Here is a 56,490-nt window from a genome sequence, read left to right as displayed (position 1 = left end):
TACCTCGCACCCCGATCTCCAAGCCCGGATGTGAAAACACTGAAATAAACTAAATGCAGGCTTAAAGATTACGGTACCAGTATCAGGCAACCGGCTGCTGCACCCTTCCGATGAGGAGAGAAGTACAATTGCCGCCAAACCCGAATGAGTTGGAAAGCACATAATTAACAGCCACGCCGCTGGTAAGTACAGCAACAGGCTGTGGCGCTTCATGGATTGGCCGGGTAAGGTGCAGGCATGGAAACAGTTTGGAATGCATAATGCTCAGAATGCTGAAAATGGCTTCCACAGCACCTGCTGCTCCCAGCGTATGCCCTGTGTAGGACTTGGTGGAAGAGAATGGCGGGACTTTTTCAAAAACGCTTTTCAATGCAAACAGTTCTACCTCATCGTTGTTGGGCGTGCCAGTACCGTGTGCATTCACGTAGCTTACCTCGTCAAACCCGATCCCGGCAGTGCGTACAGCCTGCTGCATGGACAGGATTGCCCCGGTACCTTCCGCAGACATGGCCGAAGGATGAAAAGCGTCATTGGAGTTACCATAACCGCAGATTTCCGCATAGGTTGTTTTAGACGCGGCATCTTCTTCCGCTTCGAGCACCAGGTATGCCGCTCCCTCGCCCAGGTTAAGCCCGTCGCGGAACTCGTCGAAAGGCTTGCAGGGTTCTTCCGAGAGGATTTTTAATGCATTAAAACCATTGACCGTATATTTTGCAAGACTATCCACACCGCCCACAATCGCTCTCCTCGCACGGCCCGAAGCAATAAGCCTGGCGCCCAAAAGGATTGCATTGGCAGAAGAAGAGCAGGCGGTATTAACGGTATCGGTAAAACCAGTGATGCGGTAGCGCTCAATAAGCCGCATGGTATGGGCAGCGGCGCCATAAGCTTCCAGGTACTCGGAACCTTCGGAGCGGAGGTTGGCATCGTGGTAAAGCTGGTCGGTAAGGCACATGCCACCTACGGTACTTGCAGATATAAAAGCAGTATCGGGCGAGCTGATGAGCTCCGGAGCAAGTCCCGCATGCCGCACGGCTTCCTCAAATGCAGCCGATGCCAGCAGACAGGTGCGGGTATAACCCCGGCTTTGCTCCAAGCCGAGCCATGCTTTCAGCATTTCATTTCCCGGCCTGCATTCACCGAAAGGTAACTGGTCCGCATACCTGGACCGGAAGTGCACTGCTTTTCCGATGCCTGTCCTGGCCTGGTGCAAACTGTCAAAGTTTTCGGTCAGGTTGTCGCCTGCGGCTGAAATAATGCCCATACCGGTAACCAGCACCCTTTTTTTCATGTTCAGGCAGGCTTGGTATGCGCGAGTATGTACTCGGCTACGTGGTTCACATCCACCAGTATTTTGCGTCCCTCGGCAGGATTCTTGATTTTGATGCCATATTCTCTTTCCAGCAGCACGACAAGTTCGAGCGAATCAATGGAGTCGAGGCCCAGGTCTCCCCCAAAAAGCGGCTCATCATCTTTAATATCCTGAGGGTTGATGTCAAGCAGGTTGAGGTATTGTACGATTTGTTCTTTGAGGATCGGTTTTAAGCTTGTTACGTCCATGTCTATCATTTGATCAATGCCGGATCCGGCCGGCTTCCGGGCAAAACGCTCCTGTACCGGCCCGGTCAGATTATTTTTTCAAGTTTAAGCCTGAAATAGGTACTAAGTTGGCAAATCAGGATGAATACTCCTAAAAATGCGATCACATAGCGCAGCTGATACCAGCTTCCTCCTTTAAGAAAAAGCACGTAGAAGCCTTCCAGGCACCAGTGCAGGGGTGAGAAGTTACTTGCAAACTGCATGAAGCCGGGCATAACAAATGTAGGTACCAGTATTCCACCGATCGCTCCGAAAATAATAATTGAAATGGCGCCAAAACCATTCGCCTGCTCCTCCGTGCGGGCAATGGTACCGATCATCAATGCATAGCTCACCGCCGACATGCTGCTCAAAAAAACCACCGCCGCGAAGGCAGGAAAATTGCCGGGGATGGTCAGCTGCGGCAAACCGAGCTGCGGCAATATCCAGATGCCCATTGAAAATGTAAGTGCCACCTGCATGATCGCCACAATCACATACACGCCCATTTTGCTGAACATCACCAGCATAAAAGAGGTCGGCATGGTTTTCAGCCGCAGGAAGCTGCCGCTAACCCGCTCTTTGACAATGTTGCTGCCCAGTGACGTAACCATAAAAAACATGGCAAATATGGTCCAGGCGGGTACATTGTGCTGGGTCGAGTTGGGTACAGCAGTGGCCTGGCTGTCGCTGGCAATAACCTGCTCGATCCTGACGCGGCTGGACAGCATTTTCTGTTTTAGCTTTTCCGACTTAGCCCCAATATCCATCCTGCTGTACATCCTGTCGATCATCAGGGAATTTTCAATTACGCTCATGTACGACTGCACAATGCCCATCACAGAATAGCTGTAATTTTCCTGTAAAACCGGATCGTTGAAGAAGGAAAGTGTGGGCATAGGCAGGCTGTCTGACTTTGCAGCATCGTATTCCAGCCCGAGATCGTCCATTAAAATATTGCTGACGCTTTCAGCATTGCTTTCCAGCCCGGCGGTGAAGGCAGGCGGAATAAAAAGCGCGATCATTTTACCGCTTGAAAGCAGCTCACTTTTAAGTGCATCACGTTCAAGCGACGTACCTTTTTCTATTTTAAACAAACCCGACTCGCGCAGTACCCGGATCAGGTGCTCTCCCTCGCCTCCCTGGTCCCGGTTTACAATCAGGATCGGGATCTGGTTCTCGTTCACCATTTTATACGCGCTGTCCTGGATGATCGTAATAATGAAAACCAGCAGCAAAGGCATCAGGAACATCAATGCAAGGCCGGTTTTATCATTGACCAGCAGCAAAAACTCTTTTCGTAAAGATGCAAACAGCTTAAACATATCAGTCCCGGTATTCCTCCCCTGTCAGCTTAATAAACAAATCGTGCAGACTGGGTACTTGATGAACGGCTTTCAGATTTTCCATTGCCCCCTCTGCAATAACCTTTCCATGATCAATCAGCGCAATATGCCGGCAAAAAGCCTCGGCTTCCGACAAATGGTGTGAGGTGTAAATAATGGTAGTACCCTGCTCGTTCAGCAATTCCAGATAGCGGATGATTGCATTGCGGCTTTGTACATCCACACCTACGGTAGGTTCGTCCAGGAAGAGAATTTGTGGTTCATGTATAATACCGATCGCCAGATTGACCCGCCGCTTCATGCCTCCCGAAAAAGTACCTACCTTCCGGTCGGCTGCCTTGCCGAGCCCAAGTACTTCCAGCAAATGTTCACGTCTTTCCCGCAATTTGCCGGAAGGCATGTTATACAAAGCGCCAAAATAGTCAAGGTTCTGACGCGGCGTCAGCTCCTGGTAAAATGCATATTCCTGCGGGACAAAACCGATCAGCTGCTTGCGCGCACGATTACTGACTGCCTGCCCGTCCAGGTAATAGGTGACTTCTCCGGAAGTTGGTGGTATGATGCCGCAAAGAATGGAAATAAGGCTGGTTTTGCCGGCTCCATTGGGTCCGAGCAGGCCATAAACATCCGACTTGCTAATGTTGAGGGAAATATCCGACAGACTGTTCTCCTGTGCGGAGGCATAACGTTTGCTGACGTCCTCTATCGCAATGCATACCGGATCGGCCATAAATTATTGAATTCTCACTTTCCCAGGTTCAGGCGGGAAAGCTTTTGAAAAGCGTCTTTTTCTATCAGGCGAATATCCAGGAGCATATCTGCAATCTCATCAAAATCTTTTTGCTCCGTCAGCCTTCCTTTGTACACACCGGCCATTTTGATGGCTGCGGCGCGCCACATATCTCCGGATCTGGTAAAATCCTCCGAAATCACAGCCAGCCGGTCATCCTGCATGTATCCCGCTGCCTCTTCCAGGAAAGCTCCGTATAAAAAGCGGAAACCTCCCCCACCCGTGCCGATTTCCTCCTGCATCCGCACGATCTGCCCCAGGTAGAGACCGGCTTTTTTCAGCCCCAGCTTGTCGCGCCACTTCCGAATGTGGCCGGATGTATGCCGGATACCATTGACGCCTGCGAAGTTGCCGGGAATGCGGATCATGTCGCGTACATTCCGGCGGATACCGGTCGCTATACCCTTACGGATCATCTCATCGGTAACCGGCTTTACATTTTCGGGAAAATAAATATGTCCTTTGGGCGCCAGCGGCCCCTGTGCAAAGCGTACGCGTGTCAGCTCCTCCCGCGACAGCGAGGCTACATCTTCCATCACCGGATCGCTGATGAGGTAGTGGTCGTCTTCGCGGCCGAACACGATCAGATTATGGGCATTGAAATGAAAGCGGTATTCTTTTGGAAAATAAGTAAGGTGAAACACTCCTACCTGGCAGCCTACCGGCACTCCGTCCTTTACTTTCTGGTCGAGAAAAGCCTCGGCAGCCTGCTGGCTGCTGAATTTTTTGCGCGTAACTGCTACGCCCAGTGCCTTGCAGGTTCTTTTAAAAATGGCCCCCGGCATGGTACGGAAGGATATTGCCGGTCCGTTATTGACCGTCATAAACGGTATTTGTATATAAAACAACCCCGACCCCATTCCAAAAGCCAGTGGCTCGGACATAAAATCAAGGCCGTGGTAGCGCAGCAATGCAGTTGTTACGCCATTCTCGCAGTGCGCAGTCTGAACGTGCCGGAACGCATCCGTCTGAGTGTATGTGTTCACGGGTTTGATGTTTTAAAGTTTTTGAGCTCACTGACCGGGATATCGAAGGCGCGCGCGTATTTTTCCAGCTTCCGCTCGCTCAGCGACGCAAACACAGCCGGTTTCAGGTGTCGTTTAATAAAAAATGGAAAGAATCCCGTGTACCCTGCCAGTACCGGAATGTCCATAAGCCGCAGTTCCATAAAATAATGAATGGGGCTTTTTTCTCCGGCGAGTACGGCCTGGCGCGCATCCTCCACGCGCTGGTTCACCTCGTCCCAGGCACTATCCAGGGCCTGCTTTTTAATGTCCCATCCTACACTCAATGCTGTTTCGTACTTGCCGTCACCATTTTTTACATAGCATACTTCCCTGGTAAACTTGGCCAGTGCGCCGGGATCCTGGGGCAGGTCTTCTTTTTTCATTGGTCAGAGAAAGTTGAGTGTGATCAATACCTCCGTAATATCAGCAGACAGTAAGCATGCAGAATACGTACGAAAATCGCGAGCTTTCGGGTACGGCAAGCAGTATTCTTTCTCCTTTTTTCAAAGTGCCGCTGTTGAAAACCTCTTCGAGCATGGTATAAATAGAGGCAGCTCCTATATTCCCGGTTGTTGCCAGGTTTGTATACCACTTTTCCTTAGGTATCCCCATACCATTACTGGTAAGTGCCTCGTCAATTTTCTTTTCAAAAAAATAGCTTGACAGGTGCGGAAGAAAATACTGGATATCATCCACGCTAAGCTTCCTCCGCCGCATGATTTCTGCCAGTTTGACAAAACCCAAATTAACGATTTTTTCACCCAATAGCTTCACGTCCTGCTTGATACTTAATATGGAGAGTTCCTGCACTTCCGTGGCAGTATAATCCTTGTAGCTTTTGAGGGTACCGTCTGCGAGCTTCTCGGCACCCATGTACATGCACGCCTGCTCCTCATTCGCATACGAAAATGCCTCTATCCAATCAATATGCAATGAAATGCCGCTGGCATTGGGCTCCGGCTCCACCAGAAACGCTCCGGCCCCATCCGAAAGCATCCAGCGCAAAAAGTCTTTTTCGAAAGCCAGGTACGGATTCTGTTCCAGTCTTGCAAGCTGCTGTACCTCATCCTCAAAACGATCAGCGCGCAGTACCGGCGACAGCCGCTCCGACGCGCAGGCTACGGCTCTGGTTTTTTCGCCCAGCTTTACGGACATATAGGCATACTTGAAAGCATGCATTCCGGCGCAGCATACGCCTGAGGGCGACACTACTTCCACCGAGGGAATACCGGGAAGGTGACCGTGTACCATCACACCATGTGACGGCATGATCTGGTCGGGGCTGGAAGTGGCACAGCTAAGCAGGTCCACAGTACTGATTGCATCGGGCTCATTTTTAAAAAGCTCAGCTACCGCCCGGGCAGCCATATCCGCATTGGTGTGTGTAACGGTACCGTCTTTAAGCTGCGCATAATAACGCTTTTTGATCCCGTTGTTTCTTAATACTATGGCTTTTGATTTCGAAGGTTTTCCGTTGATGTAGCCCAGGTACTCCTCCATTTCATAATTAGAAACGGGTTCATTTGGCAAAAACTTGGCAATTCTGGTAATGTATGCTTCTGACATTATGGTTTGGTTTCTACACCGCAAAAATATTCTTTTTTCTTCTTAATCGCACGCCGGAAAAACGGGGCGATCAGCAGCCGGTATATAGTTACTACCACAGGCGCGACGATGAACAGCGCTACCAGCAGGTAGTACTTGAAAGCAGTCACCAGCCTCCTGCGCCTGACAGGTGTAGTGCCTTTTTTCCGGATCAAACCTGCCCAGATCCGGAACAACTTTTTGGCTCTCTGCTCTATAAACAGGATGTCCGTAGGAATATGGATTAGTCCGAGCGCCAGTATGTTTTGCTGAAGATGCCAGTAATCGTCATTGTCAAAGGCCTCTCTAACGATCTTCCCGAACCTGGCCCCATTTGAAATATCCTCCCTGCTGACACCGGGATACGGAAAAATATTCCACTTGCGGTCCTTGCGGCCGGTCAGCATCCAGTGCAGGATCGTCACCGCACTGACAAGGTTGGTGGTGCGGTCCATAAACGGAATGTTGGCTACAAGGCGCCCGCCGGCATCTGCTATGTACTTTTTAATACTTTCCTGCGAGTTGAGCCACATGTTACGTCCACCGATAACGGTTACCACCGGGGTACCCGACAGTAACATCTTAAACGCGGGACTTTGCAGCAGGGAAGTGGCGGGCAGTGAGGGCGACAGGAACCAGGGCTGATAACCAAAAACAATCAGTTCGTACCGGAATGATGAAAACTGTACAGGTTCCAGCTCAATGGCTTGTTCCTCAACACATTCGGGCATCTTGTCGAAAAACTCATCCGTAGTCCACGGAAAAGGAAACGGTTCCCGGGGCGTTATTTTGACGTGCTCAACCAATGCAGGATCGAATGGGGAAGTAAACCGGTCGAGAATTTCAGTGAGCTGTCCCGACTGCGAGTAACTGACAACTAGGATCTTTTTCATTTATATCCCCACATCCGTTAATTATTTCAAATCTTCTTTTTTCAACACCCTCGAATCCCGGGCATAGTCCCTGATAATTGTTTTCAGCGCCGGTTCGAGTCCTGAGTAACCTTTTACGACAGCCGCTTTGTCTTCCTCCAGTTGCTTGTTGTATTTGAGAATGCCCGGCGCGTGCTCCTGTATTGTCAGCCGCAAAAAACGGTATTCTGTATTTCCGGGATTATTTTTGATTTCATCTTCGAGCAGCTGAGCGCCCTTTTTAAACGTCTTAACCTTGGCGCTTGCTCCCTTCACAAATCCTGCTTTTTTCATGATTAAAGCACCCATGTAGGCTTTGACCGTAGCGGAGGAACTTTCCTTTTCCAGTTCAGCCACCATCTCATCGATCCGGCTTTCGTCTCCGGCTTCCAGTACCTTGTAGAAGGCCTGCTTGTCAACCGGCCTGAATGCCGACGCGGCAAAGGTGAATAAAAGTGCAAGACAAATCAATGCGGGCATTCTCATAGTCGGGAATTTAGGTTTACCGGAAAACTGAATACGTATTTCAGCCTTTTTTTACGCATTCCAAAATGGTATGGTAGCTGTCGCCGATGAGTGGGTAAGTTTGTACCACATCAAATCCCGCCTGTGCAACCAGCTTTTTCATTTCCTCAATCTGGTACATCTTACTGTTTCCATTGGCCATGACGGTGAAGTACATGGACGTAGCTACCAGACTGTAATGTGCAGCAGGGTAATTCTGGTTATCGACAAATGGTTCCAGAATGTAGAGGGTTGTATTTGCTGATGCTGCCTGGCAGGCATTTTCAAGTATCCGAACGATCTCATTTTTGGAAAAACAATCCAGAAATTGACTCATCCAGATCACATCGGCGCCCTGCGGAATCTGCTGAGCATCGTCTAGAAGGTTAATCGGGTGAAAACTTATGCGATTACTCAGGCCCCTTTCTTCGGTATTTGCCAGGGCTACTTTCAGCTGTGCGGGCAGGTCGAGGATCGTAACTTCTACATCAGGATCATAGGCGCAGCAGGCAAAAGACCACTTGCCGGTGTTACCGCCTACGTCAAAAAGCTTTTTTGGTTTTTTACGAAAAACAACTTTCAATGCCTCTGGAAAGGCAGTGTCGGAGTAATAATGATCAAATTCAAACCAGGACTTTTTGGCCGGGGCGGGCAGAGCGGATAATCCTTCATAAATCGTCGGCCATCCGCCAAATTCCTGTAATCCTTCGGGCCTTTCCCGGACAATACTGTCGGTCATGTGCCTGGCACCCAGGTAGCATACATCATTCATGAAGTTGATGTTGACGCGGGTCATTTCATCTTTTATCAGGAAAAAACCTACTTTGGTGATCCTGAACAAACCGTCCTCAGTTTCTACAACACCCATTGCTTCGGCGGCTTCCAGCAGCAGGTTTACACCATATTCGGATACGCCCAGCGCTGAAACGATATCTTCGGCAGAAACTCCCGTGCGGTGGTTTGATATGAATTTCAGGATCCCCAATTCACGGAGCGCAACTACGGCCTGGAAAAACATGGGTCCGAATGCAATCTTCTGAGCTTCATACTTGGCTTCAACCGCCGACATTTTCTTTTTCATTCTGCTTGTTTAAGGTTCCTGCTGTTTTCGGAGGGAACGGTCCGCGCTTTGTATTTCCGCCGGTATTTTTTCTTTTTCAGATCTTCTTCATACCAGACAATATGCTGGCCCATGGTGCCCCGGAACCGCTTGAAAAAACCTTCGGTGTCCGACAATTTGACAAAACCTGCCTGCATATACGGCTTAAAATCAACCCGCGGCTCGTACAGGTTCATCACTTTAAGCGTATCGATCACCGTGGGAAGCAGCGCAATGGGCAGCCCGTTTTTTTTGATAAATTTGCGCATATAGCTGTTCTGGATCGGATCCGTAGCGAGTGCAATTTTGGAAAAGCCCGAATCCTTCGCAAGCCGGTAGGAGTAATATACGTTTTCAACACTATGCTGGGCTTTTTCTTCGGTAAACAGGTGCTCACGGGGAATGCCAAGTGCATGCGCATAAGCAGCCATCACGCGGCTTTCGATATAGGGAGTTGCCACGGCGCCCCCAGAAAAAATGATGTTTTTGGTATAACCTTTGGCGTACAGGTAGTGCGCCCAGTGAATGCGCATTTGCAGGATCATATCCCATTTTTCACCATTAAAGGGAAAGCCGGGCACAATGATCGCATCGTAAGGCTGGTTTTTCAGGTCTTTGCTATATGCCTTCGCAGCTGAGCGGTAAAGCAGTCTGCCGCATCCCGAACACAGGAACATCAGCAAGACAGAAAAAATCAACGATCGTATACGCACAACAATAAGTCGGTCTAAAACAGCAAGCTGTGATCCATTTGCCTTGATGACAAACATATCACAGCTTACGCAATTTGGTATGGTACCGGTAATTAGATTTACTTTAAAATTATAGAATTCCTGCACCTACGCGCCAAATTCCCTGCTCCATTTTTTGTAAAGCTTTGCATCAATCGCATTATTAATCTTGTAAACTCCACCGGCCCAATAGTTACGGAACCCGAAGCCACCCGCTTTGCCCTCCACCTTTTCCGTGTAGAGTACCTTTTTGGTCGCAAGATCCACGAAGGTAACCCAGGCGGTCATCCGCTCGGCCGTTTTGCTCAGGCTTTCAACAACATACACGATACCAATGCCTTCTTTTTCACTCAAGCTGTATTTCGCTACTGATTTTTTCACCTGATCTTCGGTGATACTGTAACTGTCGTTGGTAATGTTTTCAGCCACTTTTACAGACCTGTTGTGTTTGAGCATGTCTTCCACCCTGGTTTTGTACTGCTCGTCTCTCAGGTTGAATGCTTTCTGAAGAGAAAACTTCTTGGGTTCGATTTCCAGGAGGTTATTCCAGCTGTCGATGTACTGGTTTTCGATCGCGGACGGATCATTGAAGCCTGCCCTTCCGATGTATTTGGCCTGGGTAAAATCAAGTCCGAGGAAGACAAGCTTTGTTTTGCCTGAAAAAAGGTCAGCCATGGTAGCCGCATCAGACTGGCCCGCGGCCGCAAGAAGGACGATAAGCAAGAGAATCTTTTTCATGATCGGAAATAGTTGAGTTAAAAAGAAAATGCATGGCTGCAACAATCTGCGCCATGCAAAAACAATCATTTAAGCTTTTTATCAATAAAAGCAGCGAGTGACTTGCCAGCCTTGGCGTAGGACTCCGCAATGCGCTGACCGGTATCGAAATCCATTCCGAAAGCCTGGGCGCCCGGCACGTTCCGCATCGCAATTTCAGCTACTTTGTTGGATTTATTGGCCGATTCCACCAGGTCGATCTCATAGTCAACGTATGCATTTTTCCGCATTACACCTACATTGAAACCCGGCTCAACAAATTTTGTACGTACAATAAAGGTGTACTGAGCATCAGGACGGGATTGCAGCATGGTGATTCCTTTATCCTCTGCTCCCTTGTTAAAAAGTTCTTCAAACTTGGGCTCGAACCGGGCTTTGCGGTCATCCACCCAGGACTTTTGCCAGGTATCTCCCCTGCCGGCTTCTTTGGCATTATACTCGGCCGTTTTCTTGTCAACATATTCTTTTTCGGTAGCAAATTTCCCTACTCCGAACTCCGAATAGTCGTACTCCACATTCACCGTTTTTTGTCCCGAAAGTACCGCCAGGTCACCGGATCTCAGATCAACTCTTTGAGCAAAAACACTTACGTTGTCCAATACAGCCACCGCAAAAACAGCAGCCAGAATCCACTTTTTCATCTTTTCTTATTTTATTTTTATGGTTATAGAGGCTTCAAATATAGATCAATTTCTCAGGTTTGCGTTTTTCCTGCTTGTGGATTCTGAACGAGAGTTCTTCAGCGGTTATGAAGTCCAGAGCCGGCGTCACGCGCAGGCGCGACTTGAATAATGAATGCAGCATTTCCCTGAAAACAGGCGTTTGCAGGTGAATAGGCAGCAATATGGTAATCTCGTCATTCCCGTACTCATTCCTGGATATCACCACCTGGTACAGCTCTATTTCCTTCACCATATCGAGCACGTCAAACAAAGCGGGTGGAAAAATGGTCGTCCCTTTGAACTTGATCATCTGCTGCTTGCGGCCTACAACCGGCCCGAGGCGCGGACTCGTCCTGCCGCATGCGCACGGTTGATAATATACATGGCAAAGGTCGCCCGTGCGGTACCGCAGGAGCGGCATTCCTTCCACGCCCAATGTAGTTACCACTACCTCGCCGAGCTCGCCTTCCCCCACGGCGCTTCCGTCTTCGTCCACCACTTCCAGTATCAGCAGATCGGGATTCAGGTGGCCGCCCTTTCCTTCGGTACATTCCGTAAATGCCGCGCCCATTTCGGTAGAGGCATAGGTAGAATATAACTTTACATCCCACTGGGAAGTGATGCGCCGGCCCAATGCATTGAGCGAAAAATCAGGATTACGGATCGGCTCACCAATGCAGATCACCGACTTCACCCCCGACGCCCGGTAATCAATTCCGTTTGCCTCCGCATAGTCTATCAGCCTGGGAATAAAAGAAGGAATCGCGATCAATACCGTAGGCGAAAAGCGCCGGATCGACTCCCATTGTAGAAAAGGCGCGCCTGGCCCCACGCGGATCATCCCTGCGCCCAGCCTGCGTGCCCCTACCCAGTAAGCAAGCCCCGCCATGAAGCGGCGGTCGATGGTGGTCATGAGCTGGTAAATATCGCTTTCCGATCCGCCCGCGCACCGGAACGACTCCGACTCGTTCAATGCAAGCCGCTCCACATCTGCGTCTGTCAGGTAAAAAGCCACCGGATCGCTTAATGTGCCCGAGGTAGTCACAAAGTCGGCTACCTTACTTTTGGGAACACAAAGAAAATCATCGTTAAAGCCCGCCAGGTCGTCTTTGGTTGTAAAAGGAAGCCGGCGAAGATCAGCCGGAGTGACAATGGATTCCGGATCTATGTTGTTTTCTTGAAAAAGACGCTGATAGTAGGCTGAATTTGCAGCCACATGCGTCATCAGTTGCTGTAAGGCAGCATGTTGAAAATCAGGATCGTTCATTTTCATGGCTGAATGCTGAGCGGATTATTGCTTCTGACAGTCGCGGATTTTCTCACGGATCGCCTGCTCTTCCTGCCGGGAAGCCACATTGCGACGGAGCGACTGCCGGTAGTAGCTCACTGCTTTGTTGTAGTTCTTGTTTTTTTGATAATAATCGCCCAGGGCGAGGTAAGTAACAAAGCTCTCAGGATTGTTGGTGATAAATGTACGCTCAGCCGCGGCAGAGAGCTCAAAAGGAATGTCCAGCATTACATACCGGGTAATCTTCTGCCGCGTCTTTTTAAAAGCCTCGAATTTCCGGTAATCTGCTGAGTTGAGAAATGGATCCTCATTAATCTTCAATGAATCTACTGCTGAAAAATGTCCGCCTGATCCAAAAACCAGGTTCAAATCGTAGCAGATAAATGCGCCCAGCTGGTAAGGCGGCGTCGAGATCCAGAATTCTCTTTTAGATGGTTTAAACAAAACCCCGTGATGTGCGATCAGCTGATTGAGCGAACTGGAATTTCCATAGCCTATAAACTTATCATCGACTGTTTTTTTATCCCGTAAAATACCCGCTGCCTCCTGAAAATCGACCGGGTAAGAGCGCGCAATCAGCTGGTTCATCCTGTCGAACCGCGCCTTGGAATCCGTATCGCGAATGTTGTTGATGTTAACGGAATCCTTCACAAATGCCTGCCCCTGGTAATGGTTGGCACATACAAGGTAATCTTCCCCCGATTCAAAAAGATCCATTTTCTGGGGCGACTTCTCAATGAGCGCGGCCTTGTTGTCGGCTGCTGAGCCGATCAGCAGCGATTCGGAGACAAAGGTTTCGCTCCGGGCGGCGATTTTCCGGGCTTCTTCCAGCGTACCGGCGTATTGCAGGATTTCCCGTGCAAGCAGCGATATGGGCTCTTTTGCTGCATAGGGAATATCGGATTTGGATGCATTGAGCGTCACAGTGATCCCTTTTTCATTCATACCCGAAACTACCCCCGTAAGTCCTGCCCAGGCGTAGGATGCAAAGCTGTAACCACTGTCGGGCTTCATAAATACGATAAGCTTATCTTCTGCAAAAGCATCACCCATATAAAAGTCGAAGTTACGGGCGATCAGTAAGGATGAATCGGCCGAGTACGGCCCATTAACCGCAAAGGAGGTGCAGCCGACCATATTCAGGTCCGAGAGCGCGTGCCCGATATCGTGGGCGGCGTGGTAATTGAGAATGCGGTAATATTTGGGACCTATGTAGTTGAATTTGTCTGAAAATGACTGTGCGACCCCATAAATTTCCTGCTGATTTTCGGTAGGTATGTATTTATAAATGTCGCGGTTAAACCATCCGACAAAACCTTTCAGCACTTGAAGGAACATTTTACTCGGGATCATTTCGTTGATCTGCGCTACGAAATGCACCTCCTGTTTTTCCATTAACTCCCTGGCCAGCAATCCATATATAAGGCCCCGCTCATAGGGAGCGCCTTCCAGGTACATTTCCCAGATCCCATATTGGTTTTTTTTCAGCCAGTTATTGCCTATTGCAAAATGGTCCGGGCCGAGCTGAACCCGTTTGTAACTGTTAATGGATTTAGTACTTTCAAGTTCCGGTGCCGGCACGCTGATCCGCCATATAAAAAGGCCAAACAAAATGCCGGCAATGAAAAGGAAGATACCCGTGAATCTGAGAATTTTTTTTGCTCTTTTAAGCCACATTGGTCAGGCAGTTGGACATCAAAATTAAGCATAATGCCCGTTAGTTCTATCAAAACGATCTCGGAAGAAACGTACCTCGGCCTCTGGAAAATGACTGAAAGCTGGCAGCAGCTGGCCGCGGCACTCGACCTTACCGAAAGTGAGCAGCAGCAGCTGAACGAAAAACGAACCGACCTGCGTAAGCTGGAATGGACGTCCTGCCGGGCTTTGCTGAAAGCGATGACCGGAGGCGCCATGCACATTGTTCACGATGAAAACCGGAAACCGCACCTCGAACGATCTGATTATGCGGTATCGCTGTCACATTCCGGGGAGTATGCCTGTATTTACGTCAGCCGTAAGCGGGATGTGGGCACCGACATTCAAAAGATGAAGCCGTCGATTGCCAAAGGATCCGACTACTTTTTACATGAGACGGAACAACAATGGGTGAATATGGACGATAACCTGCTGCTCCATCTCATCTGGTCGGCAAAGGAAGCTGCATTCAAGTATGCCGGCGATCCGGAGCTCGACCTGAAAAAACATATAGTGACCTCCCGTTTTGAAAGCAACCAAAAAGAAGAAATTGAGGTTTCTATCTTGAAAAAGGAGCCTCAAACCGTCAGAATGGCTTTTGAGAACTTTGATGATTACGTACTTACCTGGACCTGCTGACCTATCCATTTATAGCTTCACTATGAAGAAAAGCTTTATAATCCTCCTGCAATGCATTTCGCTGTCGCTGGCTGCGCAAACACCTTCACTACCATCCGGCGAAATTTACCAGAACATAAAAAAACTGAATGTGCTCGGCTCGGTATTGTACCTGGCCGCACACCCCGACGATGAAAATACGCTCATGCTCGCCTACCTGTCGAAGGATCAGCTGGTGCGTACCGGCTACCTTTCACTGACCAGAGGTGACGGCGGACAAAACCTGATCGGCTCAGAGCAGGGGTACAATATCGGGGTGATCAGGACGCAGGAGCTGCTGGGTGCCCGGCGGACCGATGGCGCGCAGCAATTTTTTTCAAGGGCCTATGACTTTGGTTTTTCCAAAACCCGGGAAGAGACACTGAACTTCTGGGATGAGGATAAAGTACTGGGAGATGTAGTGTGGATGATCCGCAAGTTCAGGCCGGATGTAATTATTACACGATTTCCGCCTGACCCCCGCGCCGGGCACGGCCATCATCAAACCTCGGCCTACCTGGCTGAAAAGGCATTTTCATTGGCTGCTGATCCTAAGTCTTACGCTGACCAGCTGAAATTTGTAAAACCCTGGCAAGCCAGGAGACTCGTATGGAATACCTATACGCCTGGTTTCACCAATCAGCCCCCTGCCGACGAAAAAGCTTCTTTTTTAGGTGTTGAAATCGGCGGATACAATGCCGTACTCGGGAAATCGTACCCTGAAATTGCGGCCGAGAGCCGCAGCCAGCACAAGAGCCAGGCTTTTGGTACGGCGCCTGTGCGGGGCGAGCGTAAGGATTACTTTTTACATAAAATGGGCACCGCAGCACGCCAGAGTCTTTTTGACGATGTAGATATGACCTGGAAAAGGGTTAAAGGATCTGCCAAAGTACAGGGGCTGGTGAGCCAGGCAATCAGTACCTACAATGTTCAGAAGCCGGAAGCTTCAATGGATATCTTACTTAAAATCAATCAGGAACTTGCCCGCCTGGACACTACCGATATTTATGTAAAAACCAAAAAAAGTGAAGTACAGGATCTGATCCTGCAATGTGCCGGCCTATGGTTTGAGACCAATCCGACAGACTTTTCCTCCGTGCCGGGGATGGTGACGCCAGTCCGTATTTCGGTAGTTAAGCGCTCCGACTATCCTGTCAGGCTGAAAGCATTGCATTGGACAGGCGCTGAAGCTGACTCAGTGATTAATGCAGTACTGGCACCTAATACCATGTTCACCGCAGCTTTGCAACCCAAACTGCCAGAAACCATTGCAGTAAGTCAGCCTTACTGGCTTAAAAAGCCTATTACCAGGGGTATGTTTGATATCGGCAGTCAGCAGGACATCGGCTTTCCTGAAAACAGACCCGAGACTATCACCCGGTTTACGTTTGAAATCGGCGGGCAAACGCTGACTTTTGATCGTGCCTGGATTTACAAGTCTACCGATCCCGCAGAAGGTGAAATTTACCGTCCATTTGAAATAAGACCTCCCGTAACTGCTACCCTGACGGAGCCCGTATTCATATTCCCGGATCAAAATCCGAAGACCGTGACGGTAATTGTCCAGGCACAGAAAACCCGTACCGTCGGAACTGTACGGCTCGATCTTCCTACGGGATGGAAGTCGGAACCTGCGTCAGCTGATTTCGATATTCCGGAAAAATACCACGACCAGTATTTCTATTTCAAAGTGACGCCACCTGCCGCATCCGATGAGGCCACACTGAAAGTGGCGACCCGGGTAGATGGAAAAGATTATTATCAGTCTATCAAAACAATTGCGCACCGGCACATTCCCACCCAAACTATTTTCCCTCCGGCAGAAGCAAGGATTGCACGTTTGGATGTAAAAACAGCCGTAAAAAAGATCGGGTATATTGCCGGGGCAGGCGATGAAGTTCCTGCGGCTCTACGGCAGATGAATTGCGACGTCACCATGCTGGGCGAAGCAGCGCTGGCTGGCGACCTGGCCGACTACGAGGCTATTATACTGGGGGTACGTGCCTATAATACTTGGGAAAGACTGGCGAACTACCAGGACAAGCTGATGGAATATGTCAAAAATGGGGGAACCATGATTGTTCAGTACAACGTGCCCGGCGGCATGAAGGTGAACCAGGTAGGGCCCTTTGCCATGAACATCGGCCGGGACCGCGTGGCTGAGGAAAATGCCGAAGCGCGGTTTTTACTCCCTGATCATTCCCTGCTGAACTTTCCGAATCGTATCACTGAAAAGGATTTTACGGGCTGGATCCAGGAACGGGGCTTGTACTTTGCAGAGAATTGGGACAAGGCGCATTACCAGGCACCTTTGTCTATGAATGATAAAAATGAAAGCCCGAAAGACGGCAGCCTGCTTTATTGCCAGTATGGCAAGGGACACTACATCTTCACCGGGCTTTCATTTTTCCGGGAACTTCCGGCCGGGGTTACCGGTGCATACAGGCTGTTCGCCAACCTGATTTCGGCGGGGAAAGCAAAATAACCTACTTGACGTTCTTGCGCCGGTTACGCTGAAAATCTTCCAGCACAAAACCGCCCAGTCCCTGCAAGTTGCTATAATACGCACGGCCATTATTGACCTGCGTGAAGTTTTGCACGAATTGTTTCAGGTAAGGATCCGTGGCGATCATGAACGTTGTTACCGGAATGTCCAGGCGCCGGCACTGTGCAGCCAGGGTCAGTGTTTTATTGATTATTTTTCTATCAAGACCGAAGCTGTTTTTATAATACCTTAATCCTTCTTTCAGACAGGTAGGCTTACCATCCGTGATCATGAAAATCTGCTTGTTACGGTTTTTCTTGCGGCGCAGCAGGTCCATTGCCAGTTCCAGCCCGGCTACGGTATTGGTATGGTACGGCCCCACTTCCAGGTATGGAAGATCTTTCAGCTGGATTTGCCAGGCATCATTTCCAAAAACAATGATATCCAGCGAGTCCTTGGGATATTTGGTGCGGATGAGCTCGGCCAGGGCCAGGGCTACTTTTTTGGCCGGAGTAATCCTGTCCTCTCCGTAAAGCACCATGGAGTGGCTGATGTCGATCATCACAACGGTGGCGGTAGTGGTCTTTTGCTCCCGCTCCACTACTTCCAGGTCATTTTCCATTAACAGAAAATCACCGATACCATGGTTCACCTGTGCATTCTTGATCGACTCGGTCATGGCAATCTGGTCCAGTGTATCGCCAAACTGAAACTGGCGGATATCGCTGCTGAGCTCATCGCCTGTACCCATATGCGGTGTATGGTGGTTTCCGCCGGAGTTGGACCGTTTCAACTTTCCAAAGATCTCCTCCAATGCACTGCGGCGGATACTTTTTTCAGACTTGGGCGTCATTACAATCGCATTGCTGCCATCTTCCTGCCGCTCCTCCGTGATGTATCCCTTCTTTTTAAGGTCATCAAAAAAGTCACCGATGCCGTAGGAATCATTGGTCAGGTTATACTGCCTGTCGAGCTCGCTCAGCCACGACATTGCTTCACTTACGTCTCCGGACGTCATGAGCAGCAGTTGTTGAAATATATCCAGAAGCTGTTCAAACTTGTTGTTTGGACTTTGTTCAGGTGGAATGAATTCAGAAAAAAGGTGACCGCGCATGGTTATCGGGTATAAGGATCATATAAAAAGAATGCGGCTACTTTCAGGTAATTTCGAGAAAGTAGCCGCATCAGGTTTAAAGAAATTACGCTTCTGCTGCGCAGAACTCTTCAAATGCCATTTGCAAATGCTGAGCGATCATTTCTGCCGAGCGTCCTTCAATGTGATGGCGCTCTACAAAATGGATCAGCTCGCCATCTTTGAAAAGCGCTACTGCCGGTGAAGAAGGAGGATAAGGAAGCGTATACTCGCGCATTCTCGCTGTTGCTTCCACATCGGCTCCTGCAAAAACAGTTGCAAGATGATCAGGCTTCACTTCGCTGCGTGACAAGGCAGTTCTTACACCCGGACGGGCAGCACCAGCGGCACAGCCACATACCGAATTGATCACGACAAGCGCAGTTCCTTTGGTATTTTGCATGAAGTTGTCGACTTCTTCAGCACTTGTCAAATCCTGAAAACCAGCGTTGGTCAGCTCGGCTTTCATGGGGGCCACTAATTGCGGTGGATACATCTTTTTAAAAATTTTATGGTTATACTATTTACTTCGGCTGTCGGCCGTCGGCTTTCTGTTGCCGGCAATATCCTTCATAGAAAGCCAGAGGCCCTCTCACATAAATCCCAGTTCCAGCTTAGCCTCTTCGGACATCATCTCGGTGGTGTAGGGAGGATCAAAAGTAAGCTCAACACTTACATCATTAACCCCTTCCACTTCCCTGATTTTTTGTTCAACCTCACCCGGCAATGTTCCGGCAGACGGGCATGAAGGTGACGTAAGGGTCATGGAGACAAATACGTTGTTAACCGGGAATACCTTCAGATCGTAGATCAGTCCAAGTTCGTACACGTCTACGGGAATTTCCGGATCGTAGACCGTTTTGATTGCTTTTACAACTTCTTCTTTTAATTCCGATTCAGACATTTTCTTGCTTTTTGGAGTTTCTGACTATCCGATACTCGCTGATTTGGCCTGGTAGGCAACACTATAAGCTTTCATTTGTTTCACCATGGACGCCAGCCCGTTGGACCGCGTTTGTGCCAGATGTTGATGAAGGCCGATGCGTTCCATAAAGTACAGGTCTGCATGCATGATCTCTTCGGGCGTATGCTCCGAAAGCACTTTGACGAGCATACTTACCAGTCCACGCACAATAATCGCATCACTGTCTGCCTCAAATTTCAGCAGCTCGCCGTCCATATGAGCATGCAACCATACCCTAGACTGGCAGCCTTTAATAATATTTTCGTCCGTCTTGTATTGTTCGTCCAAGGCCGGGAGCTGCTTTCCGAGATCAATGATGTACTCGTACTTGCTTTCCCAATCATCAAACAATTCAAAATCTGAAATTAGTTCGTCCTGAATCTCGTTTATGGTCATTGTTAAATTTCGGTTACGCTGCCGCGGGCGTCCGATTCTCGGCCCACGCTATCAATGCTTCTGCCTGTTTTAATCCATCCTTTGATACACTTGCAAGCTCAATACCATCGTAAGCCATTGATAAATGCAGGATCTTGTAAACGGAATTAAAGGCAGTTAATGCTTTTTTATCAATTTTACCAAGTTGTACCTGGTACCATTCTACACTTTTTCTGCCGTGCTTTTTTCCAAGTATACCGTCCAATGCAACGAGTACTCCCGAATAAGCCGCATGGCCCGCAAGCTTGACGTACTTAATATCCTGATAGTAATTACCTTCTTTCCTGGCTTTCTCAGACAATATCTCTTTCGCATTGCTCAGATACCTCCTTGCTTCCTGTACTGTGTCGTTCATTATGTGTATATAGTTTAGTTTGAAAAAACTTTTTTGAGCAATACTATCCAAGCATGCGCTTCACCTTATGCAGACCCTGGATGAACAAATCAATTTCGTCAATTGTGTTGTAAACAGCAAATGAGGCCCGTGTGGTTCCGGTGATATTGAAGCGGTTCATCAGCGGCTGCGTACAATGGTGCCCGGTACGCACAGCGATCCCCTGCTGGTCGAGCAGCACACCGATGTCCTGGTGGTGAATGCCATCAATCACAAACGAAAGTACACTGACTTTCTCTTTTGCCTGTCCTACAATCCGCAACCCGCCAATCTCCTGAACAGCCTCTGTCGCATATTTCCGCAATTCATTTTCATAGGCAGCAATAGCGGGTTTGCCCAGCTGGTCTACGTAGTCCAGCGCATACTTGGCTGCCACTACATCCGCGATATTGGGTGTGCCTGCCTCAAATTTGTAGGGAAGCTCATTGTAGGTCGTTTTTTCAAATGTCACTTCCTTGATCATCTCTCCCCCACCCCGGTAAGGCGGCATGGCATCAAGCAGCTCTCTTTTTCCAAACAAAATCCCCATACCCGTAGGACCATAAATCTTGTGCAGCGACAATGCATAAAAGTCACAATCCAGATCCTGAACATCAATTCCAAGGTGTGAACTGGCCTGTGCTCCATCCAGCAGTACTTTGGCCCCTGCTGCATGCGCTTTGCTGATGATTTCCTTTACCGGATTGATCGTGCCCAATGTATTCGAAACATGCACGACAGACACCAGCTTGGTCCGCTCTGTCAAAAGCTTTTCGTACTCGTCCATCAGCAGCTCGCCTTCTTCATTGATCGGGATAACTTTCAGGATGCAGCCATTTTCCTCACAAAGCATTTGCCAGGGAACAATATTGGAATGGTGCTCCATGGTGGAAATGATCACTTCATCGCCTTCTTTCAGGAACCTGCGGCCGTACGTCTGCGCAACCAGGTTGATCCCGTCGGTAGTACCGTACGTGAAAATGACCTCTTCCGGAGAAGGTGCGTTCAGAAAAGCCTGCAACCGCTTGCGAGACAGCTCAAATGCGGAAGTCGCTTTTTCGGCGAGATGATGGATGCCGCGGTGAATGTTGGCATTGTAATGCTCATAATATCCCGAAATCGCATCCAGTACAAGCCGCGGTTTTTGGGTAGTAGCCGCGTTATCAAAATAAACCAGCTGTTTTCCATTCACCATTTCATTCAAAATGGGAAAGTCATGACGGATGGCAGCAATATTCAGGGAAGTACTCATTTGAATCTTGATTTAAGAAAAAAGCCCAACCCCAAAGATTTTGCAGGTTGGGCACGATTATAAAATTCGTACTGGATAAATGCGGCGGGCCTACTTGGTAGTCAGCTTTTCAGCAATTACACCTTCCAGATACTCGCGGATAGAATCTATTTTGATTTGCGAAACAACATCAGCACAAAATGCATACATCAGGAGCGACATAGCTTCTTTTTGCGAAATGCCCCTCGAACGCATGTAAAACAACGCCTCTTCGTCTATCTGACCGGTCGTAGTACCATGCGAGCATTTTACATCATCCGCAAAAATTTCAAGCTGCGGCTTGGTGTTCATTGTTGCCTCGGGTGACAGCACAATGTTCTTGCACGACTGAAATGCATTGGTCTTCTGTGCATCCGGACGAACAAAGATCTTTCCGTTAAACACGCCTTTGCTTTTATCCCGCAGAATGCCTTTGTACAGCTCATTGCTCTCCGAGTTCGGTTTCCGGTGGTCGGCAATCGTATGATTATCGATATGCTGGGTACCATCGGGAAAGTACAGCCCATACATGTGTGCATCGCAGTACTCACCATCCAGGACTATGTTCAGGTTGTTCCTGATAAACTTACCATTGAGTGACACCGTACCCGAATAAAAATGGGACCGGTCCAGCATGCGCACCTGGGTAGTACCCACATGGTAGGCACTTTCACTTTCATTCTGCACTTTATAATACTCCACTATGGCATCTTCGCCCACGTGGATCTCAGTTACCGTGTTGATAAAGCTGCGCTCAGCACCCAAAGTCCTGTATGCCTCAGCAACCTTTACCTGTGCATTTCGTCCTACGGCGATGATGTTGCGAGGCTGGCTGCCTACATTCTGCGAACGCGCATCGCTGATAAAACGAAGGATTACCGGCTGCGGCACAACCTGATCGTCGGGCACATGGATAAACACACCATCCTGCGCAAAAGCAGTATTTAATGCAGTAAAGGAGTCCGTATCGTCTTTTGTAAGTTCGTTGAAAAACGAATTGACCAGCTGCGGATTTTTCTTGTATGCATTCTGCAGTGAATCAATCACTACCTGATCCGATGACGATACCAGCTGGGAAAGCTCGGGAGCATACTGCCCGTTTACAAAATACAGGATATTTGCCTCGTGAGCAGGTATTTTAAGGTCTTCCAGCTCAGCCTGACCGATGCTGCTTTCGAGGTTGAAATTGTAAGAAGCGCTGATCAGGTCCTTTACATTACTGTATTTCCATTCTTCATTCCTGACGGAAGGAAAACCTTGCTCCTCAAACCTGGCGAGGGCAAGGCGTTTTTTCTGGTGAAAAGCCGACGTTGCCTCTCCATTCATGACCGATTCGCGGGCATAAAAATCAGAGATCAGCCGGGTTTTTAAATCTATGGTTTCGTTACTCATTGAGTCTGTAAAAAATGTGTTGTCAAGAACCTCCTGAGGGCATTGCCCGTTTTCCGTTTCTTAACCGACAGCTTCCACTTCTGCCTTGATCCAGTCGTACCCTTTTTCTTCCAGTTCGAAGGCCAGCTCTTTGGAGCCCGACTTCACGATCCTTCCTTTATAAAGTACGTGTACAAAATCAGGCACGATGTAATCCAGCAGTCGCTGGTAGTGTGTTACCACAATCGCCGCCCGATCCGGGGAGCGCAATGAATTAACACCTTCCGCTACAATACGCAGCGCATCGATATCGAGGCCGGAGTCCGTCTCATCCAGAATAGCAAGCTTGGGTTCCAGTACTGCCATCTGAAAAATTTCATTTCTCTTTTTCTCACCACCCGAAAAACCTTCGTTCAGGGCACGTTTTAGCAAAGAGTCATTCATGCTTACCAGCTTGGCCTTTTCGCGTACCATTTTCAGGAACTGCGCAGCATCCAGCGGGTTTTCGCCTTTATATTTGCGAATTTCGTTAACAGCCGTTTTCAGGAAGTTGATCGTGGTCACGCCGGGAATTTCAACAGGATACTGGAATGCCAGAAAGATCCCCTCAGCAGCCCTTTCTTCGGGAGCCATGTCAAGAATCTCTTTTCCATCAAATACTACAGTTCCTCCGGTAACCTCATACTCCTCCCGCCCTGCAAGCACCGAAGCCAGCGTACTTTTGCCGGAACCATTCGGGCCCATGATCGCGTGGACCTCGCCTGGCTTTACTTCCAGATTGATGCCTTTTAATATCTCCTTACCTTCTACTGAGGCACGTAATTCGTTTATAGAGAGCATAACCGATTTTATACTTATAATATAGTTCGTGGTAATTTTACCGCAAAAGTAACACGCTTTGAGCGTAAAAGAAAATTGACCAGCAGCCGCCTGATGCCGCACTGCCCTTATTCTACAACCTTTTTCAATGACCGGATGTTCCCCGAAAGCTGATATTTATCATGTATTTACCCATCTGAAATACAGTCCGGTGCACGCGCGGTTTTTTATGATGCCAAAGCTTTTACTTTGCACTCCCTGTAACAGACTTCAACCTAACTGCAAGCATGAATTCTTTTCATAATAACCCTATACATGTTTCCTCCGAAACCGGCAAACTCAGAAGGCTCCTGATCCATAGTCCTGACCGTGGCCTGGGGAAGGTAATACCGAGCAAAGCGCAGGACTGGCTCTTTGAAGATATTGTGCACCTGGATACCATGCGGCGGAAGGAGTACGACTATTATGTGAAGCTCCTGCTCTACTTTCTTGACCCTGAAAAGGTGCGCGGCAGGATCAGGCAGATCGACAGCGACGCCACGAGGGGCTTTTACATTCCCGGTACGCCAGGCTACTTTGATTCGGACAAGGTGGTAGACATGCAGAAGCTGCTGGGCGAGATCCTGCTGGACTCCGGTGTGCGCACCAAGCTCACGGCAGCGATATGCGGAATTGAACGTACATCCTTTCATTTGCAGGAAGAGCTCAATACCTGCGATGCGCACGAGCTTGCCAGCGTGTTTATTTCAGGTTATTATTCTGATAAAAAAATGCTCTTCGCGCCCCTGCCCAACCTGATCTTCATGCGCGATATCGGCATTGTGATCAATGATCATATCCTGCTCAACAAGCCTGCCAAAAACGCCCGGACGCGGGAAACGATCCTGGCCCAGTTTATCTTTTTTTACCACCCGATGTTCGCGCATGCGAGGGAAAATATCATAGAGATACCCGAAAACGAGCGGCATTTCCTGCTTGCAGATGATGAAAAAGCCAGTGACCTGAACCGCTGTACCCTTGAAGGCGGGGACGTAATGATGGTCGCACCCCACCACCTGATGATCGGGTGCAGTGAGCGCACCTCCCTGTATGCTGCGCAGCAGGTCATGCAGATTTTGTTTGATAAAGAGGTTGTCACCAAGATCACGATTGTTAAAATCCCCAAGAAGCGGGACTACATGCATATCGATACCATTTTTACTCAGGTTAAAAAAGATACCTGGGTACTGCTGGGCTCACTGGCAAGGCTCGGCGACGAATCGAGGCAAAAAGACCTCCTGCACTTTTTCTCTCCGCAAAACACGGCTGCCGAATTCAGGATCATACAGTTTGAGAAGGGCCGGGAACAAAGTCCGCGGGAAATCGACAACCTGGAAGACCTCCTGACCGAAATCAGCGTGCATGACCTGGGGGTAACAAGTCCCGTGCAATTCATTTATTCGGGCGACAATGAATTTCCGTTTGGCGAACGTGAACAATGGACAGACTCCTGCAACCTCCTGGCCCTGCAGGAAGGTGTGGTGATCGGGTATGACCGCAATGACCGGACCATTAATGCTTTCCGGAAAAAGGGATTCCGCATCATCAGCGCCGCCGACTTACTGGATGAGTTCGAGCTTGGAACCCTTTCGCCTGATACCCTTACAGACACATTCATTACCCTGCCTTCGGCCGAGCTGTCGAGGGCAAGAGGCGGCTCACATTGCATGAGCATGCCTATTTTGCGTGATTTATAATATTGTAATCGCCATATTTCGGTGATAAATTGCATTTACCAACCTGATATTACTCCCATGCGCGTCATCACATCATCCACCCAGACCCAGCCGCAGTCGACCTCGCGGATCATGATGATCAGGCCGGCCAGCTTCGCATTCAATACTGAAACTGCCGCCAGCAATGCATACCAGCAGACTTCTGCGGCAGGCGGCAACCGTACTGCAACACGGGAGGATGCCGAAGCAGAGTTTAATCTGCTGCTCGACCAGCTCCGCATTACAGGTGTTGATGTGCGGCTTTATAATGATAACCAGGAAACAGCCCGTCCCGATGCCGTTTTTTCAAACAACTGGATCTCTTTCCACCAGAGCGGCAAAGTGGTATTATACCCGATGATGGCCGAAAACAGGCGCAAGGAGCGGCGGCCCGACATTGTGGAAGATCTCAGAAAGGATTTCAAGATAGAGGAAGTGGTGGATCTTACCCATTTTGAATCTCAGGGCAAATACCTGGAAGGTACCGGCAGTATGGTATTTGACAGAAGATATAAAATCGCCTACGCATGCCTTTCACCCCGCACACACCCCGAAGTACTGGACGCATTTGGTGAGGCACTCGGTTACGAAGTGATCCCGTTTTCGGCTTCAGACGAAAATGACCAGCCCATTTACCACACCAATGTACTGATGTGCATCGGCGACGTGTTTGCGGTGATCTGCCTGGAAGCCATCAAAAATCCCGACGAACGTCACCTGGTACGCTCGGCGCTCGAAGAAACAGGCAAGTTTATTATTGAAATATCCCTGGATCAGGTCCGGCACTTTGCAGGCAATATGTTGCTGGTGCGGAGCAAAAACAGCAGTATGTTCCTGGTGATGTCCACCCAGGCTTACGAGTCTTTGAACAGCCGCCAAAAGGAAGCACTCAGCGATTATGCCAAGCTGCTGCACAGTGATTTGTCTGTTATTGAGAAAACCGGGGGCGGCTCCGCCCGCTGCATGATGACCGAAATCCATTTACCCGTAAAATAGAAAAAGGCCCTCGTAAGGGCCTTTTTCTATTGATACCTGCACAAAGCTAGTCATTCAGGTCTGCCTTTACTTTGGAAATTTTCTGTCTGGTATCTGCTTTGAAGTCATCCCATTTATCAGCCGTTTCAGCCTCGGTTCTGTTCCAGGAAGCTTTCAGCTCTTCTTTTTCGGCATTCAGCTCCTTTTTACGCTCGGCCCATTTGGCTTTTTGATTTTCGGATGCCTTGTCCATCTTGGCATCGGCCTCTTCAATTTTTTCGTCCACCTTGGCGACAGCTTCGTCGATCTCGGCTTTCAGGTCATCCTTGTCCTTCCTTACCTTGTCTTCAAATTTGTCACCGGCTTCTTTGATGTCAGCCTTGGCGTCCGCTACATCTTCCTTCATATCATCTTTGGCATTTTCAACCGTCTCATCGGCCGAATCCTTGGTCTTTTCAGAACAAGCTGTAAAAGTGAAAGTACCCGCAAAAAGCATGGCAGCAACCATCCAGGTAAGTTTTTTCATGTCAGGTGTTGATTAAATCAGGTTAATACTCCGATGGAATGTTTAAAAAAACCCTGCCATCAGCAACCTGGCCCTGGCCGGCATTTTTCAGGCACCCGCATGTGCCTCAGCAAGGAAATTATTGCATAGCAAAGCAGCACCATGGAATTTTTCAAGTCTGCAAACTGGTTATGCTGCTGAGTAAATCTTTGCCGCACGCGCATATTCCTTAACCCAGCTGATATGAACAAGTTTTCCGTTCCTGCTTTTTTATTACTATCATTTTTTGCAAAAACAGCCGGCGCGCAAAGCCAGCCTGATACCTTGCGGACGCAAAGCCTGGAAGAAGTAACTATTAATGCGTTCGAATCCCGGTCGAGCTACCTGTCCACCACCGCGAGTGTAGGACTGCTCAATGCCCGGTCCCTCGAACGCTACTCCCCTGTTACCTGGGCCAATGCGGTAAATGCAATCCCCGGCGTCAGAATGGAAGAACGTTCACCGGGAAGTTACCGCTTTTCGGTCCGGGGAAGTCTGATCCGTTCTCCTTTCGGGGTGCGGAATGTAAAATTTTACTGGAACGGGATACCATTCACCGATGCCAGCGGCAATACGCCCCTTAATGCGCTGGACTATGGTGCTGTACAAAGTATGGAGATCATCAAAGGTCCGGGCAGCAGCATTTATGGAGCAGGTACGGGCGGCGTGGTACTTTTGCGCAGCATGCCGTTCAGCGACACCAATAACCGGGCGGAGCAAAGTGTAAGTTTCGGCAAATATGGCTTCCAGAACCGGAATACGACCCTGCAGGTCGGCGACGTGTCTATTCAGTACGGGCATACCCAGCAGGATGGCTACCGCAACCAGAGCGCTATGGCAAGGGATGCGATCAGGTTCAGCTCGTCGTCCAAAATCGGGGACAAAGGCCAGTTATCCCTCCTCGGGATGTACTCCGACCTGTACTATCAGACACCGGGAGGCATTACCCTGGCTCAATACCAGGCCAACCCCAAACTCGCCCGGCAGCCTACTGCCACCGTGCCCGGCAGTGAGTCGCAACATGCCGCTATTTATAACAAAATGGCCATGATCGGCGCTAATTATGCCCTCGAACTTTCCGATACCTGGACCCAGTCCAACTCTCTTTACCTGACAAGCACCGACTTTGCTAATCCATTTATCAGTAACTACGAAAAACGCGACGAGCAGGGCTTCGGCGGTCGTAATACCTGGCAGAACCGCTCGTCTATCGGTAATGTAAGGACCAACTGGACCAGCGGATTCGAATGGCAGTATGGAAAATCGGCCCAGCGCAACTATGACAATTTAGGCGGCATTCCCGGCGCTCAGCAAACTGCGGAAGATATCCGCACGAGCAGTATTTCGGTTTTTACGCAGCTTGAAGCCGTGCTGTTTTCTGATCTTACGGCCAGTGCCGGCGTAAGCTACAATGCCTCCAAATACCGGTACGAGCGCTTTTTTCAGCTTCCTTACAGCCGGGAGCAGCGCACATTCGACGGCATTTTTATTCCACGATTTGCATTGAACAAAATTATTGCAGGCAACTGGTCAGTAAGTGCCTCGTACAGCGGAGGCTTCTCACCCCCTACCCTGCAGGAAGTGCGGCCCTCGGCCGGCGGGTTCAGGCAGGACCTGGAAGCGGAAAGAGGTGCTAATACTGAAATTTCGCTCCGGAAGGCAGGTCGCGTGATCACAGGAGAGATCAGCCTGTACCATTTCGGCCTGAAAGATGCTATTGTAAGACGTACAGAAGAAAGCGGAGCGGAGTATTTTATCAATGCAGGAAAAACACGCCAGAATGGTATGGAGTGGAATATCAACTATCAAATCCTGTCCGGTACAGACCTTCCTCTTTCGCTCAAACTCTGGAACACCGGAACGTACACGAAGTACACCTATGAAAGTTTTATCCAGGGAGAAGCCGACCTCACCGGCAAACTGATCCCTGGCATCCCCCGTTTTTCGCAATATACCGGCGTGGATATAATCACCAAATGGGGTCTCTCGGCATTCCTCACGTACCAGAGCGGAAGTTCGTTTTTTCTTAATGATGCCAATACAGTTAAAAATACCCCATACAACCAGTGGATTGCCCGCATAAGCTGGCGCAAAAGCTGGGGCGGACATTTGTACAGCGAGCTATCCGCCTCCGCTGAGCAGGTACATGCCGGTATTTACAGCCTGGGCTATGACCTCAATGCATTTGGAAACCGTTACTATAATGCGGCACCCAAAAACAACCTCTGGGCGGGTGTTAAGGTGGGCTGGGAATGGCAGAAAAACAATAAGTAATGCATCTCTACATCCATATACCTTTCTGCAGGCAGGCGTGTCATTATTGTGACTTTCATTTCAGTACAAATATTTCGGGCAAAGCTGCCATGGTGGAGGCAATTGCGAGGGAGCTGGAAATGAGGCAGGACTACTTGCAGGGCAGGCAGCTGGACACGATCTATTTCGGAGGCGGTACGCCTTCCATGCTCGACAACCGAGAGCTTGACCTGCTTTTTAACCAGATCCACAAGTATTTTGAAGTAGCAAAAGATGCAGAGATTACCCTGGAAGCTAATCCGGATGACCTAACGGCCGACAAGCTGCGCACACTGGCAAAAGCGGGTATCAACCGCCTGAGCATCGGTATACAGTCATTCCATGAGCCCCATTTACGTTACCTCAACCGGATACATTCCGGCCGGGAAGCCGAAGTATGCGTACGGAATGCACAGGATGCGGGTATTACCAACCTGTCCGTTGACCTCATTTACGCTATCGCTGCCGAAAGCCACAATATTCTTGAAAATGATTTGGATAAAACCTTTTCACTGGACATTCCGCACATTTCGGCCTACTGCCTTACCATTGAGCCGCGCACGACATTCGGCAACTGGCTGAAGAATAACCGGATCACGCCCATTGATGAGGAATTTGCAGCCAGCCAGTTTGAGCTGCTTGTCAGCGCACTGGCTGCGGAGGGATATGAGCAGTACGAAATTTCCAATTTTGCAAGAAACGGAAAGTACAGCCGCCACAACAGTTCGTACTGGAAGCAGGAAGCATACCTGGGGCTCGGGCCGGGGGCTCACTCCTACAATGGTACCATGCGCGAGTACAACGTCTCGCACAATGGGCGCTATGTGCAGGCAATCACAGCCGGCCAGGTACCCGCCACGCTGGAAATACTTTCACCCGAAGACCAGGTCAATGAGTACCTGCTTACCGGATTGCGGACAAAATGGGGTGTGGAGATGGGGAAACTGGAACAGCTCTCTCATGGAAAATTCCACGCACTCAGTGCGGCTACACTCAGCAGCTACACCCGGAAAGGCTGGCTGACAGTAGAAAATCAGCAGGTATACCTGACCGAGTCTGGCAAGCTCTTTGCCGACAGAATTGCCAGCGATCTTTTTATGACTGCATGAAAAAGCCGGTAACTGCTGCAATGCATGTTACCGGCCAGTTCACAGATTATGAGCCTTTTAGGCGATCAACTCTGTAGTCAGTGAAAGTTCTGCATTCAGCAGCTGCGAAATAGGACACTCTTTTTTCGCTTTTTCAGCTATCTCTTTAAACTGTCCTTCCGAAATACCCGGGATTGTCGCTTTAAGGTCAATCGCGCTTTTTGTAACCTGACCTTTATTCGGGTCGAGGCTGACGGTTGCGGTTGCATTCAGTTCATCCGCAGTAAATCCGGCTGCATTCAGTTCGAAGCTGAGCTTCATCGCAAAGCAACCTGCGTGAGCCGCCGCGATAAGTTCCTCAGGGTTAGTGCCTTTTCCTTCTGCAAAACGGGTATTGAATGAATATTGCGTGTTTTCAAGCACTGTGCTCTGTGTGCTGATTGTTCCACTTCCTTCTTTGCCTGTACCTTTCCAGATAGCTGTTGCTTTACGGTTGATCATTGTCTTGCTTTTTTATGAATGAATGGTTTCAAACATTTTTTGAAAAGTAATATCTACGCATCAACTACGCAAACATTGTTCCCCTGTAAAATGAATGGGGCGGCGTGAGGCCGGGTATTATTTTAGTTAACCAATTGTTAATGTCGCCCCGGCTCTTAAACCTGACGATGGTAACATGGTCAAAATTCATATTTTTCAGAAAATTTTTCAATTCAACCAACACGAACATGAACAAAAAACTGATCCCTCTGCTCTTAGTCCTGGTAGCACTGTTTCAAGGCTGCCGCGGCCCCGAAGGACCTCCGGGACCTCAGGGACAACAAGGAACGAGCACAAACGTCACCGGCACGACTTTTGACTTTGTCGATGTGGACTTTACCACTGCCAATGATTTTCAGGTATCGCTATCCTTCGACGATGCGGATATTGAAGTGCTGGAATCGGATGCGGTACTGGTATACATTAACTGGGGAGATGTAAAGGTGGGAACTGAAAACCTGCCGGCTTACAGGTTGCTTACGCAAACTGCATTCCTTACCAATGGTATACTGACCTACAATTTCGACCGCACCCGGGATGACCTTTCTGTTTTCCTGGACGGTACCGTAAACAGAGCAACAGTAGCCAGCAGCTACACCACTGACCAGAGCTTCCGAGTAGTGGTAATTCCGGCTGACTTTGCGGCCCGCACAAGCGGCCAGGTTGATTACAGCGACTACAATGCGGTGGTGAAACAATTCAACATCGACGAGTCGAAGATTGTGAAGATCAAAGCTAAGTAAGCAAAAGAATATTTGATATAAATTGGATTTCACAAAACTTTTAAATAAAATCCGGTAATATTGATTACCGGATTTATTTCAAAATGATGAAGTGCCCTACATGTACACTGCTTTTCTGCCTGCTGGCAACAACGGTGATTTTTGCGCAAAGCTTCCGGGAACAAACCGAAGCGTACAGAGAAAATTACAAGAAGGAGTTTTTACGCTCCGAGAACTCACCCCTGAAAAAAGGTGATCTCGGATACTTGAACTTCTTTGAGCCGGACTCTGCATACCGGGTGGTAGCACGTTTTGAAAAAACCAGGGGACAATCATTCGAAATGCCGACGTACAGCGGCACCAATAAAACGTACGTCAAATATGGCGAGCTGAAATTCCGGATCAATGGACGGAGGCAAAGCCTGAATGTGTACCGCAGCCTGAGCCTGCAGTCACTGGCCAGGTACAAGGATTACCTGTTTATCCCTTTTAAAGACAAAACCAACGGTACTGCGTCTTACGGCGGCGGTCGCTACCTCGACCTTAAAACCACCGACCTTGCCGACGGCACTTACGTGCTCGATTTCAACAAGGCCTACAATCCTTACTGTGCTTATTCGGAAGGTTACAACTGTCCGATACCGCCCAGTGCCAACCACTTGTCCATAGCCATACCGGTAGGCGAAAAGAAGTTTGAAAAAGGACAAGAACAGGCGCAGCTTCAAACTGCGCGCTCAGCAGGCAACCGTTTCAAATAGGACGAAGTGGCCCTCATAGGACACGCCCATTGACTTAACCTTCCAACCATTCTTGCCGTAAAAATTCACGGCTTCTTTGTTGCTTTCCAGGCATTTGAGCGTGGCAGAGCCCTTCATGGTTTTCAGGGCATACCGGAGCAGGGCTGCCCCGATTCCCCGCCGCTGAAAGCGAGAGTCTACATACAGGTGGTGCACGAAGTTATCATTCCGCCAGATCGACACGAAGCCGCACACCATTCCTTCGTACCGGGCCACCATCACGTGCTCACCGGCAGTATCTTCATCAAAAGTGTCCCTCGAAAGCTTGTCGAGCTTCATCCAGCCGAAGGTTTCCTGTCTTACCCGGGAATAAATGTCCTTTAACGCAGGGCGGTCGGAAGAAATAATATCTGAAATTTCCAGCTTGTCCAGATCAATCATTTTTCATGGCAGGTAAAAATGAAAAAGCCTGGCATATATACCAGGCTCTTTCTTGTATTGCAAATTATGAGGCTTTAATTACCTCCTTTTGCTTTAAAATCCGCTCAAAAACTTTCAGATCGTGCTCGGAGGTGAAGATCGAAAAGGGAAGATGCAGGAACTGACCTTTGGAAATCACCAGCACGTAGGCATCCTTGTCTTTATAACCGTCCAGGATCTGCTCCCATTTCAGTACGCTGCCTTCCTTCTGATTCAGCTTCATCAGAATCTGGCGGCTGTCTATCTCGTATGAAAATCTTTCAAACATCGGCTTGTACTGTGCAAGCTGCGTAATCCCGGTAAACTGTACCAGCCAGAAAAGCACGTACAGGAGCGCACCCACAAAAACGGTAATGTAAATCCATAGGTTGGGATAAACACCCGTGAGATTGAGTGCGGCATTGATAAAGATGAGTGCCAGCGGAATAAGCCCCCATTTAAGCTGTGTTTTGAAAAAATACATCATCGCAATGGTAATGTACTTCTTGGTGGGAAGCGCATACTTCTTGGTACGTACTGCTGCGGGATTCGTCGGTACCTGGTAGACGGGCTGGTGTTTGTTAACCGAAACTTTGGCCATATATGTTGAATTAAACTAACTCGGGAGAAGATTGGATCAATGCTTTTTCAAAAGCAAAATGAAGCGCAAATTTAGATAAAACCATCTGAGATATCAGAAAGCTGTTCAAATAAAAACCACTTAAAAGATTTTAGTGTAATTTGTCTTTTCCAATCACGTTGAGAAGGTAGCCGGCACATGCAACGGTTTGGCCGTTCAAAGCAAAGCTAAACACGATAACATCCAGGTTACATGAGTTTTCTTTTTCCGTCATTTTTGTGGGGTTTACTGGCTGTCTCTATTCCTGTTGCCATTCATATATTTAATTTCCGGCGTACCAAGCGGGTTTTCTTTACCAATGTAGCTTTCCTTAAAGCGGTTGATACACAAACGCGCTCAATCAGGCAGCTAAAACACCTGCTCGTACTGGCTGCCCGGATCCTTGCGATCATTTGCCTGGTACTTGCATTTGCACAACCTTTTATACCCAATGAAAATACGCAGGCAGCTACCCGGCGTGGCATTACGAGCCTGTACCTGGACAATTCGTTCAGCATGCAGAGCGAGCTGAACAACAAACGCTACCTGGATATTGCCACCGGGAGATTGAGTGATCTCCTCGGGATTTTTAAGAATGCGTTGTCCCTGCAGCTCGTCACAAACGATTTCTCGTCTCAGGAGCAGGGACTTTACCCTGCTGAAAAACTGCGCGACCGCCTAACAACCATCGACCTCTCCCCTACCGCCCGCACCCTGGATCAGGTATATAAAAGACAGCAGAACCTTATTTCCCGCCACCAGAGTGCGGGGACCAATCAGCTTTTCTGGTTCTCGGATTTTCAAAAAAGCACGTCGGGCAGCCTTTCAGCACTGAAAGTGGACTCGGCCAGCCAGCTTTTCCTGGTACCGGTACAGGCCGCTGCCGAAAAAAATATCTTTGTCGACTCTGCCTGGCTCAATACGCCTTTTATCAGGGAATTGCAGAACAATGTACTCTTTGTAAAAGTGAGTAATTCAGGGAGCGAGGAAGCCCGGAACGTAGCGCTGCGCCTGACGCTGGACAATACCCAGGCCTCCACTGCCTCCGTCAGCGTGCCTGCCAACGGAAGCGCTACTGCCAGATTCAATTTCAATCTGAAAGGCAAGGGATATAAAAAAGGTATGATCACTTTTGACGACTTCCCCGTCACATTCGACAACAACTATTATTTCATCCTCAATGCATCGCCCCGCATCCGCATCCTGCACATCTACGGGCAGCGCACCGGTGGCGATTATATTGAAAACGTATATGCCAATGACAGTCTGTTTGCCATGCAGAGTTTCAGTGCCCAGAATGTGGATCCCGGCCTGCTGCGCAATGCAGACCTGGTGGTACTGGAAGGTGTGGAAAGACTCCCGGGCTCACTGCCGCAGGATATTCAGGACTTTGTACGCGGTGGGGGAAGCATTGCCATTGTTCCCGCAGCACGTCCTGACCAGGCTGGTTATGGAAGGCTGCTCTCCGGGCTGGGCATTACAGGACTTACCACAGGCCAGGACGACAATGCAACATTGATACCCCTGGCGCCGCCCAATCGCAGTAATCCCTTTTTCAGCGATGTTTTTGAAGAGTCGGTGCGGCAGGAGATCAATCTTAACCTGCCGGCTGTCACGCCGGTGTGGAGCTGGGCCAGTGCAGGGCAGCAACTGCTCGCATTGCGGGATGGCAAAACGTACCTTACGCAGGCTTCGGCCGGAAAAGGCAGGGTGTACCTGTTTGCCGCGCCGCTGGACCGGGAGTTCGGAAATGTGGCTCAGCATGCAATTTTTGTGCCTGTGATGTACAAGCTTGCTGCTTCGAGCGTGCGGGCTCAGCGTACTTCCTATACTTTCAATGAAAATCCGATTGCATTGAATATCGACAGCGCGGCAGCCAGCACCGTATACCAGCTCCGGCGCGACAAAACGACCCTCATACCTGTACAACGCATTGCGGGCAATCAGCTTTTGATGGAAATTCCGCAGAATGAGCAGGCCGGGCAAGAGCTTGGACCGGGGTACTACGAGCTGGTACGTGAAAACAAGGTGGAGCAGATCATTGCCCTCAATCATAGCAGTACGGAGTCACAGCTTCAGTACTACACACCGGATGAGCTGCGGGCAGCATTTTCAGGTCAGAAGAATGTTAAAGTGTTTGATAAAATTGATGATTCGGCGTTTTCAAGCACATTCCAGCAGCAGAATATGAACACAAACCTCTGGAAGTACTTTCTCTACGGTGCCCTGTTTTTCCTGCTGGCAGAAATCGCACTGATCCGGTTTATGCGGTGAGTTTTGGTTAAAATCGGATCTTCTGCTTTAACATTAGCGGTTTTTAATCCAATTTTGCAGGACACTACGCTTTACTTCAATGCTTTCATCCCGAATAGGAATTCTTGGCGGCGGTCAGCTCGGCCTGATGCTTTTACAGGCCGCAGTAGACTGGAACCTAGACATTCACGTTCTCGACCCAGATGCGGACGCCCCCTGCAAAAAGATCGCCCCACATTTTCAGCAAGGTTCATTACAGGATTTTGATACAGTTTACGAGTTTGGTAAAAATCTGGACGTCATCACGATTGAGATCGAAAAAGTAAATGTAGAAGCGCTGGAAGCCCTGGAAAAAGAAGGCAAGCGGGTATACCCGCAGCCGGCGGTGATCAGACAGATACAGGACAAGCGCATCCAGAAACAATTTTACAGCGACCGGCAGCTTCCCACCGCCGAATTTATCCTGACCGACAACAAAGCGGACGCCGCGCAGCATGCATCATTCCTGCCCGCCTTTCACAAGCTGGGCAAAGACGGGTACGATGGCAGGGGTGTACAGCGCATAGCGACTCCGGCGGATTTCGACAAGGCATTTGACAAACCCGGCCTGCTTGAAAAAGCAGTACCTTTTACCAAAGAACTGGCCGTCATTGTGGCCCGTAATGCATCGGGACAAACCGAAACTTTCCCGACCTTGGAAATGGTGTTTCATCCCGAGCACAACCTGGTAGAGTACCTTTTTGCACCAGCAGCCATCACGCCGGAGATTGATGCAAAAGCGCAGGAAATTGCCATAAAAACAGCAGAAGCATTTCAGATCGTGGGCCTGCTCGCCGTAGAGCTCTTTTTGACGCCCGAAGGTGAAGTGCTCATCAATGAAGTAGCTCCCCGGCCGCACAATAGCGGTCACCATACGATCCGGGCCAATGCTACTTCCCAGTACGAGCAGCACTGGCGTGCCATCCTCGATCTGCCGCTGGGAAGTACTGCCGCCTATGCGCCTTCCGCCATGGTCAACCTGCTGGGAGAGGACGGCTTTGAAGGGCCTGCACTGTATGAAGGAATGGAAAAAATTCTTGGCACGCCCCAGGTATTTCCTTTTTTGTACTGGAAAGCCATCACCAAACCATTTCGCAAAATGGGCCATATTACCATCATGGACGATAGCCTCGACGCATTAAAGGAGAAAGTAGCCTTCGTGAAGGACAATATCCGTGTGATCAGTTCTGTTAAGTGAAGGACGATCCGCAAGTATCTCAATCAGCACTCACAAAAAATGGCCTGACCGGCCGAAAATAGAAATTCAATGGTTGGAATTATCATGGGCAGCCTTTCAGACAGGCCCATTATGCAGGAAGCTGCAAATGCTCTCAATGAACTGAGGGTACCTTACGAAATGGAGATCGTGTCGGCACACCGCACACCCGAGCGCATGCTGGAATATGCATCGTCCGCGCGGAGCCGGGGACTGAAAGTAATCATTGCCGGTGCAGGCGGAGCAGCCCACCTTCCCGGTATGGTCGCCTCACTTACCTCCCTGCCGGTGATTGGCGTACCGGTACTTTCCAGCAACTCGATAGACGGCTGGGATTCGGTACTTTCCATCCTCCAAATGCCTGCCGGAGTACCTGTTGCTACCGTTGCGCTGAACGGCGGAAGGAACGCCGGAATACTCGCTGCACAGATCATCGGAGCCAGTAATGTGGAGCTTGCAAGACGTCTGGATCTGTTCAAAGATGGTCTGAAACAAAAAGTTGCAGCCATGAACCAGGAACTAAAAATCAACTTGTAAAGTATCCTGTCTTTAGTATTTTCGTGCATATTTAACGCTACAAGAAACATTGAAGCCGCTAAGCGCTATGGAAGATGAGTTCCCGAAAAGAAGAAATATCCGTCCTACTGAGAAATCAAATCTGCCCATTGTTACGCTGCTTGTTCTGGTCCTGTTGGTATTTGCAATGCTCTATGTAGGTTATGAATACATTTCCGACAGCTCCTCTACTTCCGAAGAACTTACTTCTGTTGTCGTGGACTCCACCCTTGACGATGATGCTGATGAGCGTACTGCCCCGGAGCCGGAGGCACTTAATCAGCCTCAGGAATCAGCCGAAGCCAAGCCGGTAGAAGAAACCCGCGACACACCTCCGGCTGCAATCACCACACCTGCTGTTTCTCCCAGCTCCATTGGCGGCGAGGAAATCACGCATACTGTAAAAAGCGGAGAGACGTTTTCAAGCATTGCATCCCGCTATAATCTGAAACTGGAAACACTGAAAGGTCTGAATCCGAGTGTGAGTGATGTGAAGGCAGATGTTACCAAACTCAAAGTTCGCGTGCAGACAACCCATACCGTAGGTCCCGGCGACGTACTGCGCGTAGTTGCCAGCAAATATTCCGTTTCCAAAGAGGCGATCATGAAAGCCAATGGAAAAACCAAGGACTTCGCCGAGCGGGGCGAAAAGCTGATTATTCCTTTCAAAAACAGGAAGTAGCAGTAACCCAGCTTGCTACCTGGGCAACTCAACTTGCCAACCTGGGCAACTCAACTTGCCAACCTGAGCAACTCAACTTGCCAACCTGAGCAACTAACCCTTGTCAGCCTGAGCAACCAACCCTTGTCAGCCTGAGCAACCAACCCTTGTCAGCCTGAGCAACCAACCCTTGTCAGCCTGAGCGGAGTCGAAGGCAGTTCCGGCCTTCGACTCCGCTCAGGCTGACCAAGCGATAGTCCCTCCTTTAACCTCTCCCATTAAAACCCTGGCCCGCGCTCGCGGCCGGGAAAGCCGCCGCCTTCCAGGTCTCTGCGGCGGAAACCTCCTTCATCCTGGCGCACAGGCATTTTGCCGAAGTTGCGGAGCGTATATGTGAAAGTCAGCATTGCATACTGGGTCAGCACGCGGTTGGTCACGTCCTGTACATACGTTTCGGTGACGTTCCGGGATATGCTGTTATTTTGTTTCAATATATCAAATACGGTCAGTTTCAGCTCGCCCGCATTATTTTTCAGGAACTTCTTGCCGATGCTTGCATTCCATAGCGTAAAGTTTTGGTTATAACCTGCACCCAGCCCGCGGTACGATTGGTTGCTGATATCGGACTGCAGTACAAACCCCTTTCCGAAAATCCAGTTGACCCGGCCGGCAATGCCCTGTGTATAATAGTTGTTGTTAAAATTGGGCTGAATGGTATTCCGCACCACATTGTAATTACCCGAGTACGACAGCGTAAAGTCCAGCTTGTCGCTTACATTGCTGCTCAATACCAGTCCCTGAGAAATGGCATAGGTATTGGAAAAATTGGGCACATTGTTGATCAGGCCCGGCGAGCGCACGTAGTTAAAGCCTGTGGTTACATTCAGATTGAGTTTTAATGGTGCTACCGGCTTCCCATAAGCAACAAAGGTGCGTGCATTCCAGCTTCCATCCACATTGACCGGCGCGGTCAGCTTTGCTCCCTGTTCCAGCACAATACCACCCGGCAAAGTAGTAGGCTCCTGCGCAATGTAGGTCGAGTTCACAATCGCGTGATTTGTTTGTGTAACAAAAACCATGGCATTAAAACTGTATGGTCGGCTGGCCCCTGCCAAAGAGTAGCGTACGTTGAGCGTATTACGGTATTCCTGTTTCAGATCAGGATTTCCGGCGGTAAGTGCCAGGGGATTGCTGTTATCTACCACATTCTGCAACTGCGTTATCGAAGGCTGGTTGGTAGCGCTGCGGAAAAATGCACGGAACTGTGAGCCTGTTTTGGAGCGGTAGCTCAGCATCAGGTTGGGTAAGAAGTTGGTAAATGTCTGGTCTACCTTCGCGTCACCCGGGAAAAGTTGCTGGCTGTACAAACCTGTATTTTGAAAATCCATCCCCAGATTGGCCGACCAGCTGTTTTTGCGGTAACGATAGCCTACCCCGGCCCGCTGCGTTACATAACGATTATCAAAAGTATTGGACAAAAGTGTATCCAGGCTTGTATATGCATTGTCGTCAAAGCTCATGTTATAAGTTCCCTTGTCGGAGTTACTATTGCTGAGCGTAAGCCCGTAGTTGAACTGCAGCTGCCCCGTTTTGCTGATCGGCTCCGTGTAGATCACGTTTCCGCCCAGGGTAACCCCGTTCGACGAGTTGTAGGTACGCTGATCGATCGTATCACCACGGACGGCCGTATCCGACAAAATGAGCGGATCGTAGTACAGGTTTCTTGAATAAAGATTGCGGGTACCATTCCTGTCATTGACCTGCGTGTTCAGGTTAACCGACAGTGTCCGCCCTTTTTTGTCAAATGAATGCCGGAAGAGAATGTCGTTCCCGAAGTTGTAGCCTTTGTTCTTGTTCGTTTGCGTATTATCGGAACTGTTGAGCAGGTTACCGTTTGCAAGTGCCGTGAAGCCTTCCCTGGTACTCCCCGATTTATTGTCCTGAAAGCTCAGTCGCGGCGTAAAGATGAGCGAGTTTTTAGGATTGATATTGTACTCAACCCGGAAGTTGAGCCGGTGGTTGAGGTTAGTGGAGGAAGTACGGCTGTCTTCATCATAAAACTGATTGGAAGTATTGCCTGAAAGAAAGTACTCCTGGGCTGTACGCTGGATGTTGGTATTTCCGGTACGGTTGAAAAAATAGCTGCCCGACACATCTACCTTCTTCCCGAACTTGTTGGCATAATTAAGCCCAAACGAGTTGGTACCCGTAATTCCGCTCTGATTACCGATCAGGAAATTATTGGACGCTCCCCCGCCAGCGCTCCCTCTGCCGCCACCGGTGCTGCCGCTCACGCCCAGCAGATCCTGGCTCGAAAAGTTCTGCATATTGATGTTGTTGCTCAGCCCGATTACCGAAATGCGCTGATCGCCTTTGAAGTAGCTGACATTGCCGCCGGCCTGGTAGCGGTTATCCAAACCATAACCCGCATATACCTTTCCGAACTGACCCGTACGCCGGTCGGCTTTGGTGACAATGTTGATGGTCTTCTGTGCATTGCCATCGTCGAAACCAGTGAATTGTGCCTGGTCGCTCAACTTATCAAATACTTCAATTTTTTCAACTACTTCGGCTGGCAGTGATTTCAATGTCAATGCAGCATCGTCCCCGAAAAACGGTTTTCCGTCTACCAGTACTTTATTGACGGTCTCGCCATGCGCGGTTACGGTACCATTGGTCACTGTAATGCCGGGCATTTTCTGGATCAGATCTTCGGTTGTAGCGTCAGGATTGGTTTTGAATGCCGCTGCATTGAACTGGGTTGTATCGCCTTTTTGCTCCATAGGCGTCACTTGTCCTACTACTTTCACCTCTTTCAGGTTTGCTATCGCTTCTGAAAGCCGGAAGGTACCCAGGTCCTGCACATCCTGCGTGATGGTGACAGTTGTGCTTTTGTCGCGATAGCTCAGATAGGAAATCTTTACCAGGTAGGATGCATCTTTTGCCAGACCTGTAAATACAAACCGCCCATCAGCATCCGTGGTTACATACTCGGGTTTGGCATCAGGCACATTCCGGGTCACAGATATGTAGGCACCCACAACCGGCAAACGGTTGAGGCTGTCCAGCACGGTTCCCTGCAGGCGGGCAGAAGGTGTCTGGGAAAATGCTGCCGGCAACGCTGCGGCAAGCATCAGGAGTATAAGTAGGGTAAGTCTTTTCATGATCCGTCAAGATTTATGGCTTTTAGAGCATTGCCCCGGATGAAAGTTTAATCATTCGGGGCGCATAAACCAGGCAATCGACGGAACAGGCTATTTTTATAGACCAACAAGCCGGATTGTACGATGGAAATTGGGATCAATACGATAGGCTATTTCAGCCAGCCTTTCAGAATGTCTTCATATACTTCCAAAAAGTAGGCATAAGCTTGTTCAAGCTGGGGAATTGCTTCGGGCAAGGTAGACCGGTCGTCAGATTTAAGCCGCCACTCGGCATCCCGCGCAATCTCGGCTACCTGCGACACACCAATGGTTCCTGCACTTCCTTTGAGGGTATGCAGGTTACTTTTTACGGTTGCAATATCATTTTCAGCAAAAGCCTTCACCGCATCTGCAACCAGCTCATTGGATTCAGTCACAAAATCTTCAAAAACCGACCATACCAGATCGGCACCGCCGATTGTGCTCAGCTGATCTATAATTTCCTTGTCCAGAACAGGCAATGCTGCGACTGTCGGCTCCGCTGCCTGCACCGGCGCGTTATTCTGCTCCTTTTCAGTACCGGGAACAAGATCGCGCACCTTTGATACCAATGTCTGGGCGCGGATCGGCTTGGCAATATAATCGTCCATTCCCTGACTGATAAAGCGATCCCTGTCTTCCTTCATGGAATAAGCTGTCATGGCCACAATCGGCGGCAGCTTGTCCGGGTAGCGCTTTTTCAGTTCCTGCGAGGTTTGCACGCCATCCATGTCCGGCATCTGGATGTCCATGAAAATAATATCGTAACCAGGCGTGCCTGCGCTAAACCGCTCAGCTACCTTTTCAATGGCTTTGAAACCACTCTCCGCCAGGTCAACCACGCAGCCCGACTTTTTCAGGATTTCATTGGCAACTTTCCGGTTCACCGCATTGTCGTCGACAAGCAATATCAATGGATGATAAGTGGCAAAAACGTCCTCAATGGAGCCGTCTTCCTGGGTTGCAACCGTGCTGATCTGCGCGCCGGATGTTTCCTGTGTTTCAAACGTAAACCAGAACGTGCTACCCTTCCCAACTTCCGATTCCACCCCGATCTCCCCGTTCATCAGCTCGCAAAGCTGCTTGGAAATAGCCAGCCCCAGGCCGGTACCGCCAAACGATTTTCGCGACGAGTTGTCGAGCTGGGTAAAGGAAGTAAACAGGATCTGCCGGTCGGTAGCACTGATCCCGATCCCGGAATCCTGCACCTCAACCTTGATCTTGTGAAAGCGGTCTATCTTTTTCACCAGCGTCAGCGACACTTTTACCTCCCCGTTTTCAGTAAACTTCAATGCATTGGAAGTCAGGTTGGAGAGGATCTGTAAAAGGCGGGTCTGATCGGCGATAACAAACTTCGGAATGTCCGCAGCAATGTCGTACACCAGGGTATTACCCTTGCTTTTCGCTGTTTGCCCAAACAGGGAGACGAGTTTGAGCAGCAGGTCTTCCACGCCGATCGGTGCCTCGTGCAACTCCATCTTGCCGGCTTCGATTTTAGACAAATCGAGGATATCATTCAGGATGTTGAGCAGGGTTTCGGACGAGCGTTTAATAGTCATCACATAATCCTTTTGCTCTACATTGAGCGGCGTCTCGCCCAGCAGGTCAATCATCCCGATCACACCATTCATAGGCGTACGAATTTCGTGGCTCATATTGGCCAGGAAACCCTCTTTCACTTTCAGAGAGCGTTCGGCATGTTCTTTGGCTTTGAGCAACTCCTGTTCATTTCGTTTCAGCTCGGTAATGTCGCGGGCGAGCACAGCCACCTCGGTCGGCTTGCCTTTATCATTGGTAAACATCAGCATGTTGATCATAAACTGACGCTCCGTACCATCTTTCCGGTACATGGTAATCTCAAAATTCCGCAGACTGCGCGTTTTCCTTAGCCGGATCAGGGCCGAATGGATGCGCTTGCGGTCGGTAAAAAACTCGGTAACCTTGTGTCCGATCACCTCGGCCGGCAGGTATCCCATACGTTTCAGGATCGACTGGCTGATCATGGTAACCTCACCCTGCCGGTTGATGCGGCAGTAGATGTCCTGCAAATTCTCGAAAATACCCCTGAAAAGCTCTTCGCTATGCCGCAGCGACAATTCTGCTTCCTTCCTTCTGGTAATGTCGCGTGCGATCCCGCTTACCTCCTCAATCGTCCCTTCGGCATAGTGGATCGGGTTCAGGTAAAATTCCAGCCACATTTCACCTGCATTCTTACGCTCGATTTTAAACTCGAAATACTGAGGCTCTCCTTTCAGCGCAAGCCGGTACTTGGCTTCCAGCGTGCGGCGATTGCTGTTGCCTACCATACGCCAGCCGAACTTTTCGGGGCTGGACTGAAGTGATGGCCGCGTACCCATCTGGCTCTGGATCAGGTCTGCGTAGTTTTTGTTAAATGACGTGAGCTGCAGCGATTTGTTCACAGACCAGATCAAGTGGGTACTACTGTCAAAAATAGCATTCAGGCGCGCTACGTACTTGTTCAGTTCCTGCTCACTCTGCTTCCTAGCAATAGCCATGGCCACCTGGCCGGAAATAAATTCCAGCAGTTCCAGGTCGCGGGTGTCAAACATGTTCGGATCGTCATAGGATTTTACCCCAATGATCCCCGTCACCCGCTCACCAATGCGCAGCGGCACGCAAAGCAGCAGCTTGGGCACAATGCCATATAAATGCAGGCTGTTTCTTTTTGCCAGCTCCTGGATTTCCTCTCCTGATAAAAACAGTGCTTTATTGGACGCGATCGCATATTCTGTTACTCCGTTCCCGAGTTTCCGCTTCGTAAACCGAACATTTCCCCTGAAATACTGATCGACATAATAAGGGAAGTACAGGTAGCTCTGGCTGGGATTGTACAATGCAATAAAAAAGTTCTGCACATCAATGATCTTGCCCAGTTCTTCGTGTATGCTTTGGTAAAAATCGTCCAGATTGGGCGTGGTGACCGTCCAGTTAGCAATGCTATAATACAGGTTCTGGGCTTTTTCAGCTCTTATTTTTTCTGTAAAATCATTGAGTATGCAGCGGAGAGCAGTTGGTTTTCCATTGTCGTACCGGCAGCTTACGCTACCCGCCACAAATACCTTTTTACCTTCCTTGCTGAGGAATACGGTTTCGAAATGCCCGTTTGAAGTACCATCAACGATCTGCCTGAACTGGGCCAGAGCCTGCTCCCTGTGCTGCGGATGCAGGATATTTTCCACGCGCATGGCTGCAATCTCATCCAGTCCGTAGCCGAGTACCTCCCGCCAGGCTTTGTTGACGAAAATGAATCGTCCGTCGATCGCCACCAGCTGGATGAGGTCGCTGGTATTATCAACGAGATCCTGTAATTGCGAGTTGGATTTGGCAATCGCCGACTCCATGCGGCGGCGACGGGTAATATCGTCACCCACCAGCGTAATGCATGAAACCTCGTCCTCCTCGTACTGGATCAGCACGGAATTGATAGAAAAAGTACGCAGCGCTCCCTGCTGTGAAAGAAAAGGCACTTCGCGCTGTTCGAGCTTCCTTTTACCCTGGATCCCCTCTTCGAGCATCTGCCGCACTTCATCTGCTTCCTCCCTGGGGATCAGCTTATCAAAGATGCTGTTACCCACCAGGTCCGACTCCTGCCAGCCTGTTTTTTTCAGCGCATGCTGGCTTATTTCCCTGATGATAAAATCAGGGGTAAACGTAACGCCGATCAGGTTGAGGTGCTGCAAAGTTGCATGTATACTCTGCCAGTCGGTGTAAGAAGTAATGGTTTCCATGGTGCGCGAGCAATCGTACTTTTAGGTTTCCTTCCAATTCTTTATTCAATAAATCTACGAATTAAGCCGTAATTTTGGTTCGTGAAAGTAAATTATAAGCACCGGGACGATTCAAAAGTCAGGGCCAAAAAACACCTCGGCCAGCACTTCTTAAAAGACATTTCAATTGCCGAGCGGATCGTCGGGGGATTGTCGGGACATGACGGGTACAAGCAGGTACTCGAGATCGGCCCCGGCATGGGGGTACTCACGCAGTTTCTGCTGAAAGAGCCTGCTTACAGCACCTTCGTCATTGAAATTGATACCGAATCCGTAGCTTACCTGAAAGCCCATTATCCGGAGCTCACGCCCCGCATACTGGAAGGTGATTTTTTGAAATTTGATACAAAAACCGTTTTTGATGCTCCCTTTGCGATCATCGGCAACTTTCCATATAATATTTCCTCCCAGATTTTCTTCCGTGCATTGCAGATCAGGGACCAGATTCCCGAGATTGTTTGTATGCTGCAGAAAGAAGTAGCGCAGCGCATTGCATCGCCGCCGGGAAACAAGGATTACGGAATTCTGAGTGTGCTGCTGCAGGCATTTTACGACATCGACTATCTGGTGTCTGTTCCTCCCGGCGCGTTTGATCCTCCCCCCAAAGTGCAATCGGGCGTGATCCGGCTGCGACGGAATAAAGTACAGAGCCTTGCGTGCAGTGAGAAGCTTTTCTTTACGGTAGTAAAAACGGCTTTTAACCAGAGACGTAAAACACTGCGCAATGCATTAAAGCCCATCGGCGAATTTCCTGAGCATCCCCTCCTGACCCGGCGTGCCGAGCAGCTGAGTGTGGCCGAATTTGTGGAGCTTACCCGGATGGCAGAGCAAGTTATTGCCCCATAGACACCTGAACCCCGCTGGAACTCTATCGTTAACCGTCAAAAACGAGGAACAATGACGTTTGAATTGACCAAGGAATATGTTGATCACATTCAGGACTTAATCAATAAACAGGATTCCGATGCGCTCATGCAGCAAATGGAAAACCTGTTTCCCGCAGATATTACCGGCCTGCTTTATGAGCTCGAAACCGAAAGTGCCAAGTTCCTGATCAGCCAGGTACGCCTTGAAACCGGTGCTGAGATCCTGGCCGATATGGACCCGAATGAGCGGCGGGAGTTTCTTAAAGTTTTTACGTCAGAAGAGATATCCCAATTCGTCAACCTCTTTGATTCCGATGATGCTGTGGACTTGCTGAACCAGCAGCCGATCCGTGTCAGGGAGGAAGTTATTGCATTGCTGGAAGACCGGGAGCAGGCGCGTTTTATCCTTGACCTGCTGCATTATGACGAAGATGTTGCGGGTGGTCTGATGCAGAAAGAGCTGGTTAAGGCAAATGTCAACTGGACTGTAAACCAATGCATTGAAGAGCTGCGCAAGCAGGCGGAAGATGTAGGAAAAGTGTATGCCGTATACGTAGTGGACGATTCCGGGAAGCTGCATGGGATTTTATCATTGAAAAAAATTGTCCTTGCACACAAAAACACGAAAATCGAAAGTCTGTACGACAAGGATGTGATTTTTGTGGAGACTTACCGTCCGGCAGAAGAAGTGGCCGAGCTGATGCAGCGCTATGACCTGGACGCGCTTCCGGTGGTGAACGTACAGGGTAAACTGCTGGGCCGCATTACCATCGATGACGTTATCGACGTAATTACGGAACAGGCCAGTTCCGATACGCTTGCAATGGCGGGTATTACGGGTGACGTGGAAGAAAATGACACGATCTGGCAGCAAACCCGGGCACGCCTTCCTTGGCTGCTGGTAGGAATGATGGGCGGAATTCTGGCAGCCAAGTTTATCAGCTTTTTTGAGGGCGACCTGAAAATCATTCCTGCGATGGCTGCATTTATCCCCATCATCGGCTCTACGGGCGGGAATGTCGGCATTCAAACCTCTTCAATCATCCTGCAAAGTCTGGCCGACAAGACAGGCCTCGATGCCTCCGTAGGTCAGCGTTTGGTGCGGATGCTTGCGGTAGCGGGCATCAACGGACTGATCATCAGCAGCATTGTATTTGGCTTTAACTTGTTGATCGGTAATGAAATGCAGCTGGCGCTGGTTGTTTCTGTGGCTTTGCTTTCGGTCGTTTTCCTGGCATCCTTCATGGGAACACTGACGCCGATTTTACTGGAAAAAGTCGGAATCAACCCGGCCGTGGCATCGGGTCCTTTTATAACCACAGCCAATGATCTGATTGGTTACGGGGTTTATTTCGGGCTTGCGCACCTGCTGCTCAATCTCTGATCAGCATTCGCTCAAACTGATCGGAATATTCACCGCCAGGCCCGCTTCCGATGTTTCTTTATAGCGGTTGCTCATATCGAGGGCGGTTTGCCACATCGTCAGCACCACATTGTCCAGCGAAACCTTCGCATTTTCAGGATTACTCTGTAAAGCAAGCTGCGAGGCTGTGATTGCCTTGATCGCGCCCATGGTATTTCGCTCAATGCAGGGTATTTGTACAAGTCCTCCCACAGGATCGCAGGTAAGTCCCAGGTGATGTTCCATGGCAATTTCTGCTGCCATCAGGCATTGTTCTGCATTGGCGCCGGATACTTCGGCCAGGCCCGCTGCCGCCATCGCCGACGAGACTCCGATTTCTGCCTGGCACCCGCCCATAGCAGCAGAAATGGTAGCGCCTTTCTTGAAAATACTTCCTATTTCACCCGCAGTCAGCAAAAAACGCACAACGTCATCGTCAGTACCGCCGCAAAAAGCCAGATGAAACTGAAGAACAGCCGGGATAACACCTGCGGAACCATTGGTGGGTGCCGTGACAACCCGCGAAAATGAAGCATTTTGTTCATTCACAGCCAGTGCAAAGCAGCTTACCCAGTCGAGCGTATAGTTGAAACCTGCACCTGTCGTTTTTACGCGGTCAAGCCATTCCTGGTAGTCCAGGCAGCTTGCACCCTGCAGCAGTTTACGGCTGAGCTCGGCAGCACGCCGGCGCACACGCAGGCCGCCGGGCAAAGTACCTCCTGTTTCGCAGCCCGTGAAAATGCACTGCTGCATTACGGTCCAGATATGGAGAAGCTCTTTCCGGATCACAGCCTCACTCCGCCAGCTTTTCTCGTTTTCCAGGACGATTTCCCAAATAGCCTTGCCCGTCTCCCGGTGCCACTTCAACAGATCCTCTGCGGTATTGACACGATACGGCAATGTTACAGCCGGTATAGATGCCGTGATTTCATCGTTTTCTTTCACCACAAACCCTCCACCGATTGAAAAATAAGTCTCAATGATCGAATCTCCGTCGGCAAGCTGGGCTTCGAATGTGAGCCCATTCGGATGAAAAGGTAATGTTTGGGTATTTAGAAAGACAATCTGAACAGCTGGGTCAAACGGAATCTTGCGGCGGCCGGCCAGATTGATTGTTTTACTTTGGGCAAGATCTTCCAAAATCCGGGGGATGGTACCGGTATCCATTGTTACAGGATCATAGCCCGACAGGCCCAGTATTACAGCTGTATCCGTCCCGTGCCCATTGCCGGTTTTGGCCAGCGAACCATAGAGCAGCACTTTCACCGACACAATCGTATCGAGGTGATTGCGGCCAATCAGCGAGTTGACAAACCTTTCAGCCGCACGCCACGGCCCCAGGGTATGGGAGCTTGAAGGGCCTACACCGATTTTGAAAATATCGAATACGGAAATGGGTTCCTCTTTCACTTCAGACCGGGCTTAGTAAGCTGACACAACATGCGCGACAGCGTGTAAATTTTGTCAATTTATCATTTTTCAAACTCAAAAGTAACCTTTGCAATCCTGACGGTTTTAGGCCTATTTTTGACAAGTCAGAAAATAAGGGATGTAAGTCGGATCCGTCAGAAAATTATGGTTGCAGTTATTCAGCGCGTAAGGGAAGCTTCGGTTACAATCGGGGGGAAAGTCAATGGAGAAATCGGTACGGGTTTTCTGGTATTGCTGGGCATTACGCACCATGATACCGTCGAAGATGTTGAGTGGCTTGGAAAGAAAATTGTGGGTATGCGGATTTTTGGTGATACTGAAGGCAAGATGAACCTTGACCTGAAATCGGTGGACGGAAACATTTTGCTGATCAGCCAGTTTACCCTGCACGCCAGTACCAAAAAAGGAAACCGGCCTTCCTTCATCGAAGCTGCACGTCCCGAAGTGGCAATTCCGCTTTATGAAAGCATGATCGTTTTCCTGGAAAATGAGCTCGGAAAACCAGTTCATACCGGCATTTTCGGTGCAGATATGCAGGTTGCCCTACTGAACGACGGCCCGGTAACCATCCACATAGACTCCAAAAACCGCATCTGACCCAAACTCACTCACTCACTCACTCACTCACTCACTCGCTAACTCACTAACCAACTCATCCATGTCCATCCAGGAAGCCCAGCAACAAGTAGATCAATGGATCAAAACCTATGGAGTCCGGTACTTTTCCGAACTCACGAATATGACAATACTTACCGAAGAAGTAGGTGAACTGGCGCGGATCATGGCCCGGACTTACGGAGACCAGTCATTTAAAAAGTCGGATTTGGGAAAGGATCTCGGAGACGAAATGGCTGATGTGCTGTGGGTACTGATATGTCTGGCCAATCAAACCGGCATTAACCTGACAGAGGCATTTGAAAAAAATCTTGCTAAAAAAACAGAGCGGGATAAGGATCGCCACAAGGAAAATCCAAAGCTGGGCTGACTTTCAGAAGCGAAGTCACAGTGTGAGGCCGCCCGCGACAGGGCGCATGCAAAGCGTGGTACGGGTATTGGTAATTTACATTGTGCCTACCCCCACTTGCGTCAGGCGGAGATCCCAGTTTGGCAAACACCTGTAAGTGTAAGAAAAAAGCGGCAGGAGAAAACCTTTACAGTCATTTCTCAATATGGTGATACCAAAAACGCCCGTCAAATAACGGGCGTTTCGAGTTTTTACATATCTAAAAGTAGCCGCATCGGATCTTCCAGAAGTTGCTTCACGCGAACCAGGAAGCTTACAGAGTCTTTGCCGTCAATGGTACGGTGATCGTAGGACAATGCCACATACATCATCGGACGGATGACAATCTGACCATCTACCACTACCGGACGCTCTACAATGTTATGCATTCCGAGGATTGCTGATTGGGGCGCATTGATGATCGGGGTAGACATCATGGAACCAAAGATTCCTCCATTGGTAATGGTGAATGTACCGCCGGACATTTCGTCCAGTCCCAGCTTGCCGTCACGTGCACGGACTGCCAGCCTTATGATTTCCTTTTCAACACCTGCAAACGAAAGGTTCTCAGCATTGCGGATTACGGGTACCACCAGGCCGCGGGGCGTAGAGACAGCAACTGAAATATCTGCATAGTCATTGAACACGAGTTCATCCCCGTCAATAAATGCATTCACTACCGGGTAGTCTTTCAACGCTACGGTAACTGCTTTTACAAAGAAGGACATAAACCCAAGGCCCACTTCATGTTTTTCCTTGAACTTGTCTTTGAACTTGGCACGCAGATCCATGACCGGCTTCATGTCCACTTCATTGAAAGTGGTAAGCATGGCCGTTTCATTTTTAACAGCCACCAGCCTGCGGGCGATGGTTTTACGCAGCGAAGACATTTTTTCGCGGCGCTGTGCACGGCCACCTGCCGGAGCTGCTGCCGGAGTTGCAGATGCCTTTTCAGCAGATGCCGGCTGGGCAGCAGGAGCCGCTGCGGCTGGTTTGCCTGCTTTCAATGCATCGTCTTTCATGATCCGGCCACCTGATCCGGATCCGTTTACATCTTTCGGATCAATGCCTTTTTCTGCAAGTATTTTGGCAGCAACCGGAGAAGCATGTTTTTCGCTGAATGACTTCTCAGCAGGAGCATCGGCGGCTGTCGCTTCGGGCTGTGGTGTAGCAGGTGCACTTTGTGCTACTGCTCCTGCTCCCGGCTCAATCGTGCAGATCAATGCGCCGATCGGCAGCGTGTCACCTTCTTTACCCACAATCCGCAGGGTACCGGCAGCTTCTGCAGGCAACTCAAACGTGGCTTTATCTGATTCGAGCTCGCAAAGAATATCATCCAACTCCACATGGTCACCGTCCTTTTTACTCCACGATGCTATCGTCACTTCGGTGATCGACTCTCCTACTGCCGGAACTTTCATCTCATAAGCCTTGCCTGCCACAACCGGTGCGGCCGGCTCGGCAGCTGGTGCAGCAGCAGCGGGCTCTTCTTTCTTCTCGGGTGCCGGCGCAGGTGCAGCAGACTCCACTTTGGGCGTACCATTTGATGACGCACCATTACCAGCAGAATCAATTGTTGCGATAAGATCCCCGATATTTAGCGTATCTCCCTCCTGTGCCTTGATATGAAGCGTTCCTTCCGCCTCGGCAGTCAATTCGAATGTGGCTTTGTCTGAATCCAGGCCACAAATGACCTCATCCATTTTTACAAAATCGCCATCATTTTTAAACCAGTTCCCTATCGTAACTTCGGTAATTGACTCGCCTACAGGCGGTACTTTTATCTCAATTTCAGCCATTTTATGAGCAATGTTGTTGTCGGATTAATTTCAATATTTAAGGATATCATTCAAAAGCGCGGCTGATGATCTCTGCCTGCTCTTTTGTATGAATTTTTGCAAAACCTGTGGAAGGCGACGCGCTTGATTGGCGGGCAATTACTTCCAGTGGTTTTTCTCCTTTATACATTCTCAGCATAAATGTCCACCCGCCCATATTGAACGGTTCTTCCTGCACCCAGTACACCTTCGCATCAGGGTAGCGGCTCAGGTGAGCATCTATCTGGCTTTGCGGGAACGGATGCATTTGTTCAAGACGAATAATTGCGACATCATCCCGCTTGTCTGACTGCTGTTTTTCAAAAAGCTCATAATAAAGCTTGCCTGTACACAGGAGCACTTTCTTTACTTTGGCAGGATCAGCATAGGTATCCCCTATTGTTTCCTGGAATGAACCGTTCACCAGACTGTCCACCGGAGAAACACAGAGCGGATGACGCAACATTGACTTCGGCGACATCACGATCAGCGGCTTCCGGAAAGGGAATTTGAGCTGACGACGGAGCAAGTGGAAGAAGTTGGCCGGCGTAGTTACATTGGCCACGATCAGGTTATAGTTCGCTGATAGTTGCAGGTACCGCTCAGGACGTGCATTGGAGTGCTCAGGTCCCTGACCTTCGTATCCGTGCGGCAGCAGCATCACCAGCCCTGTCCAGCGATCCCATTTGGTTTCGCTTGAAGTAACAAACTGATCGATGATCACCTGGGCACCATTGGCAAAGTCTCCAAACTGTGCCTCCCAGATCACCAGTGCATTCGGGTTGGCCATTGAGTAGCCGAACTCGAAGCCAAGAACACCATACTCTGAAAGCAGGGAGTTATAGATCATGAACTGGCCCTGACCATCCTGAATGTGCTGCAAGCTGTTGTAAGGGGCATTTGTTTCCACATCACGCAATACTGCATGACGGTGAGAGAAAGTCCCGCGCTGTACATCCTGCCCGCTCAGCCGCACAATGTTTCCATCCGTAAGAATGGAACCATAGGCCAGCAACTCGGCAGTAGCCCAGTTCACTTCTTTTTTATCAAAGATCATCTGCTCACGGTCTTTCAGCAGCTTATCGATCTGTTTGAGCCTCGTAAAGTTTTCAGGCGTTGAAATGAGCGCCTTACCGATTTTTTCAAGTGTTTCAAGCGGAACGCCGGTTTCGGGAGATTTTTCAAAATCCTCGGGGCGGGACTTGCGTAATGTATGCCACTCTTGTTCAAGTTTGGGCAAAGTATAGGGCAGTGCCTTTTGCTTCACCATATCCAGCCGCTCCTGCAGGAGCTGCTTGAACTCTTTATCCATGTTCACCGCCAGCTGGGCATCCACATCCCCCCTGTCAACGAGCGTTTTGGAATAGATTTCCCGCGGGTTCTGATGGTTTTCTATGGATTTGTATAGGACTGGCTGCGTAAACTTGGGTTCGTCGGCCTCATTATGACCATGACGACGGTAGCAAACCATGTCGATGAAAATGTCCTTGTTGAACTTCTGGCGATATTCCACGGCCAGGCGCATACAAAAGACAACAGATTCAGGATCGTCCCCATTCACGTGCAGCACGGGGGCGTCCACGATCTTGGCAATATCCGTGCAATAGATCCCCGAGCGGGCATCTGTAAAGTCTGTGGTGAAACCTACCTGATTATTGATCACAAAATGGATAGTACCTCCGGTGTAGTAACCGTTCAGGGCAGACATCTGCGTCACTTCGTACACAATTCCCTGTCCGGCCACAGCTGCATCACCATGGATGAGCACAGGCAGTACCCGGTCGTAATCGCTGTCGTACATGCCGTCAGCCCGGGCACGGATGTAGCCTTCCACCACGGGATTCACGGCTTCCAGGTGCGACGGGTTTGGTGCAAGTTTCAAATGCACCTTTTCGCCGTTTTCGGTCGTGATCTGGCTGGCAAAACCCATGTGGTATTTTACGTCACCGTCACCCCATACCTGATCCGGCAGGTTACCTTCAAATTCGTTGAAGATTTGCCCGTAGGTTTTCTGCATTACGTTGGCTAGCACATTGAGCCGGCCGCGGTGTGCCATCCCGATCATTACTTCAACCACACCCAGCTCGGCGGCTTTGTTGATCATGGCATCCAATGCCGGGATCGTGGTTTCGCCTCCTTCAAGTGAAAACCGTTTCTGTCCGAGGTATTTGGTATGCAGGAAGTTTTCAAAAACAACCGCCTCGTTCAGCTTGGACAAAATATGTTTTTTCTCATCCGTCGAGAAGTTCATGTTCAGGGCTTCCTTCTCAATTTTCTTGCGAAGCCAGCTTTTCTGCTCACGGTCACGGATGTACAGATATTCAAAACCAATGTTACTGGTATAAATGGTTTTTAGCGAATCCACAATTTCGCGAAGTGTGGCCGGCCTGTCAAACACTTCTACCCCTGCTTCAAAAACGGTATCCAGGTCTTCGGGACCCAGGTTGAAATCGGCAAGATCAAGCTGCGGACGACGATCTTTCCTTTTTTGAATGGGGTTGGTGGTCGCCATCAGGTGCCCGCGCGAACGGTACCCGCGGATAAGGTGCACCACTTCCATTTCCTTACGTGTGCGTGCCGGATCCGACTTGGACGGTGCCGCGGTTTCTTTACCGTTGGCAGCCCCGTTTGCATGTCCGTTACCATTAACAGGATATTTCTGGAAGAACTCGAACCCTTCAAAAAACTTCTGCCATCCCTGATCTACCGAGGAGGGGTCCTGCTTATACGAATTGTACAATTCCTCTATATAAGCCGCGTCTGAATTTGCTATATATGTGTATTTATCCATCACAAAAGTGAGTATTTCATTTACCGCACAAAGGTACGAGACTTAGTTAAAGATTACGAAAAATTTCTCCTTTTAAACTGGTTCATTCAGGCCTCCGGTGAAGGCTCAAAGCTTAGTATTTTTGAAAACCTGCGGGATTTGGTATGAATTTGAGCATCAGCTCATGTACTCCCTTCGGCCCGTTGTAGTTGGCATAAATCTGCTCTGCCTGGCGGGTGCTGTAAAAGTACCCGAGCCGCACATTTTGCCCGAGCTGTACTTCGGCCGTCAGCTGAACATAATCCACCTTTGCAGAAAAAGAATTGTACCCGCCCCCGATCCGGTATGAGGCACCAAGCCCTACTTTTTCGTAAAACCAGAAACGCGAGCCGAAATCGACTCTGAGATCATGATCTTTCTCCTGAATAACCAGCACATGAGGGAGCATCATCACATCCGGGCTAAGATCGTAGCTGCCGCCTGCCGTCAGGTACAGCGGACGGCGGTAATAATTGGCGATACTCTGATTGCCGAATTGCTGTGAAAGCAGCTCGGGTTTGGAAACACCAAAGTAAAGCTGGTCTGAATGCAGCCAGGCGCCCAGCCCGAAACTTCCAAGGGCACGGTTGGTGCCTCCATAGTTAAAATCGGAAATCGGAAGTACATTAATACCTCCCTGCGCACCCAGGCCCAGTTTCCATTTATCCGACAATCCAAGATGGTACGCGAACGAACCTGAAAAAGCCGTCGTGGTGAAGTAGCTCGTCTGATCATTGAGCGCCTGAAAGCCAAGCCCGATCTTTCCGTCGGCAATGGTACCATCCGCTGCGAAGGTCTGACTGGCCGGCGAATTCCGGATATTGAACCATTTACGCCTGAAAATCGCCGTCATGTTGAAGTCGCCCCGCACGCCGGTAAAGCCCGGATTAATCGCCATCGGATTTTGGACATATTGTTCCAGCATGACTTCACGCTGTGCAAATGCAGCCTGACCTGCAAATAAAACAAGAACCAACAGCCCAGCAGCCCGGACTAACGTACTAAGTGTGCTCATGAAAAATTTGTTAAACGGTGGATGATTAAAACAAAAATGGCAGGAGACGAATCTCTTGCCATCTAAATAATCTTTGGTATCTGATTTTATACTGAACATTTCTTAAAAATCATATCCGAGGGTCACGTAAGGTATTGGTTTATTGGTATATCCGTTGTCCACGCCCCATGCATAATCAAACTTGGCATAAAAACCGAACAAGGTGGTACGTACCCCGGCACCATAGCCCATCAGGTAAGGATTTTTAAAGTTGGTGACCGTTGCCCTGAACGGATCATCCTCGGTTCCGATGATCTGGGTATTCAAGCTGTTGTTTTCGCTGAAAGGGCCTTTTCCGGTCCATGCAGTACCAATGTCCCCAAAGCCCACGATCTGGAAGTTACGCAGGAAGCTCGACGTAATTGCGCCGCGATACAGGTATTTGACCAGCGGAATACGCAGCTCGGCATTCAGGAGCATATAGCTTGTTCCGGAAAGTCTGTTCAAATTGAAGCCCCGCAGGTTGGTCGCAAAGTCCGTAAAGAAAATATCGCGGTTGTCTTTCTGGAAGTTTAAAGGACTATCAGTTGTACGCACTTCTTTTTTGTTGCCGAGCCAGTTTTCCATACCACCCATAACATTCTCCTTGGGAGCCTTTCCTCCCGAGTGACTTGCCGAAGCGCGGATCGCAAAGATCAGGTCCCTGTGAATTTTCTGGTAATGACGAAAATCAAGACTGATGCGGTTGAAACTTTCATTTCCATTGCTCAAACCCTGGAAAAGGTCATAACGTATCTTGAACCTGGTTCCTTCCATCATATTCATACCATTCACCCGGGTATTGTCATACACATATTCAGTACGCAAAGCACCGTAATTGGAAGTCAGGTCAGGATTGGGAAGGAGAAAGTCGATCAGGCGGGTTGACGCAAAGATAGGCGACAATGAGAGGCGGCTGGTCGTTGAGAAAGGATAGGAAGCCGTCACCATTACCTGGTTGAAGCGATACTTCTGCGGCGCACTTTCCAGATCTACATACAGGTTACGACGGTCTACACGCACCCCAAAGTCAATGCGGTAAGTATTGTTGTTGTACTCAGCAAAAAGGTCAGTATTGCGGAAATTCGACGAAATAAACAACCCGCCCTTGATGACGTGATTTTCGAGCAGGTCGTTCATGGTAATGGATTGTCCGTAACCGAAGCCGCGAATCGGGTCAACGCGCCAGTCGGAATTCGCATCATTGGTAATAAACAACCCTTTGTA

50 protein-coding genes (1 of these 50 cut by a window edge) are annotated in these 56,490 nt (G+C 49.4%); 16 read left to right on the top strand and 34 right to left on the bottom strand.

What is annotated here, in order from left to right:
* Nucleotides 1-82: 82 nt before the first annotated feature.
* From HWI92_RS25215 to HWI92_RS25145, 15 genes are all read right to left on the bottom strand, one after another.
* Nucleotides 83-1,291 (bottom strand): beta-ketoacyl-[acyl-carrier-protein] synthase family protein, encoded by a 1,209-nt coding sequence (locus HWI92_RS25215; protein ID WP_204660168.1) that lies wholly within the window; start codon nucleotides 1,289-1,291, stop codon nucleotides 83-85.
* 2 nt (nucleotides 1,292-1,293) lie between these two features.
* A complete protein-coding gene (locus HWI92_RS25210; protein WP_204660167.1) occupies nucleotides 1,294-1,560 on the bottom strand; it encodes a phosphopantetheine-binding protein in 267 nt (88 codons plus the stop codon).
* A 65-nt stretch (nucleotides 1,561-1,625) separates the two neighbouring features.
* On the bottom strand, nucleotides 1,626-2,903 hold the full coding sequence (locus HWI92_RS25205) for an ABC transporter permease (protein WP_204660166.1): 1,278 nt from the start codon (nucleotides 2,901-2,903) through the stop codon (nucleotides 1,626-1,628).
* Between the two features lies 1 nt (nucleotide 2,904).
* Nucleotides 2,905-3,654 carry an ABC transporter ATP-binding protein gene (locus HWI92_RS25200; RefSeq protein WP_204660165.1) on the bottom strand — a complete coding sequence of 250 codons (750 nt, stop codon included), beginning with the start codon at nucleotides 3,652-3,654 and terminating at the stop codon, nucleotides 2,905-2,907.
* A gap of 14 nt (nucleotides 3,655-3,668) precedes the next feature.
* Complete coding sequence (gene darH, locus HWI92_RS25195; protein WP_204660164.1) at nucleotides 3,669-4,700, bottom strand: BtrH-related acyltransferase DarH; 1,032 nt, start codon at nucleotides 4,698-4,700, stop codon at nucleotides 3,669-3,671.
* Nucleotides 4,697-5,104 (bottom strand): flexirubin biosynthesis protein DarG, encoded by a 408-nt coding sequence (gene DarG, locus HWI92_RS25190; protein ID WP_204660163.1) that lies wholly within the window; start codon nucleotides 5,102-5,104, stop codon nucleotides 4,697-4,699. The genes darH and DarG overlap by 4 nt, the downstream gene beginning before the upstream one ends.
* Nucleotides 5,105-5,144: 40 nt before the next feature.
* A complete protein-coding gene (gene darB / locus HWI92_RS25185; RefSeq protein ID WP_204660162.1) occupies nucleotides 5,145-6,287 on the bottom strand; it encodes a dialkylresorcinol biosynthesis protein DarB in 1,143 nt (380 codons plus the stop codon).
* Complete coding sequence (locus HWI92_RS25180; protein ID WP_204660161.1) at nucleotides 6,287-7,198, bottom strand: hypothetical protein; 912 nt, start codon at nucleotides 7,196-7,198, stop codon at nucleotides 6,287-6,289. Before HWI92_RS25180 ends, darB begins: the two co-directional genes overlap by 1 nt.
* A gap of 21 nt (nucleotides 7,199-7,219) precedes the next feature.
* Nucleotides 7,220-7,696 (bottom strand): hypothetical protein, encoded by a 477-nt coding sequence (locus HWI92_RS25175; protein ID WP_229248626.1) that lies wholly within the window; start codon nucleotides 7,694-7,696, stop codon nucleotides 7,220-7,222.
* 46 nt (nucleotides 7,697-7,742) lie between these two features.
* Nucleotides 7,743-8,801 (bottom strand): methyltransferase, encoded by a 1,059-nt coding sequence (locus HWI92_RS25170; protein ID WP_204660159.1) that lies wholly within the window; start codon nucleotides 8,799-8,801, stop codon nucleotides 7,743-7,745.
* Nucleotides 8,798-9,496, bottom strand: coding sequence for a YdcF family protein (locus HWI92_RS25165; RefSeq protein WP_229248624.1), 699 nt, complete (start codon nucleotides 9,494-9,496; stop codon nucleotides 8,798-8,800). Before HWI92_RS25165 ends, HWI92_RS25170 begins: the two co-directional genes overlap by 4 nt.
* A gap of 162 nt (nucleotides 9,497-9,658) precedes the next feature.
* Nucleotides 9,659-10,288, bottom strand: coding sequence for a hypothetical protein (locus HWI92_RS25160; protein ID WP_204660158.1), 630 nt, complete (start codon nucleotides 10,286-10,288; stop codon nucleotides 9,659-9,661).
* A gap of 65 nt (nucleotides 10,289-10,353) precedes the next feature.
* The gene (locus tag HWI92_RS25155) at nucleotides 10,354-10,968 is read right to left on the bottom strand and encodes a hypothetical protein (RefSeq protein WP_204660157.1); all 615 of its coding nucleotides are present in this window, start codon (nucleotides 10,966-10,968) and stop codon (nucleotides 10,354-10,356) included.
* A gap of 34 nt (nucleotides 10,969-11,002) precedes the next feature.
* Nucleotides 11,003-12,262: a flexirubin biosynthesis putative acyl-CoA ligase FlxY gene (gene flxY, locus HWI92_RS25150; RefSeq protein WP_204660156.1), complete on the bottom strand. Its 1,260-nt coding sequence runs from the start codon at nucleotides 12,260-12,262 to the stop codon at nucleotides 11,003-11,005.
* A gap of 18 nt (nucleotides 12,263-12,280) precedes the next feature.
* Complete coding sequence (locus tag HWI92_RS25145; RefSeq protein ID WP_204660155.1) at nucleotides 12,281-13,954, bottom strand: C45 family autoproteolytic acyltransferase/hydrolase; 1,674 nt, start codon at nucleotides 13,952-13,954, stop codon at nucleotides 12,281-12,283.
* Between the two features lie 33 nt (nucleotides 13,955-13,987).
* On the opposite strand from HWI92_RS25145, the gene HWI92_RS25140 reads away from it, so the two are divergent.
* Entirely contained in the window at nucleotides 13,988-14,611 is a 624-nt protein-coding gene (locus HWI92_RS25140) for a 4'-phosphopantetheinyl transferase family protein (protein WP_204660154.1), read from the top strand.
* Between the two features lie 22 nt (nucleotides 14,612-14,633).
* On the top strand, nucleotides 14,634-17,114 hold the full coding sequence (locus HWI92_RS25135; protein WP_204660153.1) for a PIG-L family deacetylase: 2,481 nt from the start codon (nucleotides 14,634-14,636) through the stop codon (nucleotides 17,112-17,114).
* Nucleotide 17,115: 1 nt separating this feature from the next.
* On the opposite strand, the gene HWI92_RS25130 is transcribed toward HWI92_RS25135, so the two are convergent.
* The 8 genes from HWI92_RS25130 to sufC all read right to left on the bottom strand — a co-directional run bounded on the left by HWI92_RS25130 (nucleotide 17,116) and on the right by sufC (nucleotide 23,499).
* Nucleotides 17,116-18,228 carry a vWA domain-containing protein gene (locus HWI92_RS25130; protein ID WP_204660152.1) on the bottom strand — a complete coding sequence of 371 codons (1,113 nt, stop codon included), beginning with the start codon at nucleotides 18,226-18,228 and terminating at the stop codon, nucleotides 17,116-17,118.
* A gap of 85 nt (nucleotides 18,229-18,313) precedes the next feature.
* Nucleotides 18,314-18,742 carry a BrxA/BrxB family bacilliredoxin gene (locus tag HWI92_RS25125; protein ID WP_204660151.1) on the bottom strand — a complete coding sequence of 143 codons (429 nt, stop codon included), beginning with the start codon at nucleotides 18,740-18,742 and terminating at the stop codon, nucleotides 18,314-18,316.
* Between the two features lie 96 nt (nucleotides 18,743-18,838).
* The gene (locus HWI92_RS25120; protein WP_204660150.1) at nucleotides 18,839-19,150 is read right to left on the bottom strand and encodes an SUF system Fe-S cluster assembly protein; all 312 of its coding nucleotides are present in this window, start codon (nucleotides 19,148-19,150) and stop codon (nucleotides 18,839-18,841) included.
* Nucleotides 19,151-19,174: 24 nt separating this feature from the next.
* On the bottom strand, nucleotides 19,175-19,606 hold the full coding sequence (locus tag HWI92_RS25115) for a SufE family protein (RefSeq protein ID WP_204660149.1): 432 nt from the start codon (nucleotides 19,604-19,606) through the stop codon (nucleotides 19,175-19,177).
* Nucleotides 19,607-19,619: 13 nt separating this feature from the next.
* A complete protein-coding gene (locus tag HWI92_RS25110; RefSeq protein ID WP_204660148.1) occupies nucleotides 19,620-20,000 on the bottom strand; it encodes a DUF5618 family protein in 381 nt (126 codons plus the stop codon).
* Nucleotides 20,001-20,043: 43 nt separating this feature from the next.
* Nucleotides 20,044-21,270, bottom strand: a complete 1,227-nt coding sequence (locus HWI92_RS25105) for a cysteine desulfurase (RefSeq protein WP_204660147.1) — start codon at nucleotides 21,268-21,270, stop codon at nucleotides 20,044-20,046.
* Between the two features lie 90 nt (nucleotides 21,271-21,360).
* Entirely contained in the window at nucleotides 21,361-22,680 is a 1,320-nt protein-coding gene (gene sufD / locus HWI92_RS25100; RefSeq protein ID WP_204660146.1) for a Fe-S cluster assembly protein SufD, read from the bottom strand.
* A gap of 60 nt (nucleotides 22,681-22,740) precedes the next feature.
* A complete protein-coding gene (gene sufC, locus HWI92_RS25095) occupies nucleotides 22,741-23,499 on the bottom strand; it encodes a Fe-S cluster assembly ATPase SufC (RefSeq protein WP_204660145.1) in 759 nt (252 codons plus the stop codon).
* Between the two features lie 266 nt (nucleotides 23,500-23,765).
* On the opposite strand from sufC, the gene HWI92_RS25090 reads away from it, so the two are divergent.
* Both HWI92_RS25090 and ctlX read left to right on the top strand, forming a co-directional pair.
* Complete coding sequence (locus HWI92_RS25090; RefSeq protein WP_204660144.1) at nucleotides 23,766-25,214, top strand: arginine deiminase family protein; 1,449 nt, start codon at nucleotides 23,766-23,768, stop codon at nucleotides 25,212-25,214.
* Nucleotides 25,215-25,271: 57 nt separating this feature from the next.
* Nucleotides 25,272-26,228 (top strand): citrulline utilization hydrolase CtlX, encoded by a 957-nt coding sequence (gene ctlX, locus HWI92_RS25085; protein ID WP_204660143.1) that lies wholly within the window; start codon nucleotides 25,272-25,274, stop codon nucleotides 26,226-26,228.
* 46 nt (nucleotides 26,229-26,274) lie between these two features.
* Here the strand turns inward: ctlX and HWI92_RS25080 are convergent, their stop codons facing one another.
* The gene (locus HWI92_RS25080) at nucleotides 26,275-26,733 is read right to left on the bottom strand and encodes a hypothetical protein (RefSeq protein ID WP_204660142.1); all 459 of its coding nucleotides are present in this window, start codon (nucleotides 26,731-26,733) and stop codon (nucleotides 26,275-26,277) included.
* A 222-nt stretch (nucleotides 26,734-26,955) separates the two neighbouring features.
* Here HWI92_RS25080 and HWI92_RS25075 point away from each other — a divergent pair, with 222 nt between their 5' ends.
* Both HWI92_RS25075 and hemW read left to right on the top strand, forming a co-directional pair.
* The gene (locus HWI92_RS25075; protein WP_204660141.1) at nucleotides 26,956-29,025 is read left to right on the top strand and encodes a TonB-dependent receptor; all 2,070 of its coding nucleotides are present in this window, start codon (nucleotides 26,956-26,958) and stop codon (nucleotides 29,023-29,025) included.
* Entirely contained in the window at nucleotides 29,025-30,152 is a 1,128-nt protein-coding gene (gene hemW, locus HWI92_RS25070; RefSeq protein ID WP_204660140.1) for a radical SAM family heme chaperone HemW, read from the top strand. Before HWI92_RS25075 ends, hemW begins: the two co-directional genes overlap by 1 nt.
* A gap of 57 nt (nucleotides 30,153-30,209) precedes the next feature.
* Here the strand turns inward: hemW and HWI92_RS25065 are convergent, their stop codons facing one another.
* Complete coding sequence (locus tag HWI92_RS25065) at nucleotides 30,210-30,632, bottom strand: OsmC family protein (protein WP_204660139.1); 423 nt, start codon at nucleotides 30,630-30,632, stop codon at nucleotides 30,210-30,212.
* Nucleotides 30,633-30,859: 227 nt separating this feature from the next.
* Here HWI92_RS25065 and HWI92_RS25060 point away from each other — a divergent pair, with 227 nt between their 5' ends.
* Nucleotides 30,860-31,414: a hypothetical protein gene (locus HWI92_RS25060; RefSeq protein WP_204660138.1), complete on the top strand. Its 555-nt coding sequence runs from the start codon at nucleotides 30,860-30,862 to the stop codon at nucleotides 31,412-31,414.
* A gap of 83 nt (nucleotides 31,415-31,497) precedes the next feature.
* Nucleotides 31,498-32,151 carry a DUF1684 domain-containing protein gene (locus HWI92_RS25055; protein WP_204660137.1) on the top strand — a complete coding sequence of 218 codons (654 nt, stop codon included), beginning with the start codon at nucleotides 31,498-31,500 and terminating at the stop codon, nucleotides 32,149-32,151.
* Here HWI92_RS25055 and HWI92_RS25050 read toward each other — a convergent pair.
* Nucleotides 32,128-32,571, bottom strand: coding sequence for a GNAT family N-acetyltransferase (locus HWI92_RS25050; protein ID WP_204660136.1), 444 nt, complete (start codon nucleotides 32,569-32,571; stop codon nucleotides 32,128-32,130). The two genes, HWI92_RS25055 and HWI92_RS25050, sit on opposite strands and share 24 nt — an antisense overlap.
* 64 nt (nucleotides 32,572-32,635) lie before the next feature.
* Nucleotides 32,636-33,190, bottom strand: a complete 555-nt coding sequence (locus tag HWI92_RS25045; protein WP_204660135.1) for a YcxB family protein — start codon at nucleotides 33,188-33,190, stop codon at nucleotides 32,636-32,638.
* Nucleotides 33,191-33,421: 231 nt separating this feature from the next.
* Between HWI92_RS25045 and HWI92_RS25040 the strand changes: the two genes are divergently transcribed.
* From HWI92_RS25040 to HWI92_RS25025, 4 genes are all read left to right on the top strand, one after another.
* The gene (locus HWI92_RS25040) at nucleotides 33,422-35,482 is read left to right on the top strand and encodes a BatA domain-containing protein (protein ID WP_204660134.1); all 2,061 of its coding nucleotides are present in this window, start codon (nucleotides 33,422-33,424) and stop codon (nucleotides 35,480-35,482) included.
* Nucleotides 35,483-35,561: 79 nt separating this feature from the next.
* On the top strand, nucleotides 35,562-36,698 hold the full coding sequence (locus tag HWI92_RS25035) for a 5-(carboxyamino)imidazole ribonucleotide synthase (RefSeq protein ID WP_204660133.1): 1,137 nt from the start codon (nucleotides 35,562-35,564) through the stop codon (nucleotides 36,696-36,698).
* Between the two features lie 69 nt (nucleotides 36,699-36,767).
* The gene (purE, locus tag HWI92_RS25030; RefSeq protein ID WP_204660132.1) at nucleotides 36,768-37,253 is read left to right on the top strand and encodes a 5-(carboxyamino)imidazole ribonucleotide mutase; all 486 of its coding nucleotides are present in this window, start codon (nucleotides 36,768-36,770) and stop codon (nucleotides 37,251-37,253) included.
* Nucleotides 37,254-37,320: 67 nt separating this feature from the next.
* Nucleotides 37,321-37,953 (top strand): LysM peptidoglycan-binding domain-containing protein, encoded by a 633-nt coding sequence (locus HWI92_RS25025; RefSeq protein WP_204664860.1) that lies wholly within the window; start codon nucleotides 37,321-37,323, stop codon nucleotides 37,951-37,953.
* 257 nt (nucleotides 37,954-38,210) lie between these two features.
* On the opposite strand, the gene HWI92_RS25020 is transcribed toward HWI92_RS25025, so the two are convergent.
* Together HWI92_RS25020 and HWI92_RS25015 are read right to left on the bottom strand one after the other, a co-directional pair.
* Nucleotides 38,211-41,096, bottom strand: a complete 2,886-nt coding sequence (locus tag HWI92_RS25020) for an outer membrane beta-barrel protein (RefSeq protein WP_204660131.1) — start codon at nucleotides 41,094-41,096, stop codon at nucleotides 38,211-38,213.
* A 149-nt stretch (nucleotides 41,097-41,245) separates the two neighbouring features.
* Complete coding sequence (locus HWI92_RS25015) at nucleotides 41,246-44,863, bottom strand: PAS domain S-box protein (protein WP_204660130.1); 3,618 nt, start codon at nucleotides 44,861-44,863, stop codon at nucleotides 41,246-41,248.
* An 81-nt stretch (nucleotides 44,864-44,944) separates the two neighbouring features.
* Here HWI92_RS25015 and rsmA point away from each other — a divergent pair, with 81 nt between their 5' ends.
* Together rsmA and mgtE are read left to right on the top strand one after the other, a co-directional pair.
* Nucleotides 44,945-45,748: a 16S rRNA (adenine(1518)-N(6)/adenine(1519)-N(6))-dimethyltransferase RsmA gene (rsmA, locus tag HWI92_RS25010; RefSeq protein ID WP_204660129.1), complete on the top strand. Its 804-nt coding sequence runs from the start codon at nucleotides 44,945-44,947 to the stop codon at nucleotides 45,746-45,748.
* A 51-nt stretch (nucleotides 45,749-45,799) separates the two neighbouring features.
* Complete coding sequence (gene mgtE / locus HWI92_RS25005) at nucleotides 45,800-47,152, top strand: magnesium transporter (protein ID WP_204660128.1); 1,353 nt, start codon at nucleotides 45,800-45,802, stop codon at nucleotides 47,150-47,152.
* Here the strand turns inward: mgtE and HWI92_RS25000 are convergent, their stop codons facing one another.
* A complete protein-coding gene (locus HWI92_RS25000; protein WP_204660127.1) occupies nucleotides 47,153-48,580 on the bottom strand; it encodes an L-serine ammonia-lyase in 1,428 nt (475 codons plus the stop codon). It lies immediately after the preceding gene.
* A gap of 165 nt (nucleotides 48,581-48,745) precedes the next feature.
* On the opposite strand from HWI92_RS25000, the gene dtd reads away from it, so the two are divergent.
* A complete protein-coding gene (dtd, locus tag HWI92_RS24995) occupies nucleotides 48,746-49,198 on the top strand; it encodes a D-aminoacyl-tRNA deacylase (RefSeq protein ID WP_204660126.1) in 453 nt (150 codons plus the stop codon).
* 61 nt (nucleotides 49,199-49,259) lie between these two features.
* Nucleotides 49,260-49,586, top strand: a complete 327-nt coding sequence (locus HWI92_RS24990) for a nucleotide pyrophosphohydrolase (RefSeq protein ID WP_204660125.1) — start codon at nucleotides 49,260-49,262, stop codon at nucleotides 49,584-49,586.
* Between the two features lie 230 nt (nucleotides 49,587-49,816).
* On the opposite strand, the gene odhB is transcribed toward HWI92_RS24990, so the two are convergent.
* The 4 genes from odhB to HWI92_RS24970 all read right to left on the bottom strand — a co-directional run.
* Nucleotides 49,817-51,403, bottom strand: coding sequence for a 2-oxoglutarate dehydrogenase complex dihydrolipoyllysine-residue succinyltransferase (odhB, locus tag HWI92_RS24985; protein ID WP_204660124.1), 1,587 nt, complete (start codon nucleotides 51,401-51,403; stop codon nucleotides 49,817-49,819).
* A gap of 46 nt (nucleotides 51,404-51,449) precedes the next feature.
* The gene (locus HWI92_RS24980) at nucleotides 51,450-54,212 is read right to left on the bottom strand and encodes a 2-oxoglutarate dehydrogenase E1 component (RefSeq protein ID WP_204660123.1); all 2,763 of its coding nucleotides are present in this window, start codon (nucleotides 54,210-54,212) and stop codon (nucleotides 51,450-51,452) included.
* A 112-nt stretch (nucleotides 54,213-54,324) separates the two neighbouring features.
* Nucleotides 54,325-55,245, bottom strand: a complete 921-nt coding sequence (locus HWI92_RS24975) for a PorP/SprF family type IX secretion system membrane protein (protein ID WP_204660122.1) — start codon at nucleotides 55,243-55,245, stop codon at nucleotides 54,325-54,327.
* Between the two features lie 102 nt (nucleotides 55,246-55,347).
* Nucleotides 55,348-56,490, bottom strand: the end of a protein-coding gene (locus tag HWI92_RS24970; RefSeq protein WP_204660121.1) for a hypothetical protein. The gene runs 2,070 nt beyond the window's last position; 1,143 of the gene's 3,213 nt are visible here — the last part of the coding sequence; its start codon lies off the right edge, out of view; it ends in the stop codon at nucleotides 55,348-55,350.

This window comes from Dyadobacter sandarakinus, assembly GCF_016894445.1.
Classification (GTDB): domain Bacteria; phylum Bacteroidota; class Bacteroidia; order Cytophagales; family Spirosomataceae; genus Dyadobacter; species Dyadobacter sandarakinus.
Note: the sequence above shows the minus strand (reverse complement) of the source record. Positions and strands in the feature narration are given on the sequence as shown.

Bases quoted from the DNA above. Each gene is read 5' to 3' on its own strand.
- HWI92_RS25215 (WP_204660168.1), bottom strand. From the start codon at position 1,291: ATGAAAAAAAGGGTGCTGGTTACCGGTATGGGCATTATTTCAGCCGCA.
- HWI92_RS25210 (WP_204660167.1), bottom strand. From the start codon at position 1,560: ATGGACGTAACAAGCTTAAAACCGATCCTCAAAGAACAAATCGTACAA.
- HWI92_RS25205 (WP_204660166.1), bottom strand. From the start codon at position 2,903: ATGTTTAAGCTGTTTGCATCTTTACGAAAAGAGTTTTTGCTGCTGGTC.
- HWI92_RS25200 (WP_204660165.1), bottom strand. From the start codon at position 3,654: ATGGCCGATCCGGTATGCATTGCGATAGAGGACGTCAGCAAACGTTAT.
- DarG (WP_204660163.1), bottom strand. From the start codon at position 5,104: ATGAAAAAAGAAGACCTGCCCCAGGATCCCGGCGCACTGGCCAAGTTT.
- darB (WP_204660162.1), bottom strand. From the start codon at position 6,287: ATGTCAGAAGCATACATTACCAGAATTGCCAAGTTTTTGCCAAATGAA.
- HWI92_RS25180 (WP_204660161.1), bottom strand. From the start codon at position 7,198: ATGAAAAAGATCCTAGTTGTCAGTTACTCGCAGTCGGGACAGCTCACT.
- HWI92_RS25175 (WP_229248626.1), bottom strand. From the start codon at position 7,696: ATGCCCGCATTGATTTGTCTTGCACTTTTATTCACCTTTGCCGCGTCG.
- HWI92_RS25170 (WP_204660159.1), bottom strand. From the start codon at position 8,801: ATGAAAAAGAAAATGTCGGCGGTTGAAGCCAAGTATGAAGCTCAGAAG.
- HWI92_RS25165 (WP_229248624.1), bottom strand. From the start codon at position 9,496: ATGTTCCTGTGTTCGGGATGCGGCAGACTGCTTTACCGCTCAGCTGCG.
- HWI92_RS25160 (WP_204660158.1), bottom strand. From the start codon at position 10,288: ATGAAAAAGATTCTCTTGCTTATCGTCCTTCTTGCGGCCGCGGGCCAG.
- HWI92_RS25155 (WP_204660157.1), bottom strand. From the start codon at position 10,968: ATGAAAAAGTGGATTCTGGCTGCTGTTTTTGCGGTGGCTGTATTGGAC.
- flxY (WP_204660156.1), bottom strand. From the start codon at position 12,262: ATGAAAATGAACGATCCTGATTTTCAACATGCTGCCTTACAGCAACTG.
- HWI92_RS25145 (WP_204660155.1), bottom strand. From the start codon at position 13,954: ATGTGGCTTAAAAGAGCAAAAAAAATTCTCAGATTCACGGGTATCTTC.
- HWI92_RS25140 (WP_204660154.1), top strand. From the start codon at position 13,988: ATGCCCGTTAGTTCTATCAAAACGATCTCGGAAGAAACGTACCTCGGC.
- HWI92_RS25135 (WP_204660153.1), top strand. From the start codon at position 14,634: ATGAAGAAAAGCTTTATAATCCTCCTGCAATGCATTTCGCTGTCGCTG.
- HWI92_RS25130 (WP_204660152.1), bottom strand. From the start codon at position 18,228: ATGCGCGGTCACCTTTTTTCTGAATTCATTCCACCTGAACAAAGTCCA.
- HWI92_RS25125 (WP_204660151.1), bottom strand. From the start codon at position 18,742: ATGTATCCACCGCAATTAGTGGCCCCCATGAAAGCCGAGCTGACCAAC.
- HWI92_RS25120 (WP_204660150.1), bottom strand. From the start codon at position 19,150: ATGTCTGAATCGGAATTAAAAGAAGAAGTTGTAAAAGCAATCAAAACG.
- HWI92_RS25115 (WP_204660149.1), bottom strand. From the start codon at position 19,606: ATGACCATAAACGAGATTCAGGACGAACTAATTTCAGATTTTGAATTG.
- HWI92_RS25110 (WP_204660148.1), bottom strand. From the start codon at position 20,000: ATGAACGACACAGTACAGGAAGCAAGGAGGTATCTGAGCAATGCGAAA.
- HWI92_RS25105 (WP_204660147.1), bottom strand. From the start codon at position 21,270: ATGAGTACTTCCCTGAATATTGCTGCCATCCGTCATGACTTTCCCATT.
- sufD (WP_204660146.1), bottom strand. From the start codon at position 22,680: ATGAGTAACGAAACCATAGATTTAAAAACCCGGCTGATCTCTGATTTT.
- sufC (WP_204660145.1), bottom strand. From the start codon at position 23,499: ATGCTCTCTATAAACGAATTACGTGCCTCAGTAGAAGGTAAGGAGATA.
- HWI92_RS25090 (WP_204660144.1), top strand. From the start codon at position 23,766: ATGAATTCTTTTCATAATAACCCTATACATGTTTCCTCCGAAACCGGC.
- ctlX (WP_204660143.1), top strand. From the start codon at position 25,272: ATGCGCGTCATCACATCATCCACCCAGACCCAGCCGCAGTCGACCTCG.
- HWI92_RS25080 (WP_204660142.1), bottom strand. From the start codon at position 26,733: ATGAAAAAACTTACCTGGATGGTTGCTGCCATGCTTTTTGCGGGTACT.
- HWI92_RS25075 (WP_204660141.1), top strand. From the start codon at position 26,956: ATGAACAAGTTTTCCGTTCCTGCTTTTTTATTACTATCATTTTTTGCA.
- hemW (WP_204660140.1), top strand. From the start codon at position 29,025: ATGCATCTCTACATCCATATACCTTTCTGCAGGCAGGCGTGTCATTAT.
- HWI92_RS25065 (WP_204660139.1), bottom strand. From the start codon at position 30,632: ATGATCAACCGTAAAGCAACAGCTATCTGGAAAGGTACAGGCAAAGAA.
- HWI92_RS25060 (WP_204660138.1), top strand. From the start codon at position 30,860: ATGAACAAAAAACTGATCCCTCTGCTCTTAGTCCTGGTAGCACTGTTT.
- HWI92_RS25055 (WP_204660137.1), top strand. From the start codon at position 31,498: ATGATGAAGTGCCCTACATGTACACTGCTTTTCTGCCTGCTGGCAACA.
- HWI92_RS25050 (WP_204660136.1), bottom strand. From the start codon at position 32,571: ATGATTGATCTGGACAAGCTGGAAATTTCAGATATTATTTCTTCCGAC.
- HWI92_RS25045 (WP_204660135.1), bottom strand. From the start codon at position 33,190: ATGGCCAAAGTTTCGGTTAACAAACACCAGCCCGTCTACCAGGTACCG.
- HWI92_RS25040 (WP_204660134.1), top strand. From the start codon at position 33,422: ATGAGTTTTCTTTTTCCGTCATTTTTGTGGGGTTTACTGGCTGTCTCT.
- HWI92_RS25035 (WP_204660133.1), top strand. From the start codon at position 35,562: ATGCTTTCATCCCGAATAGGAATTCTTGGCGGCGGTCAGCTCGGCCTG.
- purE (WP_204660132.1), top strand. From the start codon at position 36,768: ATGGTTGGAATTATCATGGGCAGCCTTTCAGACAGGCCCATTATGCAG.
- HWI92_RS25025 (WP_204664860.1), top strand. From the start codon at position 37,321: ATGGAAGATGAGTTCCCGAAAAGAAGAAATATCCGTCCTACTGAGAAA.
- HWI92_RS25020 (WP_204660131.1), bottom strand. From the start codon at position 41,096: ATGAAAAGACTTACCCTACTTATACTCCTGATGCTTGCCGCAGCGTTG.
- HWI92_RS25015 (WP_204660130.1), bottom strand. From the start codon at position 44,863: ATGGAAACCATTACTTCTTACACCGACTGGCAGAGTATACATGCAACT.
- mgtE (WP_204660128.1), top strand. From the start codon at position 45,800: ATGACGTTTGAATTGACCAAGGAATATGTTGATCACATTCAGGACTTA.
- dtd (WP_204660126.1), top strand. From the start codon at position 48,746: ATGGTTGCAGTTATTCAGCGCGTAAGGGAAGCTTCGGTTACAATCGGG.
- HWI92_RS24990 (WP_204660125.1), top strand. From the start codon at position 49,260: ATGTCCATCCAGGAAGCCCAGCAACAAGTAGATCAATGGATCAAAACC.
- odhB (WP_204660124.1), bottom strand. From the start codon at position 51,403: ATGGCTGAAATTGAGATAAAAGTACCGCCTGTAGGCGAGTCAATTACC.
- HWI92_RS24980 (WP_204660123.1), bottom strand. From the start codon at position 54,212: ATGGATAAATACACATATATAGCAAATTCAGACGCGGCTTATATAGAG.
- HWI92_RS24975 (WP_204660122.1), bottom strand. From the start codon at position 55,245: ATGAGCACACTTAGTACGTTAGTCCGGGCTGCTGGGCTGTTGGTTCTT.